Here is a 55,552-nt window from a genome sequence, read left to right as displayed (position 1 = left end):
GCAGCGGTCGATCGTGATGCTGGCGGACACTGCCGGCCAGCGCCTGGCGCGGCGCGATGAGCTGCTGGGCATCAACGGCTACTTCGCGCATCTCGCGCAGGCCCTCGATCTGGCCCGCCGCCGTGGCGCGCGTCTGGTCACCCTGGTCTACGGCGAATCGGTGAGCGGCGGATTCCTGTCCTTCGGCCTGATGGCCGACCACATCCATGCCCTGCCCGATGCACAGGTACGGGTGATGGACCTGCGCGCGATGGCCCGGGTAACCAAGCAACCGCTGGAGAAGCTGCAGGCACTCAGCCAGAGCTCGCCGGTGTTCGCGCCGGGCGTGGCCAACTACGTGGCGATGGGTGCGGTGGAATCGCTGTGGGATGGCGATCTTGCCCAGCACCTGCTGCGGGCCCTGCGCACACCCAGCGACGGCGATGCACGCGCGGCGCTGGCTGCACAGCGCGGCGGTCGTGCACTGGCGGCGGATGTTGCAGATGCGGTGGCCCGCAGCGATGCCTGATCAGCCCGCACGCCACATGCTGGTCTGGCTGTCGGCCCACGCCGACTGGCGGGCCGACGTGGCTGCGCAGGAACCGCGCCTGGCAGCGTGGTTCGCGCAGGGTCTGCCAGCCATGGTGGCGCGCCGCGCCGCGGATGACCCCGACCCGCGCCTGCGCTTGGGCGTGCCGCTGCCACCGGGCGAAGGCAAGCTGCGCCTTGCGCTGCGCGTGCCGCAGCAGGATGTGCAGCGCCTGCAATTGCCGCCCGCACTGGACGCGGTACTCACCCGGGGCGTGCCAACCGACTGGCAGAGGGCCCTGCACGCACTGGCGAGCGTTGCACCGGCACGCGTGTTCGGCGCCTTCGCCTGGCAGCACCTCAGCGGCCTGCCCTATGTGCACGCATGCTCGGACATCGACCTGCTGTGGCAGGTTGAGAGCCGTACGCAGGCCGATGCGCTTGCCGCACGCCTGAGCGCCTGGGAGCACGCGCATGCCCGCCGGGTCGATGGTGAACTGTGCCTGCCTGATGGCGGCGCGGTGAACTGGCGCGAGTTTGCCGGTGACAGCCGCCAGGTGCTGGTGAAGCGCCTGGAGGGTGCTGCACTGGACGTCCGCGAGCGCCTGTTCGAGACTGCCGGAGCGGCGGCGTGAGCGCGGTCTTCCAGTCCCGGCTGCAGGATGCAAACGCGATCGACAGCGCGCGTCTGGGCCGCTTGGCCATCACCAGCCTGCATGCCGAACTGGCCTGCGCGCCCAAGCCAGGGCTGGTCACCCCCTTCGATACCGGCAGCCATGACGACATGGACGCCGGTACGTTCCTGCGCAGCCTGTTCTCGCTGCGCCACTTCTTCACCGCGATTGCCGACGCCGGTGCCGCTGACGCGCCGTTCGCCATCCTGCGCGCGCACGGTATCGCCGCCGAGCACGCGATGCTGCGCGCCACTGGCGGTATCAATACCCACCGCGGTGCCATCTTCAGCCTGGGCCTGCTGGTCGCCGCTGCCGCACGCTGCCGCCGCCAGCAGGGCCACGCCGCGCCCGCTGAGCAGGTGTGCCTGGCCGTACAGCACTGGGCGGATGCGTTCGCCGTGGCGCCGCTGGATGCCTCCAGCCCCGGCCAGCGCGCGCGCCTGCGGCATGGCGTGCCGGGCGTGCGCGAACAGGCCGCCGCCGGTTACCCCATGCTGCGCGAGCTGGCCATACCGACCCTGCGTCATGCCCTGCACAGTGAATTGCCGCGTGATGCAGCGATGTGCCAGACCCTGATGCAGCTGGTCGCGCAGGTGGACGATCTCAACCTGCTGCACCGCGGCGGCGCAGAGGGCCTGGCCTGGGCGCAGCAGCAGGCGCGCCGCTTCATCGAGGCGGGCGGTGCCTTCGCGCCTGGCTGGCAGGCACACCTGCACGACATCGGCGAGGGCTTCGTCGCGCGCCGCCTGAGCCCGGGTGGCAGCGCCGACCTGCTGGCCTGCAGCTGGTTCCTGCTGCTGCAGGAGGGCGCATGAGCCTGGCCCTGCTCTGCCCCGGGCAAGGTGCGCAGCATGCGGCGATGTTCGACCGCGTGCGCGATCTGCAGGCCGCGCGCGACGTACTGGAGACCGCCAGCGCAGTGCTTGGACGCGAAGTGTTCGCGGCGGCCGCTGACGAATCGCGCTTCGGCAATGCACTCGCGCAGCCCCTGCTGTGTGCAGCCAGCCTCGCGCACTGGCAGGGACTTCGCGAAGCAGTGCCAGCACCGGTGCTGGTGGCCGGCTACAGCATCGGTGAACTGGCGGCGCATGTGGTTGCCGGCAGCGTTGATGCGAGCACCTGCCTGAGCCTGGCCGCGCAGCGCGCGCGGCTGATGGATGCCGCCAGCCCTGCCGATGCAGGCATGCAGGCCGTGCTGGGGCTGGAGCGCCATACCCTGCAGCCGCTGTGTGATGCACACGGCGCACATGTGGCCATCGCCAACGGCCGCGATCACTTCATCGTCGGCGGCACGCAGACCGCTCTGCAGGCGCTGGCCGATGACGCTCGCGCGCAGGGTGCGGAGATCCGCCCGCTGCCGGTGCATGTGCCCGCGCATACGCCGCTGCTCCGCTCTGCTGTCGCACCGTTCGCCGCCGCACTCGATGCCTCGGCGCTGCAGGGCCCACGCCTGCCGCTGCTGGCCGGCATCGATGCGCGTCCGGTGCGGGATCGCGCAACGGCGGTCCACACGCTGTCGTTGCAACTGGCGCAGACCATCGAGTGGGCGCAGGTGATGCGCCAGGCCTACGAGCGCGGTGCGCGGGTGTTCCTGCAGCTGGGCCCGGGCAGTGCCTTGGCCCGCATGGTCGCGTCCGATTATCCGTGCTGCGAGGTGCGCGCGGTGGAAGAGTTCCAGAGCCTGGCCGGCGCCGCGGCATGGGTCCGCAGCGCGCTGGAACGGCTTCAGTAACGGGTTCGAGCAGTACGTATCACGCAATACGCCGTACGTCGCCTTACCCCGGGATGGCGGGTCTCCATCCGCGCTGTACGTGAGCCACGTGTCTGGGAGGGCGCATGAGTCCACAAATCGCAACGATCATCGGCCTGGTGATCATGTTCATCGTCGCCACGGCGATGCCGATCAACATGGGTGCCGTCGCCTTCGCGCTGGCCTTCATCATCGGTGGGCTGTGGGTTGACATGGGCGGCAAGGAGGTCCTGGCCGGATTCCCCGGCGATCTGTTCCTGACCCTGGTCGGCATCACCTACCTGTTCGCCATCGCGCAGAAGAACGGCACCATCGACCTGCTGGTGCACTGGGCGGTGAAAGCGGTACGCGGCCATATCGTGGCAATTCCGTGGGTGATGTTCGTGATCACCGCGGTGCTCACCGCGTTCGGTGCGCTGGGCCCGGCGGCGGTCGCGATCATCGGCCCGGTCGCGCTGCGCTTTGCCAAGCAGTACAACATCAACCCGCTGATGATGGGCCTGCTGGTCATCCATGGCGCGCAGGCCGGCGGCTTCTCGCCCATCAGCGTGTACGGCAGCATCACCAACGGCGTGGTGCAGAAAGCCGGGCTGGACGTGACTGAAATGGCGGTGTTCCTGACCAGTCTCGGCTTCAACTTCATGATGGCCACGATCTGCTTCTTCGCCTTCGGCGGCATCGCCCTGCTGCGGCGTGGTTCGGTCACCGCGGCCGGAACGATCGGCAGTGCCGAACTGGCAATGGCCGGTGGCCCGCAGGCATCCTCACGCCAGTTCGCCATCGAAGGCCACGGCGCGCTGGTAGCCGCTGGCGGGGGCACCCTGTCCAATGATCCCGCCGCTCTGGATGCGGTGAACCTGACCCGCGAGCGGCTGTTCACTCTGATCGGCCTGCTGGGCCTGGGTGTTGCTGCGCTGATCTACAACCTCAACGTCGGCCTGGTCTCGATCACCGTGGCGGTGGCGCTGGCGCTGCTGTCGCCGCAGAGCCAGAAGGGCGCGGTCGATGGCATCAGCTGGTCCACCGTGCTGCTGATCTGTGGCGTGGTGACCTACATCGGCGTGCTGGAACATGCCGGCGCGGTGGATTTCATCGGCAACGGCGTGTCCAACATCGGCATCCCGCTGCTCGGTGCGCTGCTGGTCTGCTACGTGGGTGGCATCGTCTCCGCGTTCGCCTCGTCGGCCGCAGTGCTGGGCGCGACCATTCCGCTGGCGGTGCCGTTCCTGATGCAGGGCCATCTCGGCGCGGCCGGCGTGATCTGCGCGCTGGCGGTGTCGTCCACCATCGTCGATGTCAGCCCGTTCTCGACCAATGGCGCGCTGGTCGTCGCCTCGGCCGCCAAGGAAGAACGGGAGACCCTGTTCCGCCGCTTCCTGGTCTACAGCGGTCTGGTGGTGGCGCTGGGGCCGCTGCTGGCGTGGTTGGTGTTCGTGGTGCCCGGCTGGATGTAACCACCCAGCGGTAGTGCCGGCCGCTGGCCGGCAATCTCATGAAGCCATCCAGCGATCACGGGTTGCCGGCCAGCGGCCGGCACTACCTGGCGGTACACTTCCTCCATGGCCATCGCCCCTGCTCCACGGTCCCCGAAGAAGCGCGCGCCTCTGTACGAAGAGGTGGCCGAACACGTGCGCGAGCGCATCTATGACTACCGGTTGCCGCCGGGCGGGTGGATCGACGAGCCCGCGCTGTGCGAAGAACTGGGCATCAGCCGTACGCCCCTGCGCGAGGCGCTGAAGCTGCTGGCCGCCGAAGGCCTGGTGCAGATCGATGCCGGTCGTGGCAGCCGGGTCACCCGGCTGACGCTGGAAGACCTCAACCAGCTGTTCCCGGTGATGGCCATGCTGGAAGGCCGTTGCGCACACGAGGCGGTCAGGCACATCGACGATGCCGGCGTGCAACAACTGGAAGCCCTGCATGCAGCGATGGAAGCGGCGGCGGCCGAGGGCAACATCGCCGAGTACTACCGCAACAACTACCTGATCCACGAAACCGTGCAGCATTACGCCGGCAACCCGTGGCTGATCCGCATCACCCACGACCTGCACCGCATCCTGAAGATGCATCGCGGCCGCCAGCTGCTGACCCCGGGGCGCACCGCGCAATCGCTGGCCGAACACCGCGAGCTGATGGAGTGCTTCCGCCGCCGCGATGCGCAGGCTGCCGAACGCACCATGGAGCGCCATCTGCTCAGCCAGGGCCAGGCCCTGGCCGCCTATGTGGCAGCGGGCGGGCTGTTGAACGTGCCGGCGCCATTGCCGACCGAAGGCGGCGGTTGAGCGGATGAGTTGCCGGCCAGCGGCCGGCACTACCAGGACGTGACCTTGGCCGGCGTCCCGGAACATCTCGTCAATCGCCACCACCGCAGCTGCCGCCGTCACCGCTGCCACCGTCGCTTCCGCAGTCGGAGCTGCTGTAGCTGTGATGGCTGTGGTTGTCACTGGCATAGCCAACGGAGGTGTCATGGCTTCCGCCGCCATCCCCCCGGCTGCCGGAGCCATCGGCCGTGGCCACTGCCAGGCACAGGATGGCGCCGACCAGCGGCAGCAGCCATACCAGCAGCAGCTGCACCGTCCGGCCGCCCGCCGACACCTCTTCGCGCCCCAGCACCACGAAGGTGGCGACGAGGTTCAAGCCCAATACCAGGGCGACCAAGACCAGGGTTACCACCAGCATGGCGCAGCTCCTTGAGCAGGGGGGCATACCTACCGCGACTGATCCATTGGTTGCAGCGCGGCTTTTCCATCGGATTTCCGCTCGAATAAATACTCTGCGAGGCTATCGATAAATGTTGACCAAGCATTTTAGTCAGACCTGCAGGAATTCTACAAACCATCTTGCGCGAGCCGGACATCCTCCGGTTCGCTTAGCAATTCAAGATGTCTGATATAGCTACTGGCCGCTCCTGACCTACTCCTTCTACACCGTTCTATCTCCAGCTACTTCGGCCCATCACGCAGACTTCTGACAATCCTATTCCAGTAGCGCACAGCCTCAAAATGCTGCTCTCTCGTCAACCAGGCTTTGTTCTCAGGGCTGACCGGATCACCACCAACGATAACGGGTCTAAGCTCGAACAGCTCCATGCCTTTAGGGCGTGCGGGCTTATCCAGGCCAATCATTCTCGCTCTGCCAATTGCGCAAATAAATCCGGAAGGTCGGCCGCTACCACGATGGCGTATTGACGATCCATGCCTATAAAAGGAATCATTACTACCGGCATAGCGACATCCCACATGTCGAATCCATACGCTTCTCCCCCTCCGCTGGAGCCGAACAAAAATACACCGGGCGCATCCGTCTCGACTTCATATTCACGATTGAAATCAACCAGCTCTTCCGCCTTCCAAAAAATGATGTAGTTATCGCCAATGAATCCTTCGCCGCCGTCGTGAGTCTTAAGGAATTCAAGGTAGCTCTTAGGGAGTGCCGTTCTCAATTCTTCTGGCAGGCTATCAATGGCCGAAAGTTGAGCTGGACCATTGAGCTGTCCTTCTGTTAGTTGATATTTCATCGCTATTTTCCTCAAACTCTCTGCAATTGTTTCCACCAAGGAGTCACCTCCTGCCAATGAGCCAGGTGCGCTCTTCAAATACGGAAGTGCTGCCGTTCTCTGCATAGTAGGTGTCGGCAATGCAAAGTGGCACTGGCTCATCATCAATGAAGATGGTTCGGAGTCTGGCAGGACAGCTCTCAAACGGTTCGAGTCGATACCCTGCCTTGAAGGCGATGATATGCCCCCACCGGCGCCCTGGTTCGCCCTGCCCGTCATGAAGATGGGACAATGCAGGGCGCGCCGGCCTGCTTCCAGGCCGCCGGCGCCCCCCGCACCACACGGAAGAAGAAGAACAACAACATGCTGAAAGTCATTTTCGATACCGACCCGGGCGTCGACGACGCCCTGGCCCTGCTGTACCTGCACAAGCACGCCCAGATCGATCTGATCGGCGTCACCACCACCTTCGGCAATGCCTCGGTGGACTCAACCACGCACAACGCGCTGTACCTGAAGCAGGCCTGGGGCTTTGCCGCCCCGGTCGCGCGCGGCGCCGGTGGCCCGCTGCAGCCGGAAGCCACCCCCGAAGCCTGGCCGGTCCACATCCATGGCCACAACGGCCTGGGCAACCACCCGGTGCCGGCCGAACTGGACGTGGCCGCCGACACGCGCCCCGCCCACCAGCTGATCATCGACCTGGTCCGCGCCCATCCGGGCGAAGTGACCCTGGTCGCGGTCGGCCGCATGACCAACCTCGCGCTGGCCCTGCAGCAGGCGCCGGATATCGCCGGCCTGGTACGCGGCGTGTTGATCATGGGTGGCGCCTTCCACGTCAACGGCAACATCACCCCGGCTGCGGAGGCCAATATCTGGGGCGATGCCGAAGCGGCCGACGTGGTGTTCACCGCCAGCTGGCCGGTGACCGCGATCGGCCTGGACGTCACCACCCGCGTGGAAATGGACCGTGACGGCCTGGACACGCTGGCCGCCATCGGCGGCGCCGACGCCGAGCTGGTCCGTGCGCTGTCGCAGGATTACGTGGACTTCTACCTGCAGGCCGGCCACAAGGGCATGGTCGTGCACGACTGCTGCGCCTGCATCGCGCTGACCCGCCCGGAGCTGTTCCAGTTCGAGCGCGCCAGCGTGCGCGTGGCCACCGACGGCGTTGCCCGCGGCATGACCATTCCCAAGCCGGAAGGCCTGGCCTTCGGCCCGAGCGTGTGGGACGGCCACGTGGTGCAGTCGATTGCCATCGGCGTGGATGCGGCCGCGGTGCTGGCCGACATCGAGCAGACCCTGAAGGTCTGACCCGCTAGCGCCTGGCCCTGCCCGGGACCGTCTCGGGCAGGGTCCACAGCACCGGCAGCACCAGCACCGCCACCAGCGCGATCATCGCGCCTGGCGCTGCTGCCCAGCCGCTGCGTTCCACCCACCATTGCGCCAGCCACGGCGTCGCACCGCCGAACACCGCCGTGGCCATGGTTACGCCCAGCGCCAGACCGCTGACCCGGCCTTCGCCGGGAAACTGCTCGGCCGTGGCCGGTGCCGCCACCGCGCTTACGCCGCCGGCCACGCAGGCCAGCAGCACCGCAGCCAACGCGATACCCAGCGGCGGCGCCTGTGCCATCCACGCGAACAGGGACAGCGGCAGCAGCGCCGCCAGCACGGTCAGGCCCAACAACATCGGCCGTCGTCCGACCCGGTCGGACAACGCGCCACACAACGGTGTGATGGCGATGACCGCGACCGCCGCGATCGTCGAGAGCCACAGGGCATCGCCCTCATCGTGGCCGCGCGCATGCAGGAACGCCGGTACATAGGTGATGCCCACGTAGTAGGTGATCGAGCCCAAGGCGGAGATCGCAAAGGTGCGCGCCACCGCCAGCGGGTGGTGGCGCAGCACGTGCCGAAGTGGCGTGGCCGGGATGCTGCCCTCGCGCCGCTGGCGCTCGAACTCCGGCGACTCGTGCATGCCCGAACGCGCAACCAGGATCACCAGCGCGAGCGCAGCCCCAACGAAGAACGGAATCCGCCAGCCCCAGCTGTCCAGCTGCGGTGTGGGCAGCAGCGCGACGGTAAGTGCAGAGATCGCTACCGCCAGCAGGGCGCCCACTTCGCTGGCGGCCGAGGCCAGCGAGGTCACCAGGCCACGTCGTCGCGCCGGTGCGCTTTCCAGCAGGTACGCCACCACCCCGGTGTACTCACCGCCCACCGAAAACGCCATCACGCAGCGCAGGATCAGCAGCAGCACGCCGGCCGTCGTACCGGCCGTGGCCGCTGTCGGCAGCAGTGCAGTGGCCAGCATCGCCGCTGCCATCAACGCCATCGAAGCCAGCAGCATCCAGCGCCGGCCCAGGCGGTCGCCCAGGTGGCCGAAGCACAGCGCGCCCAGCGGACGCATCAGGTAGGACACCGCGAAGCCAGCCAAGGTCACCAGCAACGCCTGCTCGCCACCGCCGAAGAACACCCGCGACAGCACCGTGGCGAAGTACAGGTACAGGGTGAAGTCGTACCACTCCACCACCGTGGACAGGCCCGCCACCCACATCGAGCGCTGCCGCGCCGCAGTCATTGCGTGTTCGCCTTCAACAGCCTCGGTCCCGGTTGGGCAGGTTCCGCGCAGCGTGGCATGGACGGGGTGAAATGCCGGTCATCGGCTGTCGACTGCGTGCATGCACTGGGTTTGATGACCGGTGAAGCGCTCACCGCCAGGGCCGAAGCAGAAGCATCCTTGCTGGAACACAAGGCCGGGCAACTCAGCCCGGCAGCTGCAGTTCCGCCCGCAGCCCGCCACCCTCGCGGTTGTGCAACCTCAGCGAACCACCCAGCGACTGCGCCAGCTGCACCGCGATGGCCAGTCCCAGACCGGTCCCTCCGGTATCGCGGTTGCGCGAGCTCTCCAGCCGGTGGAACGGTACCAGCACTGCCTGCAGCTGGTCCTCGGGAATGCCGGGGCCACGGTCGGAAATGCTGATCCACACCCTTCCGGCCGTATCGCGGCCCGCCTCGATCTCGGCGGCGCCGGCGTAGCGCAATGCGTTGTCGACCAGATTGCCGACCACGCGGCGCAGCGGCTGCGGCCAGGTCTGCACGACCAGTCCAGCGGGCGCACCGCCAGTGACCGGCTTGCCCATGTCCTCGTAGTCGCCGACCACACTGGCGAGGAACGCGCCCAGGTCCATCGACACCGGCGCGCCAGCGGCAACGTGGCTGCTGCGCGCATAGGCCACGCCCTCACGCACCAGCTGCCCAAGGTGATCGAGGTCGGCCAGCAGGCGCTGCTGGGTGCTGTCTTCAGGCAGGGTCTCCACCCGAAGCTTCATGCGCGTGATGGGGGTCTGCAGGTCATGCGAGATCGCGGCCAGGATCTGCAGGCGTTCACTGACATGGCCACGAATGCGTGCCTGCAGGGCATTGAGTGCGGCTGCTGCGCCGCCTACTTCCGCAGGGCCATCTTCAGGCAGTGCAGGCCCGTCCTTGCCCGGCTGCAGATGCTCCACCGCATGCGACAACTGCTGCAGCGGGCGCATGGCCAGACGCACCGCCAGCCACGCGCACACCAGCAGCAGCGCCAGCTGCAGCAGCAGCACGGCGGGCAGCCAACGTGCCAGCGGCAGGCCCGACGGGGTGACTTCAATGGTCAAGGGCGTGCCGTCGTGCAGGCGCAGTTCCACCTCGAACCGCTCCGGCAGGCGAGCCACCTGGCGCGCCTGCAACGGATAGCGGTGCTGCAGGCTGTCGTCGATGATCGCCGTGACCTGGCGTGCACGATCGGTCTGCAGCCCTGGTCCGGCCGCGGCCGGGCGCAGCAGATAGCGGTAGGTGCGCCGCTCCAGCCGGGGCACCCAGGCCTCACGCTGCTCCGCAGGCAAATGTTCCAGCAGCGCGACGCTCACTGCCACATCCTCGTCGAGGTTGCGCAGCATCATGCTGCGGGTGGACTGGTAGCGTTCGAAGAACAGCAAGCCGAAGGACAGTGCGTGGGCCAGGGACAGTCCGCCCAGCAGCACCAGCAGCAGACGCGCCGACAGCGTGCGCGGCCAGCGTGGACGACGTGCGGCGGTGTTCATTCGTCCGGCCCCAGCAATTGCACCGGCAGGCTGAACACATACCCTTCGCTGCGCACGGTCTTGATGTAGGTCGGCTCGCGCGCGTCATCACCCAGGCGCTGGCGCACGCGGCTGACCAGCAGGTCGATCGAGCGATCAAACAGTTCGGCATCACGGCCCTGGGTGAGGCTGAGCAGCTGGTCGCGGCTGAGCACCCGATTGGCGTGATCGAGGAACACGCGCAACAGGCGGAACTCGGCGCCGCTGAGCGGATACGCGGTGCCCTGTGCATCCAGCAGGTGGCGGGCGGTGGTATCCAGGCGCCACTCGCCGAAGGCCAACTGGCGGCCGGCTTCGCTTACCTGCAGGTTCGGCGGCAGCATCTGCGTGCGACGGATCACCGCATTGATGCGTGCCAGTAGCTCGCGCGAAGAAAAGGGCTTGGTCACGTAGTCGTCGGCGCCCATTTCAAGGCCGATGATGCGGTCGGTCTCGTCGTCGCGCGCGGTCAGCAGTACCACCGGTACCGCCCGATGCTTGCCGGCGCGCAGGTTGCGGCACAGGCTCAGTCCGTCCTCGCCCGGCATCATCACGTCCAGCACCACCAGATCCACGGCATGGGTATCCATCAGCGCCCGCATGGCCCGGCCACCGTCGGCCTGGCTCACGCGCAGGCCGTTGCGCTGGAGGTAGTCGGCCAGCATCTGGCGGATCTCGCTGTCATCGTCGACGACCAGGATGTGCGGTACATGGTTCATTGCGTTCTCGATGAAGACGGAGGTCAGGGCCGCGCTGCGCGGCCATGGTAGCGCGGCTCAGGGGCTGGCCAGCAGGCGCTGGATCTCGCTTTCGGTACGTGCGTAGTCGCCCTCGCCGTAATGGCGGTAGACCACCCGCCCCTGCCGGTCGAGCAGGTACAGTGCGGGCCAGAAGCGGTTGCGCCAGGCGTTCCAGATCCGGTATTGGTTGTCCTGCACCACCGGCCAGGTGATGTCCAACCGTGCGATGGCCTTGCGCACGTTGCCGGGCAGCCCTTCATGGGCAAACTCCGGCGTATGCACGCCGATCACCCGCAGACCCTGCGGCGCGTAGCGTGCATGCCACCGGTGAACATACGGCGCCACGTTGAGGCAGTTGCTGCAGGTGTAGGTCCAGAACTCGACCAGCACCACCTGCCCCCGCAACTGCTTCAGTGTGAGCGGTGGGCTGTTGTGCCAAGGCCCGCCACCGTCGAACCCGGCGGCGGGAACGGCCTGTGCCGGCTGCGCGTCGGCCTCCGGGCTGGGCCAGGCCATCAACAGCGCAGCCCCACCCAGCAGGCTCAGCAGCAACGGCAGCGCATACACACGCAGGGCGGCCATCGTTCAGCCCCCCTGCTCGGCCAGCGGCAATTCGGCCGGCTTCACTCCCGCCGCTTCCAGGATGCTGTCGGCCACCTGCGCCGGATGCGAAAGCAGCGACACATGGCTGCTGCCGATCGATTGCAGCTGTGCACCGATGCGCTTGGCGGTGGCGGCCTGCAGCTGCGGCGACAGCATGCGGTCATCGCGGCTGAGCACGTACCAGCTCGGCTTGCTGCGCCACGCCGCAACGTTCACTACTTCGCCCAGCGCGCTGGCCTTCAACGGGACCTGCGTGCTGTACAGCAGTGCGGCCGACTTCTTCATCACGTCCGGCGCGAAGTCCTGGGCGACGGCATCAGCCGGCAACGTCAGGTAGCCATCCCTTTCCTGCAGTCGGGCCAGGCCCGGGCCAACCGGGAAACCCTCGCCCTGTTGCGCCGAAGACTGCCCTGCGTCCGGCGCGAAAGCGGCCACGTACACCAGCGCCTGCACTTTCGGGTCATTGCCCGCTTCGGTGATGACCGTGCCACCCCAGCTGTGGCCGACCAGCACCACCTTGCCAGGCGCAGCGGCAATCGCACGACGGGTGGCGGCGACGTCGTCGGCCAACGAGGTGAGCGGATTCTGCACGGCCACCGCCGGCAGCTTCCAGTCATGCAGGGTGCTGATGACCTTGCTCCAGCTGGAGCCATCAGCGAACGCGCCGTGCACCAGGATGACGGTGGGCGGTGCAGCGGTATCGGCCTGGGCAGCGAAGGCAGGGGCGGCGGCGAGGGCGAGAGCGGCGGCCAGCAAGCAGGTACGGATCATGGGGGGCACTCCGGAGTTGGGAGTGGCCATTTCCGCCTGCCGGTGTATCGGCGCTGTTTCTCCGCAGCGCGGAGTTGTACCGGACTGTAGGGCGCAGGCGGGTTTCTACAGTGGGATACATTCGCGCGCCGGTCCTGGCCGGGCGCTTTCGGGTGGATATCGCTGCCCGCACGCGGGCGCGCAACGTCCCGATGTGGCTCAGCGCGTCGTCTTTGTATCTGACTGTACGAAACCCGGGCGCGGCCACAGTCGCTGACAAAACCCCGGGCAACGGCACACGTTGCCGATACCTGCGCCGCCTGGAATGGCCTCCATCGACCACTGGCTCGCAGGACTCCACCATGATCAGCACCGCCTCTTCCGTATATACCCCCCGACTGGACGCCGTCGGCCGCTGGCTGTCACCGCTGGCGCTGCGCACGCTGCTGGCCTGGGAGTTCTTTGAATCCGGCCGCGAGAAGCTGGGCGGCCAGAACTGGTTCGCCGACCTGGAAGGCCGCTTCCCGTTCCCGTTCTCCACCCTGCCCGCGTCGCTGAACTGGCAGTTGGCCACGTGGCTGGAACTGGTGGGTGCAGTGATGCTGCTGCTAGGCCTGGCCACGCGCTCGGTGGCCTACGTCTTCTGGGTACTCACCATCGTTGCCATCGCCGCCGTGCACTGGCCCGACCAATGGAACGGCCTGGGTGAACTCTGGCAGGGCTATGCGATCACCGACCAGGGCTATGGCAACTTCAAGCTGCCGCTGCTGTTCCTGGCCATGCTGCTGCCGTTGATCCTCAACGGCGGTGGCGCACTCAGCGTGGACCGGCTGCTGGCCGGCCCCGGCCGCGCCACGGCAGGCAATGACGGCCTGGGTTGGGGCGTCAGCCTGATCGCCCTGCTGCTGCCGGTTGCCGCGCTGCTGCCCGGCATCGGCTTCGGAGGTGCCCTGCTCGGCGGTGTGCTGCTGCTGGGCCATCTGCTGCGCTGTCGCCGCGCCGCCTGAGCCGACTCCCCTGTTCCCGCGCGTTTCGCTTTCCGTCGCCTCTTCGGCGGCGTCCATCCCGCACGCCCCGCGTGCTTTCCCAAGGAGTCACCACCATGTCCATCTCGACCAAGAACACCTCTTCCTCCCGCCTGCCGCGCATCGGTGCCATCGGCATCGCCCTGGCCGGTGGCCTGCTGCTGGCCGGCCAGGCCGCGGCGATCCAGCCGCTGGCGATCAGCGCGGTGGCCATGAGCGCCGCCGCCGAAGGCAAGTGCGGTGAAGGCAAGTGCGGGGCCAACAAGGCCACCACCGGCAAGCCCGCCGGCAAGGCCAAGGTGGCCGAGGGCCAGTGTGGCGAAGGCAAGTGCGGCGACGCCTCGTTTGCCCGCACTGATCGCGACCACGACGGCAAGGTCTCGCGTGCCGAATTCAACGCTGTGGCCGCCAAGCGTGCCGCCGAGTTCGACCGCATCGACACCGACCACGACGGTTACATCAGCGAGCAGGAAGCGCACGACTATCTGCGCAGCGTCTACACCGCCAACGGCAAGCCGATGCCGAAGGGCCTGTTCTCCCGCGTTGCCGATTGATCGACGTTCACCCGGCGCCGCCTTCAAGGCGGCGCTCTCTGTGGAGCATCCGCCATGTCCCTGCCCCTGCCCACCCATGCCGCCGGTCTTGGCCTGCGCCGTGGCCTGATCGACGAACTGCTGGTCATGCCGGCCGGTGCCATCGACTTTCTCGAAGTTTCCCCCGACAACTGGATCGGCGTCGGCGGTGCACACGGCGCCGCGCTGCGCCAACTCAGCGAGCGCCACCCTTTGACCTGCCACGGCCTGTCGCTGTCGCTGGGCGGTCCTGATCCACTGGATCGCACCCTGCTGGCACAGACCCGTACCTTCCTCGACCTGCACCAGGTGCAGCTGTACAGCGAACACCTGAGCTACTGCGCCGCCGGTGGCCATGTCTACGACCTGCTGCCACTGCCGTTCACCGCCGAGGCCGTTCACCATGTCGCCGGCCGTATCGCCCAGGTGCAGGACATGCTGGGCCGACGCATCGCCGTGGAGAACATTTCCTGCTACGCCGTTGCCGGCGCGGACATGAGCGAGATCGACTTCATCAACGCCGTGCTCGCCGAAGCCGACTGCGACCTCCTGCTGGACGTCAACAACGTCTTCGTCAATGCCTGCAACAACGGTTACGACGCCTTCGAGTTCCTGGCCCGCGTGCCGTCCCACCGTGTCGCCTCGCTGCACGTAGCGGGCCACTTCGATGAAGACGACGGCTTCAAGATCGATACCCATGGGGCGCCGGTGAAAGGCGTGGTCTGGGCGCTCCTGCGCGAGGCCTATGCGCGGTTGGGCGTGCGCCCCACGCTGCTCGAACGCGACTTCAACTTTCCGCCGCTGGCGGAGTTGCTGGCCGAGGTTGCGCACATCCGCCAGGCGCAGGTTGAGGCACGTTGGCAGGAGGTGGCCCATGGCTGAGTCGCTGGCCATCGTGCAACGGCGCTGGGCCGATCATGTACGGGACCCGTCGATGCCTGCGCCCGATGGCGTCGAGGCACGGCGGATGGCGGTCTACCGCCGCCTGTGCATCGACAGCCTGGACACCCTTTTGGCAGGCAGCCTGCCGCGACTGCTGGAACAGCTGGGCGAAGCGCGCTGGCGCGGTCTGGTCGAGCACTACTACGCACATCACGTCTGCCATACCCCGTTGTTCCCGCAGATCGCAAGCGAGTTCGCTGCGTGGCTGGCTGTGCAGTATGCGTTCGCGCTGCCCGGCTGGGCGGCGGAACTGGCGCACTACGAAAGCATGCAGCAGACGCTGCACATCGAGGCACGTGATGCCGGGCATTCATTGCAGTCCATGCCGGCGGGCAGCGATGTGCTGGCGCTGTCGCCGCTGGTGCGGGTATTGGGCTACCGATGGCCGGTGCATGAGGACGCCGCGCTGGACGATGCCGCCGCCAGCGAGCCGACGCTTCTGCTGCTGCGCCGCCTGGCGGACTACCAGCTGCAGGTCGAGGAACTGGCACCACTGGCGTATGCGCTGCTGTCGGCCTTCGCTGATGACGGTACCCACGTGGATGACGCGCTGAACGCACTGGCCGATGCGCATGGCGTGGCCGCCGACGAACTGCGCGTGGTGGCCATGCCCTTGCTGGGCGAACTATGCGCGGCCGGCGTGCTGGTCACGCTGGCCGGGTTCTGCGACTGCCGGCCAGCGGCCGGCACTACCCCTGTCTGATTCGAGGTTTGATCATGGCTGCTTCCAACACTTCCTTCCTGCACGGCTGGCGCCTTTTCGTGACCATGGCTGTGGTCCTGATCGCCGTCGCACTGGCGGCGTTCACCCTGCAGCCCGACGTGGTCGAGGGCAGCCGCGCGGCGATCCGGGTCACTGCACGCACATCGTTCCTGCTGTTCCTGGCCGCGTTCACCGCATCGTCGTTCGCCAGCCTGCTGCCCGGCCCGTTCACCCAGCACATGTTGCGCGAGCGGCGCATCATCGGCCTGTCATTCGCGTTCTCGCACCTGCTGCATGCGGTCGCGATCACCGCCTTCGGCATCCTCAACCCCGCGTTCTGGCCGGCACGCTCGGCCCTGGCCAACCTGCCGGGCACGATCGGCTATGTAGCCATCCTCGCCCTGGCCATCACCTCGCATCGTGGCATCGCCCGCCGCATGGGCCCCACCGTGTGGCGTCGCCTGCACGTGACCGGCATGTGGATCATCGCCGCAGTGTTCACCTATTCGTACTTCAAGCGCGTGCCCGGCAACTTCTGGTACGCGGTGCCCTCCGCGTTGCTCTTCACCGCTGTCGTGGTGCGTGCGATCGCCAAGCGGGCGCAGTCGCTGCGGCGCAATGCGCATGCGCGGCCACCGCTGCGGAGTTCTTGAGGAGGCGGTTACCTGTAGAGCCGAGCCCATGCTCGGCTGCCCCTGGCTCAGCCGAGCATGGACTCGGCTCTACAGAGGGATCCCAGCACGATAGGCAGCGAATTCCCTGCGGAAAGGGATATGCCCCACTTCAGGTCACGGGGCGCGGCGCAGCGTGATCAGGGTGATTTCCGAGGACACCCCGATGCGCGCGGGGAATCCGGCCCACAGGCCAGCGCCATTGCTCACGTACAGGGTCATCCCATCCACGTCGTAGCGGCCGGAGACGAAGCCACCATTGGCCCGCTTCACCAATTGGTCCATGCCGATGATCTGCCCGCCGTGGGTATGCCCGGACAGCTGCAGTTTGACGCCGCGCGCTGCTGCCGAGCGTGCATTACGCGGGCGGTGATCGAGCAGGATCACCGGTGCGGACGGATTGGCACCCTCAAGTGCAGCCTGGAGATCCGGCAGCGGCAGGCCATAACGCGCCGCCACCGGGTCGGTGACACCAGCGATGGTCAGCGCCGCATCACCGCGTCGCACCTGCAGGTGGCTGTTCTCCAGCACCTGCATGTGCAGCGCGCGGAACGCCTGCATCCATGCCTGGTACTGCGCGTAGTACTCGTGGTTGCCGGTGATGGCGATGACACCGTCCGGCGCCTGCAGATCGGCCAACGGACGCGCGTCGTCGCGACGGGCCTCGACGCTGCCATCGATCAGATCGCCGGTGATCACGATCAGGTCCGGCTTCAGCGCGTTGCTCTCGGCCACCACTCTACGCACCCAGTCGCCGGTCAGCAGACGGCTGGCATGGATGTCGGTCAGCTGCAGCACGCGATAGCCGTCGAACGCCGCTGGCAGCCCGGCAATGCTCACCTCGATCTGCCGGGCATGAGGCACCGCCATGCCCTGGCTGACACCATAACCACTGACCAGCAGCGCCAGCACGCCGGCTGCCGGCCGCAAGCGCCGCGTGCGCAATGCGGCTACCGCACGTGGCCAGCGCAGCAGGCGGGACGCGAGCAGGCCCGCATCCATCGCCAGCATCAGCAACGCCAACAGCAACACCGCCGTGGAGCCGGTAGCCAGCGTGGCAATGGCCAGTTTCGGAATCTCGGGCGAGGCCATCGTGCCCCAGAACGTGGCGACGATACGCAGCTGCACGGCTACGCCCACCAGCAGCAGCGACAGCACGACCTTCTGCCAGGGGGGCATGCGCAGTGGCCAGAACAGGCGCCAGGCCACATACAGGCCCATCAACAAACCGATCGTACTCAGCACTGCAACCATCCGGGAGGGAAAGTGGGGGCCGCCATGGTGACGGCTGCGGGCGGCGTTGTGTAGCGCCGAGCCCATGCTCGGCTGCTCAACATGCAGCCGAGCATGGGCTCGGCTCTACATCAACAGGTGGGTCAGGCCATTCCGTCGAGGCGCTCCAACCGCAGGCGGGCGATGCGGCGCTTCTCCATCGCCAGCACGGTGATGCGCACACCCGCCACCTCCACCACATCGCCGATGTCCGGCAGCCGACCCAACTGCTCCAGCACCAGCCCGGAGATGGTCATGTAGTCGGCACTGCGCGGCAGCGATACGCCGGCCAGCCGCTGCAGGTCGTCCAGAGTCAGCGCACCGTCGGCCTCCCATTGGTCCTCGCCCTGCGCGACCACGCCATAGCGCTCGTCCTGGGTATCGACCAGGTCACCGGCAATGGCCGCCAGCAGGTCGTTGGCGGTCACCAGGCCTTCCACGCTGCCGTACTCGTCCACCGCCACCGCCAACGGCACCGGGTGCTGGCGGATCAGTTCCAGCGCCTGCAGCGCGCTGGCACTGGACAGCACGTACTGCGGCTCGCGCAGGTTGCCCTCCAACTGCAGCGGCCTGCCCTGCAGCAGGTCGGCCAGCAGGTCGCGGCTCTGCACCACGCCACGCAGGCTGTCCAGGTCACCCTCACCCACCAGCAGGCGGGTGTGCGGCGACGCCACCAGGCGTGCCACCACATCCTCCTGCCCACGCGCCAGGTCGATCCACTGCACGTCGGCACGCACCGTCATCACGCTCGACACCGGGCGATCGGCCAGGCCCAGCACGCTGCGGATCATCTCGTGTTCGGCCGGCTGCAAGCGCTCTGCAGTGTCCACCTGCCCGTCCCCCCCTTCATCGTCGTGACCATTGGCCGGGCGCGCGCCCAGCATGCGCAGCACGGCATCGGCGGTGCGCTGGCGGAACGGCAGGCGGCGCTCGTTGCGCTCGCGGTTGAAACGCACCCACTGGTTGAACGCCTCGACCAGGATCGAGAAGGCGATCGCCGCGTACAGGTAGCCCTTGGGGATCTTGTAGCCCAGTCCTTCGGCCACCAGGCTGAAGCCGATCATCAGCAGGAAGCCCAGGCACAGCACCACCACGGTAGGATGCTTGTTGACGAAGCGGGTCAGCGGCTTGCTGGCCAGCAGCATCAGCGCCATGGCGATCGTCACGGCCGCATACATCACGCCGAGGTTGTCGACCATGCCGACCGCGGTGATCACCGAGTCCAGCGAGAACACCGCGTCGAGCACCACGATCTGCGCCACCACCATTGCGAAGCTGGCGTAGACCTTCTTGCCATCCTCGTGGTGTTCGCGGCCTTCCAGCCGTTCGTGCAGTTCCATGGTGCCCTTGAACAGCAGGAACAGGCCACCGCCAAGCAGGATCAGGTCACGCCCGGAAAAGCTGTGGTCGAACAGCGTCAGCAGCGGCGCGGTCAGTTTCATGATCCAGGCCAGTGCGGCCAACAGCACCAGCCGCATCAGCAAGGCCAGCGCCAGGCCGATCACCCGCGCGCGGTCACGCTGGTGCGGCGGTAGCTTGTCGGCAAGGATCGCGATGAACACCAGGTTGTCGATGCCGAGAACGATCTCCAGCACGACCAGGGTTGCAAGGCCCATCCAGATCGAGGGGTCAGCCAACCATTCCATTTCAGGTCCGTTTCGTCAGTAGGCAAGGGAAAAGAGCGACCGCTCAGTCAGCGTCCTGTGCCTGCGCCGGGTCGTGCCCGAGCAGGTCACCGGGCGTGCACTGCAGCTCGCGGCAGATCGCATCAAGGGTGGAAAAGCGGATGGCGCGCGCCTTGCCGGTCTTCAGGATCGACAGGTTGGCCAGGGTGATGTCGATGCGCCCGGCCAGCTCGGACAGGGTCATGCCCCTTTCCTGCAGCATGCGGTCCAGGGTGATGACGATTGCCATCAGATGACACCGTCGAGGTCATCGCGCATCGCTGCGCCCACGGCGAAGACGCGCGCCAGCACGAACAGCATCAGCACGGCCACCAAGCCAGTGATCGACATGCCACCGCCGACCTCCATCCAGGCGAAATCCGGGCCCATCCAGGCCGCGTAGGCGACGATCAGGATCGACAGCAGCTCCATCGCCAGCATCAGCCAGGCCATGCGCTGCAGGCGCTGTGCGTTGGCGTGGGTGAACGGCCGCTCGCGCGCCGCCGACTTCAGCAGCCGCAGCAGGTGGCGCAGGAACATCAGGCACAGCACCAGCAGCGCGACGATCGCGCCCAGGCCCAGGCAGAAATGCAGGAACAGGTCATTGCCATGCGCGGCGACAGCCGCAGCGTCATGCACGCTGTCGAGCAGCCAACGGCGGTCGTGGGCGACCAGCGGCACGGCCAGCAGCGCGGCCAGGATGCCCAGCCAGCACATCGCCCTGACGGCCTGTACGGCCGCCAGGGCCAGGGTGAACAAGCCTCGCGCGGGTCTGGCGCGGGCGGGACGAGCGGTCAAGCGGCCTCCGGCATTGGGGTGGCCTCGCCGCCCCGGGGTGGATTTATCGATAAACGATATATCACATGCCGCGTGAAAGGCTGAATCGCGAGCGTCGCCCCTGTCAGGGCCCAGGTGCGCCCTGTGCCTGCATCGCTTCGCCAGGGGCGGCCGAGGCCATGGCCTGGACCCCGGCTTCGGCCGCCTGCCGCGTGACCAGGCGGAAGCGCACCTGCAGTTTGCCCTGCCCCGGCGCAGCCCAGCCGTACTGGATGGCCACCTGATCGGCCGACAGTGGCCCACGCCCTGGCAGCGACCGTACCTGCAACGGCTTCGGTGCGGCCTGCACCAACCGGGCAAACCCCTTCTGCACCACCGCCGCGTCGGCCTTCTCGGCGTAGACCGTACACGTTCCATCGTCAGCCCAGCTCACCGCATAGCGGCCACTGGCCAGCGGCACCATCCACGCCACGCCTGATTGCCCCTGCAACAGCGTGGCGGCTTCGGCCGGCTGCAGCGGCGACAGCCCATTGGATTCCATCAGCGACTGCAACCGCGCCGGGGCCCCGATGTGCTGCATGCAGGCGGTATCGAACAGCTCGCTGAAGGGATCCTGCGCCGGGGCCTTGGCCTTGGGCGCACGCGCGGGTTGCGCCACCACCAGTGTGGGCAGCAGGGCCAAAGCCAGCCAGAAGAACGCAGGACGCATCGGGATTCCACGCTACGGAAAACAGCGGGGAGGATGGCAAAGGCCTGGCGCGCCGCGCAATGGCCGCGATGGCCGCCAGCCTCCCGCTGCCGGGTCAGACGGCCATTTCGCCCTGGTCCTCGCCATCCCAATAGTGGATGCGGCTGGCGCGCACGTGAATCAGCACCAGCCCCGGTGTATCCACGCCCTGCTCGAACCAGCGCTCAAGATCCTTCACCCAGTGCTCGCGCATCACAGCGCGATCGCGCACCACCGCCGCCCTTCCCTGCACGTGCACGAACAACGGCGGCTTGCCCAGCAGCGACTTGCTGCCGGAAAAACCCAGCGCAACGGCGGGGTCAGCCTCAATCTCGTGCACCATGTCGGTGTCTTCCGTGGTGAAGAACCAGCTGTCACCGTCGTAGTCCACGTCACCGTTGTTGCTCATCGGACGACCGGCAATTTCTCCGCCGGCGCGGGTCTGCAGCATGGTGAAATCGATGTCGGCCATCTTCCTGGCCAGTTCGGGCAGGGTGAGCTGGGTCATGGTGTCGTCCTTCATCAAGTGGAATCCCAGCGTCTGCCCAGAGCGGTGACCGAAGCGTGGAAGGTCCATGGCGACTTCTTCACAGAAAACGAGATAGGGCGCGTGGCGCGTGCGTGACGCGCTGCTCACCACACCACCTGCGCTTGCAGCAGCTGCACGCCCCATCGCGCGTCGGGCGATCCTGCAGACGCGGCGACGGGTGCATGCACGCATTGGCTGACGCGTGCCATCAGCGCGTGATGCGACCGTCCCCCGCCACCCGTACCCGGTCACGCCCCTGTGCCTTGGCCTGGTACATGGCCGCATCGGCGGCACGCAGCAGGCTGCGCCAGCCCAGCGCATCGGTGCCGCCCTTGGCCACCCCGAAACTGGCGGTCACGCGCAGCACGATGCCCCCGGCCAGCGCGATGTCCATCTGCCGAAGCGCCAATCGCAATGTTTCAGCCAGCTGGCGCCCGCCGGCCAGATCACCGTCGGCCAGCAGCACCAGGAACTCCTCGCCACCATAGCGGGCGATGTTGTCGCTGCGCCGCAGGTGGTGCCGCAGCAACTGCGCCACCTGCACCAGCACTTCGTCGCCGGCTTCATGGCCATGGCCATCGTTGATGGCCTTGAAGCGATCCACGTCCAGCAGGATCACCACGGCGCTTGCCTCGCCCCCCGCATGTCTCCGCTGCACCACCTCATCCAGCGCGCGCCGATTCAACAGCCCGGTCAGTTGGTCGGTACCGGCCAGCTGGCGCAGCTCGCTGGTCAACGCCGAACGCTCGCGCGATTTCTCGCGCAGCACTTCGATGGCATCGAACAGGCGCTGCATCTCGGCCAGCGGGTGGGTGACATTCTCCTCCGGACCGGGCGTATCCGAGGCAAGCTGGATCACCTGCTGCTGCGCCTGCAGCAGTGGCTGCAGGATCTGCAGGTGGGCAATGCGCAGGGCCATGCCCAGCACCACCAGCGTGCCCAGCGCGGTCGCCACCAGCACGGCCAGACGCATGGCCTCACGGTTGCGACTGCGTTCGAAGCGGGCGATGGACACGCTCAGGTAGCCATCGCGCAGCGCCTCCAGCGACTGCAGGGTCGGCACGTAGCGATTGGTGAACGCGGCGGCGGTCCACGACGGCGGCACGCCACGGCGGCCATCCTCGATCAGCTGCTCGATCATCGGCAGTGACTCACCGAAGAGCTGCCGCCGCGCCATGTCCCAGTGCCAGGACAATTCCGGGTCGCTGCGGAACACCGACTCGTGGCTGCTCGCCAACCGCCACAGCTCCAGCAAGCGGCCCTCGGTCTGCAGCGCAGCGCGCACCTGTTCCTCGCGCCACGCCCCCGGTACCGCCACCGGCGCCATCACGTTCGAGGCCAGGCGGCCACCATGCTCGCGAAGATCGAACAACAGCTGGCCCTGCATTGCCGGAATCGCCGCCTCACGGTCGGCACTGACCAGCGCGTTGATCTGCGCCGAGGTCAGCAGATGCAGGCGATCAACCACCGCGAACATGCCGCTGATCGCACGCTCCACCTCCAACACACGGCGTGCGTCATGCGGTTGCGCCGCGACATGATCGACCGCAGCCCGCGCCGACTTCAGGCGACGCTGCGCGCTGGCCAGCAGGCGATGCTCGTCGTACACGCCCGGGTCATCCTTGAACACGGTCTCCAGCTGCAGCAGGGCAGTGTCGACCCGCTGGCGTGCGGCCGCCAGCTGCGCAGCCAGCCGTGCCTGTTCGGCGGCATCGGCCGGGTCAGCCCCCAGCAGGCTGTTGGCCGGGCCTCGCTCGGCTGAAGCCAGGTTGGCAAGATCGAAGGTCTGCCGCAGCTGCCGCAGGCTGGCCAGGTTGCCTTCGGCGTCGGTGTAGCGCAGTGTTCCCTGGACCAGGGCGATGGCCATCAACGGCAACGTGCACACGACAAACAGCCCAGCCAGGATCCAGACCCAGGTCCGCAACCTGATGGGCGATACCTTGCCGGCCATGCAGAATTCCCCTGAAGTGCGGCTCACTGTAGCGACCGGCTCCGGCGGCGCCAAGCCAGTGCCGCCCGATCCGCGAGGGGGGATATAGCGCGGCGCGCGCGAACGCGCCGACAATGCCGGCGCCCCGACGCCAGCCGATCAGATGCGACAGGTTACGCCGGGTCAGATCCAGCGCTGGTCGACCAGTTCGCGCTTCACGTAGGCATAGAACACCGGCGCCGCCACCAGGCCGGGCAGGCCGAACGCCGCCTCCATCACCAGCATGGCCAGCAGCAGCTCCCAGGCGCGGGCCTGGATTTCACCGCCGACGATGCGCGCATTGAGGAAGTACTCCAGCTTGTGGATCACGATCAGGTACAGCAGCGCCGCCACTGCCACGTAGAACGAGACAGACAGCGCAACGATGGTGATGACCGTGTTGGAAATGATGTTGCCCACCACCGGCAGCAGGCCGGCGACGAAGGTGATCAACACCAAGGTCTTGGACAGCGGCAGGTGCACACCGAACAGCGGCAGCACGCCCAGCAGGAAGATCGCGGTGAACACGGTGTTGAGCAGCGAGATCTTCACCTGTGCGAACACCACCTGGCGGAATGCGGTGGCCAGGCGGCTGGTGCGCCCGATCAGCTCCTGCGCCAACGGCCCCATCTTGGGCACGGGAAGTTCGTCGTACAGCGCGATCATCGCCCCCAGCACCATGCCGATCAGCACGCGCACGCCCACCTGCACCACCGAGGTACCGGCCACGCCCAGCTGGCGCTGGTGCTCGGCGGCCCAGTCGTTCAGCGCCGCGCGCAGCGCCGGCATGTCTTCGGGAATGTAGGGTTGCAGCAGCGCCGGCACCTGGTGCCGCGAGGTATTGAGGATCTCCATCAGGCGCGCCAGCAGCGCGTCCGGGCCGCCGGTCTCATTGCGGAAGAACGAGGCCACGCCGATGCCGGCCAATACCAGCGCGCTGATGATGATGGCCGACAATACGATCACCGCGATCGCCCGCGCTCGTCCCGGCGGCAGCTTGCCTTCCACGGTGGAGGCCAGCACGTGGGTCAGCTGGAACACCAGCAACCCCGACAGCAGGGTCACCACCAGGCCCAGCTTCAACGCCAGCCACATGCCCAGCAGCATCATCAACCACGCCGCGATCCGCGCAACGGGGGGCTTGGGCGGTGCAACGAGGGCGTCTTGCATGGGCGGTGCGTCCGGGCGGGGTGGCCCATGGTAGAGGATTGGTGGCGACGATTCCGGGTACAGCATGAACGAGCGCTATGCCCTCGTTCTGCGGTATGCCCACCGCCCCGGCCCGCTCATTCGCCATAGCTGGCGTTGTTCTTGCCCTGGCGCTTGGCGTGGTAGAGCGCACGGTCGGCCAGTGCCAGCCAGTCCTCGACGCTGCCACCGCGCGGCGTTGCCGCGATGCCGATGCTGACGCTGAACTCGATGCCCGGTGTTGCCTGCCGTGCTGCTTCCAGCAGGTGCAGGCGGACCCGCTCGGCCACCTGCATCGCATCGATGGGCGCACAGTCGTGCAGCAGCACCACGAACTCGTCGCCTCCCAGCCGCGCAGGGGTATCACCGGGCCGGGCGAAGGCGCGCAAGGTGGACGCGATATGGCGCAGCACTTCATCCCCGGCACGATGACCGTGCGAGTCATTGATGCGCTTGAAGTCATCCACATCAAGCATCAGCAGGCAGGCGAAACCACCCTGACCCTGCGCCTTGTCCAGTGCCTGCTGCGCGCGGACGATCAGGAAGCCGCGGTTGGCCAGCTCCACCAGCGGGTCCATCCGGCTCAGCCGCTTCAACTGGCGGTTCTGCGATTTCACCCGACGGGCCAGCTGCCAGCTGAGAATGCTCAGCCCGATGCCATACACGAACAGGAACGGGATGCTCAGCATGATCGTGCGTTGCGAGGTCACCGGCTGGAATGGGAAGCCGAGCGCCCACCAGGTGAGTGCGAAGCCCAGCAGCAGCGCCAACGTGGCGCGCGTCGCCAGGCGCACGCCACCGGCTGCGATCTTGTCGGCCACCAGCAGCGCGGCAAACAGCGCGCTGGGCACGGCACTAAGCGCCATGAATGCGATCCAGCCGCCGCCGAACAGGGAATCGGCCACCATGCAGCGGAACTGGACGCGCGCCGGCTGGCGGGAGCGCCGGGTCAGCAGCAGCGCCAGCGCGGGCCACGCCAGCGCGTTGAGCAGCAGCAGGACCCACGCCCATCCGCCATTCTGCCGTTCGAGGATGATCGACGCGATGGGGATCGCCCCCAGTCCATTGCCGACAAAACGCATCCAGCCGATGCGACGTGCCGCGCCAATGCCTTCGACCGCGCCTTCCGCCGAATCGGTGAAGAATGGCATTGCCCCCTCCTGCGCGATCGCACCTGCTGCTACGGCCCTTGCCGGGCTGGCTGCCGGTGAGTCTGACAGGTTCGCGTCAATTCGGGATCAAGGCGGCGCCCCGTGGCGCGGTGTTCACCCGCCCCTGGGGGCCGCCGTGGAACCGCGCAGCATGAAGCTGAACTCCAGCGTCTGCTGCAGCGGCACATCGACCTGTTCGATGATGGCGAGCAGCAGGTTGACCGCGCGCTCGCCAATCTGCCGCATCGGCTGCCTGATCGTCGTCAGCGGCGGCGTCAGGTAGCGCGAGGAGGCCAGGTCGTCAAAGCCGACGATGGACAGGTCCTCCGGCACGCGGATGCCCAGCTCCCGGCAGGCAGCGAGAGTGCCCAGCGCCATCTGGTCGCTGAAACAGAAGACCGCAGTCGGCACCGGCGCGACGGCCAACATCGATATCGCAGCTGCATGGCCGGACTCCACCGAAAAGTCACCCGGCATGATGTTCAGCTGGCGCAGGCGCCCACGCGCCTTGCCCGCCGCCCGGACCCCTTCCATCCGTTGCTGGTGCAGCGGATTGTCGGGGGGGCCTCCCACCACCGCGATCCGTTCGTGTCCCAGTCCATACAGGTGTTCCATCACCGTGCGCGCGGCGGCGGCATTGTCGATGTGGACGCTGGGAATCCCCAGTGCGGGATCGAATTCACAGCCGTTGACCACCGGTGCGGCGGAACCGCGTTGCTCAACGATGTCACGCGCCGTAGGTGGCAGGCGATGCCCCAGCACGATCATGCCGTCGGCCTCGTTGCGCCGGAGCATCTGCGCGTAGCGCTCCTCGCGGTCCGGTTGATGCTGGGTATCCCCCAGCAGGACCGCGTAGCCGACCGCCTGCGCTGCGTCCTCCGCGCCCTGCAGGATCTGGGCGAAGAACGGATTGGCAATGTCCGGGACGGTGACCAGGATCTTGCCGCTGCGGTGGGTCTTGAGCGTGCGGGCCACCGTGTTGGGCACATAGCCCAGCGCGGCGGCCGCCTGCTCGATGCGCGCACGGGTGGCCGGCAGGACCTTGTCCGGCCGGGACAGTGCCCGCGACACCGTGCCGGCGGAGACGCCGACGTGCTTTGCGATGTCGTAGATGGTGGCCATGGCGTTAGTTCTCCCGTCCGCTGTGCAGTGCACAACAGGTCCTGCGTGCGCCCCTGCTAGGATAATGCAATCGATTGCATCGAGGGCGAATCACGTTGAAGACGCTCAAGGGTCCAGCGCTGTTCCTGGCGCAGTTCATCGGCGACACAGCTCCTTTTGATCGGCTGGACACGCTGGCCGGATGGGCCGCGGGTCTGGGCTATTCTGGCGTACAAGTTCCCACCTCCGCGCCCCGCCTGTTCGATCTGGCGGAGGCGGCACGCAGCCAGGCGTACTGCGACGATATTGCCGGCATGCTGGCCGGTTACGGCCTTCAGATCACCGAATTGTCTACCCATCTACAGGGGCAGCTGGTCGCGGTCCATCCTGCCTACGACAGCCTGTTCGACGGATTCGCCCCGGCGAACGTGCGCGGCAACCCGCCGGCGCGCCAGGCGTGGGCGGTGGAGCAGCTGCGGCTGGCGGCTCAGGCCAGCCAGCGCCTGGGGCTGGCCGCGCATGCCACCTTCTCCGGCGCACTGGCCTGGCCCTATTTCTATCCGTGGCCGCAGCGCCCGCCGGGCCTGGTGGAAGAAGCCTTCGCCGAACTCGGCCGCCGCTGGCGACCGATCCTGGATGTCTTCGACACCTGTGGCGTGGACCTGTGCTTCGAGCTCCACCCGGGCGAGGACCTGCACGATGGCGCAACCTTCGAGCGCTTCCTTGACGTGGTCGATCACCACCCGCGCGCGAAGATCCTGTACGACCCCAGCCACCTGCTGCTGCAGCAGATGGACTACCTCGGTTTCATCGATCGCTACCACGCGCGCATCGGCGTCTTCCACGTGAAGGACGCGGAGTACCGGCCCAGCGCGCGCAGCGGCGTGTATGGCGGCTACCAGGACTGGATCGATCGCCCGGGCCGGTTCCGTTCACTCGGTGATGGCCAGATCGACTTCAAGGCGATCTTCTCCAGATTCGCGCAGTACGACTTCCCGGGCTGGGCGGTACTGGAATGGGAGTGCTGCCTGAAGCACCCGGAAGACGGTGCACGCGAGGGCGCCGCCTTCATCCGCGATCACATCATCCATGTAACCGAACGCGCCTTCGACGATTTTGCCGGGAGCGGCACGGATCTGGAATCACTTCACCGCATGCTGGGAATCTGAACCATTTCCGCCCCGGGAGGGCAAGCCATGACGCACGCGATGTCGCGCCTGGGCGCGATGATGTTTCTGCAGTTCTTCATCTGGGGGGCGTGGTTCGTCACCCTGGGGACGTACCTTGTGCAGGGCCCCTTGCAGGCCAGCGCGAGCCAAGTGGCAACCGCGTTCCTCAGCCAGTCCATCGGCGCCATCGTGGCACCCTTCCTGGTCGGCCTGATCGCGGACCGCTATTTCGCGGCGCAGCGCATCCTGGCAGTACTGCACCTGGCTGGCGCGGTGCTGATGTGGCTGGCTTCCACCGCCACCAGTTTCAGCGTGTTTTCCGCGTGCGTCATGGGCTACATGCTGCTGTTCATGCCGACGCTGGCCCTGGCCAACAGCGTGGCGATGCGGCACATGCAATCGCCGGAGAAGCAGTTCCCGCTGGTACGCGTGGCCGGCAGCGTCGGCTGGATCGTCGCAGGCGTGCTGATCGGCTGGCTGGGCTGGGAACAGGCGCATCGGCTTGAACTGACGTTCCGGATGGCGGCTGCAGCATCGCTGGTGCTGGGCCTGTATGCGTTCACCCTGCCGCACACGCCACCACTGGCGCAGCAGCGCGAGGCCGGGCTGGGACAGATCCTGGGGCTGGATTCGTTGCGGCTGCTGAAATCGCGTGCCTACCTGGTGTTCTTCCTGGCTTCCATCGCCATCTGCATTCCGCTGTCGTTCTACTACAACTTCACCAATCCGTATCTCAACGATCTGGGCGTGCAGGGCGCCGCCGGCCTGCAGTCGCTGGGCCAGGTGTCCGAAGTGCTGCTGATGCTGGCCATGCCCTTCCTGTTCGTGCGGCTGGGGGTGAAGACCATGCTGGCGGTCGGCATGGCCGCCTGGGTGGTGCGCTACGCCCTGTTCGCCTTCGGCGATGCCGGTGGCGGTTTCCCGCTGCTGGTGATCGGCATCGTGCTGCACGGCATCTGCTATGACTTCTTCTTCGTCACCGGCCAGATCTACACCGACGCCCATGCCGGCCCCGCCGCGCGCAGCAGCGCACAGGGCTTCATCACCCTGGCCACCTACGGCGTGGGCATGCTGATCGGCACCTTCCTGTCCGGTGCCGTTGTGGAGCACTTCACCACCGCAGCAGGCCCGGACTGGCAACGGATCTGGTTGTTCCCGGCCGGTGTTGCACTGGTGGTGCTGATCGCCTTCCTGCTGCTGTTCCGCGACCGCCCGGCAGCTGCTGCAGCGCCGTACACACCCTGAGGAGACCGGCCGATGCCCCACCTTGGAATCGCCATCGTTGGTACCGGCATGATCGGCGCGGTGCATCGCCGCGCGGCACTGCTGGCGGGCGCCGCGGTACGCGGCGTACTGGCCTCGTCGCCGCAGCGCGCGAGCGAGGTGGCACACGCGTGGAATGTCCCGCACGCCTATCGCGATATCAATGACGTCGTCGCTGACCCCCAGGTACAGGTCGTGCACATCTGCACGCCCAACCACCTGCACTGCGCGATGGCGCAGGCCGCGCTAGAAGCCGGCAAGCACGTGATCTGCGAGAAACCTCTGGCGACGACGCTGGACGATGCACGGGCGCTCGCGGCGCTGGCTGCCTCGACCGGATTGGTTGCCACCGTCCCCTTCGTCTACCGCTACCACCCGGTGGTCCGCGAGGCGCGTGCACGCATCGCGCAGGGTGAACTTGGGCCGTTGCACCTGATCCATGGCAGCTACCTGCAGGACTGGCTGCTGGACCCGGCCAGCAACAACTGGCGGGTTGACCCGGCGCTGGGCGGCGCGTCGCGCGTGTTCGCCGACATCGGCTCGCACTGGTGTGACCTGGTGGAATGGGTCAGTGGCGAACGCTTCACCGAAGCGAGCGCGGCGTTCGCCACGGTCATCGCCGAGCGCAGCGCCACCACTGGCCAGAGCTTCAGCACGCCGGCGACAGGCGGCGCAAGGCAGGCGGTCGAGAGCGAGGACGTGGCCGCAGCGATGTTCAGGACCGGCGCCGGCACGCTGGCGTCATTGACGGTCAGCCAGGTCTCGGCCGGACGCCACAACCGGCTCTGGTTCGAGATCGATGGCGCCAATGCGAGCGTGGCGTTCAACCAGGAGGATGCCGAGCGGTTGTGGATCGGCCGGCCCGAGCAGCGCGAGGAAATCTTCGTGCGCGGCCCGGGTGCCGGCAGTGCCGAACAACGCCGGTTGTCGCCGCTGCCAGCGGGGCATGCCCAGGGCTACGGCCACTGCTTCGAAGCGTTCGTCGCCGACACCTATCGTGCCGTTGACGGCGAGCGCTTCGAAGGCCTGCCCACCTTCGAAGACGGCCTGCGCTCGGCGCGGATCGTCGATCGCGTCATTGCATCGGCCAGGTCACGCGCCTGGACCGCCATCGGTTGAATCCCGGGAGGATCTGTTGATGAAAGCTCTTTTCCGTAGAAGTGCAGGTCTCATCCTGCTGCTCGCTGCCCTGCCCGCCTTCGCAGACGAAGCGGCCACCACGCAGAAGCCGATCGCGGTGCAGATGTACACCCTGCGCAATGCAGGCTCGCTCGACCAGCAGCTGAAAATCGTCCACGACGCGGGCGTGCGCGCGGTGGAGACCGTCGGAACGCAGAACGTCAGCGCTCCGGAACTGAAGCGACTGCTGGACCGGTACTCGATCAGGGCGGTTTCGTCGCACGTGCAGCTGGCCGAGCTGCGCGACAACCTCGATGGCGTGGTGGCCTTCAACCGCTCGATCGGCAACACCACACTGGTGGTGCCCTACCTGGACCAGAAGGACCGTCCGCGCGATGCCGCCGGCTGGACCGCATTGGGCCAGGAGCTGGGCCGGATCGCCAGGCAGGTGCGCGTCAAGGGCATGCAGCTGGCCTATCACAACCACGATTTCGAGCTGGCCGACTTCGACGGTCAGACCGGGCTGGAGCTGCTGTTCGCAGCGGCCGGACCCGATCTGAAGACCGAACTGGACCTGGCCTGGGTCGCGCGAGCGGGACTGGACCCGGCGGTGATGCTTGGCAAGTTCCGCGGTCACGTTTTTGCGGTACACGCCAAGGACAATGCACCCAAGGGCCAGGCCGAAGACGAAGGTGGTTTCGCTGCGGTCGGCCAGGGCGTGCTGGACTGGAACGCGATCCTGCCGGCCGCCGCCACCGCTGGCGTGCAGTGGTACATCGTCGAACACGACCAGCCACGCGATCCGGCCAAGGTCATCCAGGCCGGCGCGGACTACCTGCGTGAACACCTGCCCAACGTGCCCGCCCGTGCACGGCACTGACGCATGAAGGAGTTCCCCATGAAAATGATCCTGGCAGTGGCCGTAGCCCTGGGCGGCGTGAGCCATGCAGCCGCAGCCTGGGCCAAGGACGATCCCGCCGCCGGCGCGAAGCTCTACGCCCAGCACTGCACTGCCTGCCACGGTGCTGAACGCGCCGGCGTACCGCCGACCTTCCCGGCGCTTACCGACGTCGGCAAGCGGCTTCAGCCCGCCCAGGTCAAGGACAAGATCAGGAAGGGCGGAGGATTGATGCCGCCCTTTGCCCAGCTGTCGCAGCAGGAGATCGACGACCTCGCCAGCTATCTGGCGAAGTAGGCGGCCGGCGACCACGCCGGCCGCGTGCCGCTACAGTTCGCGCACCCAGATGTTGCGGTAGCTGACCCTGGAGTCATGCTCCTGCAGATAGAGCGGCGCACATCCGTGCGGTGAGTAGGAGGGAGGACCGATGTACTCGGTCCTGCCCGCCACAGCGGTATCGTCCTGCACCAGAACACCGTTGTGCAGCACCGTGATGCGCGCCGGCGAGAGCAGCCCACCGCCCGGAGAGAAGCGCGGTCCCTTCCAGATGATGTCGTAGGCCTGCCACTGCCCCGGTGCGCGCGAGGCGTTCACCAACGGCATCGCCTGCTTGTAGATCGACCCCGCCTGGCCGTTGGCATACGTCGGGTTGTGGTAGCTGTCGAGCACCTGCAACTCATACAGTTCCTGCAGGAAGATGCCGCTGTTGCCCCGGTTCTGGCCGTCGAAGCCTTTCGTCTCGGTGGGGGTACGCCATTCGACATGCAGCTGGATATCGCAGAAGCGTTGCCTGGTGCGGATGCCCTTGCTGCCCGGAACGACGGTCATGGCGCCATCGGCAACCTTCCAGGGTACACGCCCTCCCTGCTCCGCCTCCCAGGCCGAGACATCCTTGCCATCAAACAGCACGATGGCGTCCGACGGTGCCTTGCCCGGTGGCGTGGCCACCACCGCAGGCACCGGCGTCCACACCTCGGTCTTCTTCGGGTCACGCGCAGCATCGGCACCGTCCTGTGCGAATGCCGTCGCAGCGGCAAGCAGGCCGGCGGTGCCCAGCAGAGCGCGGATCATCCAGGTGTCGTCCATCAGCTGGTCCCCCATGCAGGCGTACCGGGAACGTAGGCAAGGTCGCCGTCGTAACGTCCCGGCACGGCGACGTATTGCAGCACCCCGGTCGCACCGACCTTGGAGGTGAAGAAGCCAAAGATGGCCAGTTGCTTGATCATCGTGAAGTAATGCGGCATCGCCTCGCCTTCTTCTGGCGTACCGGTCTCGGTCACATCGGCATTGCGCGCCTTGGCTTCGGCATCCAGGGTACGCAGCAACCCGGTGCGTGCCTCCGGCGTGAGCGACAGGAAGCGGCCACCGGCACGCTTGTCGATGTCGGCCAGGCCGGCACGGAACACCGCCTGCTGGCGAGCGGTGTAGCAGTCGCTGACGAACGTGGCCATGAACGCACCGGCGCCCGCGTCCTTCGCCCCGGGTGTCCGGGTCCGCGGCAGGATGGTCTCGGCGATCTCGTCCAGCGTGCCGATATCGGCATCGGTGAACGCGGGCATCGCCCCCGCGGCCGGCGCCTGCCCTTGCACCAGCGCCGGCAGGCCAACCATGGCCGCACCGGTGGCGGCGACGATCATCTTCAGCAGTTCGCGACGATCCATCAGAAGTTCCCCGCTTTCAGTTCGCGCACCGCATGGTCGGCGGCGCGGGCCGTCAATGCCATGTAGGTCAGCGAGGGATTCACGCAGGCGCTGGAGGTCATGCAGGCACCATCGGTCACATAGACGTTGGGCGCATCCCAGACCTGGTTGTGTGCGTTCAGTACGGAGCTCTTCCGGTCACGTCCCATGCGCGCGGTCCCCATCTCATGGATGCCCTTGCCCGGGGCATAGTCGTTGTCGTGCATCTTCACGTCCTTGACCCCGGCCGCCTCCAGCATCTCGGCGGCATCAGCGGCCATGTCCTTGCGCATCGCCAGTTCGTTGGCACGCATGGACACATCCATCGCCAGCACCGGCAGCCCCCACTTGTCCTTGCGGTTGCGGTCCAGGCGGATCGCATTGTCGTGGTGCGGCAGCATTTCACCGAACCCGGTCATGCCGATGCGCCAGTCGCCCGGCACGGTCAGCGCCTCCTTCAGGTCGGCACCGATGTTCAGCTCGGCGATCTCGCGCGACCAGCCGGTGCGGCTGGCACCGCCCTGGTAACCGAACCCGCGCAGGTAGCCGCGCTTGTCGGCGGCCACGTTGCGGAACCGCGGAATGTAGAAACCGCAGGGACGACGACCGAAGTAGTACTTGTCTTCGTAGCCCTCGACCCGGCCCGAGGCGCCCGCACCGAAATGATGGTCCATCACGTTGTGCCCGAGCTCACCCGACGAAGAGCCCAGCCCCCCGTCCCAGACGTCGGTCGCCGAATTCATCAGCAGCCAGGTCGAGTTGAACGACGATGCATTGAGGAAGATGACCTTGGCCGTGTACTGGTAGGTCTGGCCTGTTTCGGCGTCGATGACCTCCACGCCGCGCGCACGCTTGCGGTCCTTGTCGTAGAGCACTTCCTTGACGATCGAGAACGGCCGCAAGGTCAGGTTGCCGGTCTTCATCGCCGCCGGCAGCGTCGCCGACTGGGTCGAGAAATAGGCACCGAAGGGACAGCCCAGGATGCACTTGTTGCGGTACTGGCAGTTCACGCGGCCCTGCTCGGGCATCGGCTGGGTGATGTTGGCAGTGCGCGAGTGGATCATATGCCGTGTTCCGCCGAAGGCCTTCTTGATCCGCGCGGCCACATCCTTCTCGACGATGTTCAGGGGAATCGGCGGCAGGAATTCGCCGTCCGGCAACACGTCCAGTCCTTCGCGCGTGCCGGCAATGCCGGCGAACCTCTCTACATGGTCGTACCACGGCGCGATGTCGGCATAGCGGATTGGCCAATCGGTGGCGATGCCGTCCTTGAGGTTGGCCTCGAAATCCAGATCGGAGAAGCGATAGCTCTGCCGGCCCCACATCAACGAGCGACCGCCCACGTGGTAGCCGCGGAACCAGTCGAAACGCTTGGTCTCGATGTAGGGCGAGTCCTGCTCGTCGGCCCACATCCCTTCCAGGTTCTCGGCGAGGCCGTAGTCGCGCATCAGCACCGGGAACTTGGCCTTCATCGCCTGCGTCGGACGGTTTCGGTGCGGGAAATCCCACGCCTCCTTCATCGCGTTGACGTAGTCCTTGACGTGCTCGATGTTGCGGCCCCGCTCCAGCATCAGGACCTTCAGGCCCTTCTCGGCCAGCTCCTTCGCTGCCCAACCGCCACTGATTCCCGAGCCAACAACAATGGCGTCGTAGTGATTATCTGCCATGGGTTTCTCACCTGGGTGGATATCGTTTCAGACGTCGCAGAGGCGGATCGCCTCGCGCAATGAGGCAACGGGATCGGGCGCTGCAGGCGTGAACTCCTGCGCCAGATACCCCTTGAAACCGGTGTCGCGGATCGCGCGACAGATGGCCGGATAGTGGAGCTCCTGCTGGTCTCCGATCTCGTTCCGGCCAGGCACGCCTGCGGTGTGGTAATGCTTGAAGCAGGCGTGATGCTTGCCGATGGTGGCGATGATGTCGCCCTCCATGATCTGCATGTGGTAGATGTCGTAGAGCAGGCCGAAATTGTCTGAGCCCAGCCGCTGACACAGCTCCACGCCCCAGGCCGAGTGGTCGCACAGGTAGTCGCGATGGTCGACCTTGGAGTTCAGCAGCTCCATCACCAGCACCACGCCACGCTTCTCGGCATGCCCGAGGATGCGCTTGAGGCCGGCCTCGGCATTGGCCATGCCGTCCTGCGGGTCCATGCCGTTGCGGTTGCCGGAAAAGCAGATGAGATTGCGGTAACCGGCATCGGCCACCAGATCGATGTACTTTGTATAGCGTTCCACCAGTTCGTCGTGGAACTCCCGGCCAGCGAAACCCTTGGTAAGGCCCAGCTCCGCGCCATTGCACATCGAACTGTAGACACCATTCGCCTTCAGCGTGGGCCAGTCTTCCGGGCCGACTAGGTCGATCGCGGCAAAACCGATGTCCTTCACCGTCGCGCAGAGCTGGGCAACTGACAGCTGCGGGAAGGTCCAGCGGGCCACGGCCTGCTTCAGGTTGCCCTTCAGCGGTGCAGTGGTGGCGAATGCAGGCAACGCTCCCGCAGTACCCAGAGCTACGCCTCCAGCAACCGCCATGCGCAGCGCATCGCGCCGCGTGAGCCCCCTCGAAGGAGCCGGTCTGATCGAATGGATGGACATCCACCTTCCGGCCTCCCAACCGGTATCAAACGCAACGATTCACAGCAATGCAATCGATTGCACCATAGGGGAGGAAATTGGATGCTTGCAAGTTGCGGTGCACGAAAATTCAATGCTGCGGGGCACAACTCCGCAGCCGACCTGGAAAACAAAAGCCCCGCGTGAGCGGGGCTTTCCTTCTGGCGGTGGGAGCAGCACGACGCCTGTTGGCTACAGCGTCGAAATCGTGCCGCCGTCGATCCGATACTCCGTTCCGGCAATCGACGCCGACCGGGGAGACGCCAGGAACACAATCAGATCGGCCACCTCCTGCGGTGCCGCGGGCCGTCCCACCGGGATCCCGCCGAGCCAGTCCATGACCAGCCTCTTGCCACCTTCATAATCGGTTCCCGCTTCTGCCGCGATCCGCTCTGCAAATTCCCGGGATGCTTCTGTCTCGATCCAGCCCGGCGCTACGCTCAGCACCCGCACGCCCTTGGGGGTGACCTCTCGTGAAAGCGACTTGCTGTAGGTCGTGAGTGCCGCTTTGGCGGCGGCATACGCGGTGGTGGACTCCGGCAGAGGCAGCATGCGCTGGATCGAACTGACGTGGATGATCACGCCAGCGCGCTGCGCGACCATGGATGGCAGCAAGGCACGATCCAGACGGACCGCCGGCATCAGATTCAGGTTCAGCTCGGCAAGCCAGTGCGCATCACTGATCGCTGCGAAGCCGCCGCCAGGTGTCTTTGATCCCCCCAGCACATTGACCAGGATGTCTGCGCCGCCCCATGCCTGCAGCACGGCGTGGGCGAAAATGCCGGTGCCCTCGGCCGTCGACAGATCGGCGGCTACGTAGGCGACTCCTTCCACCGGGCGTGCCGGCAGGCTGCGCGCCGACGTCATCACCCTGGCCCCGGCCTCGGCAAGGGTCCTGACCACGGCCGCCCCCACACCGGCCGTGCCGCCGGTCACCACGGCCCGCAGGCCACCGAGTTGAAGATCGAAGCTCATGCGGTGATCTCCAGCGATGCGATCAGGCCCCGTTCCAGTTCGAAACGGTAGCTCAGCAGAATCGGACTGCCGGGGAAGTTGCCGCTCACGATGGCACGGACAACGTGGTGTTTCCCCTGCCGTTCGATGGCGCTCGGCACGCTGGTGGCGCTGTATTTGGCCGATGCCTCGGCCAGGAAGGCTTTGATGGCGTCGACGCCGACGAGGGTGTGCCCGTCGTCCTTCAGCACAGCCTGGGCGGCAAAACAACGCGCCAGCACTTCGGGGTCATGTTCGGCCGCGAAGTACGCGGCGATGGGTTCTGGGAGAGTCAACGCATTCATTCCTGGCTCCTGCAGTGGTGAGGCGCTCAGGATGTGCACGCAGGTCGGTTAAGTGAATGCCCTATAATTCGAATGGGTTATGTCAAGAATCTTACATAATGCGCGGATCCGAGTTCGCTGAACTGAAGGCCTTCGTGGCGGTAGTGGAACGTCAGAGCTTCGCGCGGGCGGCGGAACATCTGGGGGTATCGCCCTCGGCCCTGAGCCAGACCATCCGTCAACTGGAAGGCCGTCTCGGAACCCGCCTTCTCAATCGCACGACCCGAAGCGTCGCGCCATCAGCAAGCGGCGGGCGACTGTACGCGCGCATCGCGCCGCTGTTCCAGGAGTTGGCGGTAGCGGTCGCTGAAACCAGCGAAGCGAGCGGACGGATCAACGGGACCCTGCGAATCAATACGCTGGGCATCGCCGCGAGAACACTGATTGCCCCGCGGCTTGCCCGCTTCCACCAGGCCTACCCTGATGTCGTTGTCGACATCGTGGTCGACGACGCGCTCAGCGACATCGTCAGTGGCCGGTTTGATGCGGGCATCCGCGTAGGTGGTCAGCTCGAGAAGGACATGGTGGCCATCCGCCTCACCCCGGACCTGAACATGGTGGCCGTGGCGTCACCGGATTACCTGGCACGCCGCGGAACACCGCGAACTCCGGCGGACCTGCAGGATCACGCCTGCATCAACTGGCGGCTGCAGAGTGACGGCAGGCAGTACCGATGGGAGTTCAAGAAGCGAGGCCGCCACCTGGAGGTCGCCGTGGACGGTCCTGTCGTCACCAATCACGCTGACGTCGGGATTGCAGCGGCACTGGCCGGCCTTGGAATCGCCTATCACTTCGAGCAGGATCGCGTGGGGGAACTGCTGGCCCAGGGATTGCTGGTGCGGGTACTGGCGGATTGGTCGGTCTCGCGCCCCGGGCTTTTTCTTTACTACCCGAGCAGGCGGCATCGCCCCGCCCTGCTGGGTGCGTTCATTGATTGCCTGCTGGACCAGGGCGTGTTCGGTAATCGGTGACAACATCGAGGAACGTCCGCATCGGCCGCCGCCGGACAACAGGATCCCGGCAGTGCCTCAAGAACGACAAGGGCCCCAGGCAGGCATGCCAGGAGCCCTTGTCGGGATGCACCGAAGATGCGCTTAGAACGGAATATCGTCGTCAGCGAAGTCGTCCATCGGCGGCGCCTGCTGCGGCTGCGGGCGCTGGTTGCCGCCCTGGTTGCCGTAACCGCCGCCCTGGTTGCCGCCCTGGTTGCCATAGCCACCGCCCTGGCCGCCGCGCTGACCACCGCCGCCGCCGTACTCCTGGCGCGGCGCCTGCTGGCGCTGCGGACGATCGCCGCCGTAGTTGCCGCCACCGCCACCGCCGCCGCCTTCACCGCGGCCGCCCAGCATCTGCATTTCATCGGCGATGATGTCGGTGGAGTACTTCTCCACGCCGTCCTGGCCGGTGTACTTGTCGTAGCGCAGGCTGCCTTCGACGTAGACCGAGCTGCCCTTGCGCAGGTACTCGCCGGCGATCTCGCCGAGCTTGCCGAAGAACACCACGCGGTGCCATTCGGTGCGCTCCTGCTGGTTGCCATCCTTGTCCTTGCGGACGCTGGTGGTGGCCAGGCTGATGCGGGTGATCGCCATGCCGCTCTGGGTGTACTTCACGTCCGGGTCGTTGCCGAGATTGCCGACCAGGATGACTTTGTTGATGCCGCGCGCCATAGATGGATTCTTCCGTTGTCCGGGGCTGGACCAGTGATAGCACACCCGACGGGGTGCCGATACGCTGGACCTCCCGCGGTTGCGAATGGGGGGGATATCGGAACGAGGCATCTTACCATTCCCTTCGCCCCCGGCCCGTCGGGAATCCGGCCGATCCGGGTCGGAACCGACCTCAACGAAGCAGGGGGCGATCCAGCAGCAAGCCGGTGACCCGTGTGACCTCCCCCACCGCCACCACCCTGGGCCCTTCATGGCAGTGGAAGCGCACGCCGGGCCGGATACGCTCCCGGTGCAGCCCCGCCCTGAGCACCTTATTGACCACGGTCAGGCCGGCCAACAGGGGCTCGCCCACCGGCAGCGGCAGCTCGGTCGCCCAGCTGTCGCCCTCGGCGTGACGGAAGTCGGGCCAGATCATGAACAGCTCTGGCGCCCCGGCGTCATCGGCGTAGGCGAAGTCCCAGCGGATACCGTTCCGGGCCGGGCTGCGACGCCCACCCTCCTCTGGCGCAAAGATGCGGGTCCGCGCCTCGAAATCGTCGGGGACACCCGGGTACAGGCGAAAGGTCACCGCTTGGCTCCATCAGGCTATGGTGTTGACCGTCGCACGACCGCGACCGTGGCCACAAGCAGTGACGGCCAGGACGGCCGGCAGCCACCCCATGGCATCATGCCCGGGCACCCTTCCCCCTGCCCCCTCCCGCGTTCCCATGACGATCAAAGGCAAAGCCACCTCCCTGGACATCGCCCATCTGGCCGGGGTCTCCCAGCCAACCGTGTCGCGGGCCCTGCGCGGCAGCCCGATGGTCAACGCCGAGACCCGCGAGCGCATCCTGCGCATCGCCCGCGAGCTGAACTACAAGGTCGACAAGAACGCCTCCAGCCTGCGCCTGCGCAACGCCGGCACGCTGGCCCTGCTGTTCTTCGAAGACCCGACCAACGACGATTCGCTGATCAATCCGTTCTTCCATTCGATGCTGGGCTCGATCACCCGCGCCTGCGCCCTGCACGGGCAGGACCTGCTGGTGTCGTTCCAGCAGCTGTCCACCGACTGGCAGGCCGATTACGAAGACAGCAACAAGGCCGACGGCATCATCCTGCTCGGCTACGGTGACTACCACGAATCGCGCGACCGCCTGCAGCGGCTGGTCGAACAGGGCACGCACTTCGTGCGCTGGGGCGCCGCCCTGCCCGGCCAGCCCGGTGTCTCGATCGGCAGCGACAACTTCCAGGGCGGGCATGACATCACCACCCATCTGCTGCTGCAGGGCTGCCGCCGCATCGCCTTCCTTGGCCATGCCTCCAGCCACTACCCCGAATTCCAGGAGCGCTACCGCGGCCATGTCGCGGCCCTGCAGGAACACGACCTGGCCGCCGAACCGGCGCTGCAGCACGATGCGATCACCACTGAGGCCTCTGGCCAGGAAGCCTGCCAGGCGCTGCTGGCGCGCGGAGAGCCGATCGATGCGATCTGCGCGGCCAGCGACCTGATCGCCATCGGTGCGATGCGCGCCCTGCGCGAGGCCGGGCTACGGGTGCCGCAGGACGTGGCGGTGACCGGCTTCGACGACATCCCGCTGGCCGCTTCGGTGTCCCCGGCGCTGACCACGGTGCAGCAGGACACCAAGCAGGCCGGCCAGCTGCTGGTGGAGCGCCTGCTGGCGTTGATCGGCCGACAGCCGGTGCAGAGCCAGAGCATCCCGGTGAAGCTGGTGGTGCGGGAATCGTCGCTGCGCCGGTAAGCGCCACCAGGCCTTACGCCACGCCTCAACGTGCGACGGCGGAATTCTTCCCCCATGACCAACGGCGGATGCGCACGGAGGCTGATGCGCGGATAACGCGCAGATATCGCCCATGGAAAGGTGTACGTCGCATGCTGAAGATCGATTCGCTGTCCAAGACGTACGCCAACGGCGTGCATGCCCTCAACAACGTCAACCTGGACATCCCGCGGGGCATGTTCGGCCTGCTCGGCCCCAACGGCGCCGGCAAGTCCTCGCTGATGCGCACGCTGTCCACCCTGCAGGAAGCCGACAGCGGCACGGCGACGCTCAGCATTCCAGGCGAGGCGCCGATCGACGTGCTGCGCGACAAGGATGCGGTGCGCCGCCGACTGGGTTACCTGCCGCAGGATTTCGGCGTGTACCCGAAAGTCAGCGCGCTGGACCTGCTGGAGCATTTCGCGGTGCTCAAGGGCCTGACGCAGGGCGCGCAGCGCCGCGAGGTGGTCGATGGGCTGCTGCAGCAGGTGAACCTGTGGGACGCGCGCAAGCGCAAGCTGGGCACCTACTCCGGCGGCATGCGCCAGCGCTTCGGCATTGCCCAGGCGCTGCTGGGTGACCCGCGGTTGGTGATCGTCGATGAACCCACCGCCGGCCTCGACCCGGAAGAGCGCAACCGCTTCCTCAACCTGTTGGCGGCGATCGGCGAGAACGTGGCGGTGATCCTCTCCACCCACATCGTCGAGGACGTGACCGATCTGTGCCCGACGATGGCGATCATGAACAAAGGCCAGGTGCTGCTGACCGTGCGCCCGGCCGATGCCATCGACGCCCTGCAGCAGCAGGTCTGGCGCAAGCAGGTTGATCCTTCGGAACTGGCCGACCACGAGGCACGCTACGTGGTGCTGTCCACCCGCCTGGTCGGTGGCCGCCCGGTGATCCACGTGCACAGCGCCAACGACCCTGGCGACGGCTTCGCGGCCGTGGCTCCCGACCTCGAGGACGTGTACTTCCAGCGCCTGCGCCTTCAGGCCCGTAGCCGCGTCGCAGCCTGAGCGGAGCACGCCATGATCCTCAACTTCTTCCGCTTCGAGCTGCGCGAGCAGCTGCGATCCCCGCTGCTGTGGCTGCTGGCCGGGCTGTTCGCCCTGCTTGCCTTTGCCGCCGCGTCCAGCGACGCCGTGCAGATCGGTGGCGGCACCGGCAACGTGCACAGCAACGCGCCCACCGTGATCGCACAGATGCTGGGCATCTTCACCCTGCTCGGCATGCTGGTCACCGCCCTGTTCGTCAGCAACGCGCTGTTGCGTGACTTCGAACTCGGCACTGCCGAACTGATCTTCGCCTGCCCGGTGAAGCGCCGCGATTACCTGGCGGGGCGCATCGCTGCCGCCCTGGCGGCCGGGCTGCTGGTCTACATCCTGATCGCATTCGGCCTGTGGCTGGCGCCGTTCATGCCGTGGGTCGATCCCGAGCGCATGGGCCCGATCAGCTGGCAGGGCTATGCCTGGACGTTCGCGGTCGTCGTCATTCCGAACCTGTTGTTCACCACCGCGCTGCTGTCGCTGCTGGCAGCGCTGACCCGCTCGATCCTCTGGGTCTACATCGGCCTGGTGGCCTACCTGGTCTTGTACGGCGCCAGCGCGGCCCTGCTGCGCGACATCGACAATACGTGGATCGCGGTGCTGAGCGAACCGCTGGGCATGCGCGCACTCGGCCGTACCATCCGCTACTGGTCCACCGCCGAACGCAACAGCGGGGTTCCCGAGCTGGCCGGCTACCTGCTGGCCAATCGCGCCCTGTGGTTGGGCGTGGCTGCCGCGCTGTTTGCCGCCACCTTCGCGCTGTTCCGCACCGAACGCAGCGGCAGTGGCCGTCGGCGCTGGAGCCGCAGGCAGGCGCAACCGGCTTCCGAAGCCAGCGTGGTCCGTCCCACTCGCGCGACACTGCCGCGCGTGATACCGGCGTTCACTGCCAGCACGGCGTGGCAGCAGTTCCTGCGCCAAGTCCGCTTCGATACACGCGGTGTCCTGCGCAGCGTGCCGTTCATCGTGCTGCTGGTACTGGGCCTGGCCAACTTCCTGCCCAGCGCGCTGTTCCGGCAGACCCTGTACGGCACCTCGATCTGGCCGGTCACCTCGCAGATGATCATGGGCCTGCAGGGGGCCTTCAGCTGGCTGCTGGTGATCATCGTGCTGTTCTTCGCCGGTGAGCTGGTCTGGAAGGAACGCAGTGCGCGCATCAATGAAGTGACCGATGCCATGCCGGTGCCGAACTGGGTGCCTCTGCTGGCCAAGTTCACCGCACTGCTGGCCGTGATCATCTGCTTCCAGGCCGCCGGCGCGCTGGCCGCGATGGGCGTGCAGCTGGCCAAGGGCTACACGCATCTGGAGCCGCTGCTGTACCTGCGCAGCCTCGCGCTGGATTCGGTGGTCTACATCCTGATGGGGGGCCTGGCGCTGGTGCTGCAGGTGCTCACCAACAACAAGTTCGTCGGATACGCATTGCTGATCGTGGTGATGATCGGCCAGGGCGTGCTCGGCCTGCTCGACTACACGCAGAACCTGTACAACTTCGGCAGCTGGCCCAACGCGCCCTATTCGGACATGAACGGCTACGGCCACTTCCTGACCGGGCAACTGGCGTTCCAGGGCTACTGTGCGTTGTTCCTGCTGACGCTGATGTGCTTGGCGTCGGCCTTCTGGGTACGGGGTGTCAGCCAGGGCCTGCGCCAGCGCCTGGCCCTGGCCGGCCGCCGCCTGCGCGGCCCGACCGGCGCCTTTGCAGCGCTGGCAGCAGTGGCGTTCGTCGGCGTGGGGGGCTGGCTGTACTGGAGCACCAACATCCGCAACGAGTTCCTTTCTCCGGACCAGCAGCTGGATCTGCAGGCCCGCTACGAGCGCGAGCTGTCGAAGTACCGCAACCTGCCGCAGCCCCGCATCGTGGCGGTGGACAACCGCGTGGACCTGTCCCCCGAATCGCAGTCGATGGTGATCGATGCGAACTGGACGATCCGCAATCTCCACGCGCAGCCGATCCCGGAACTGCATGTCTCGATGGGCGATGACAAACAGCTGGTAGCCGCCGATCTTGGCGGACAGACGATGGCCTTCCATGCCAAGGACCTGGGGTATCGCATCTATCGGCTGGACAAGCCTCTGCAACCGGGCGAAAGCCGCCGGGTCCATTTCCGGGTGGTGCAGAAGCCCAGTGGCATCACCGCCGGCCAGGCGCCGAGCAACATCGTGGACAACGGCACGTTCTTCAACAGCCGCGTGTTGCCGTCGTTCGGCTACAACGAGGGCGCGGAGATCACCGACCGCAACGAGCGGCGCAAGCGCGACCTGGGTGAGCCGCGGCGCATGCCCAAGCTGGAAGACGAAGCCGCGCGTGCCAACACGTACATAGCCAACGATGCCGACTGGCTCGACTTCCGCACCACGATCTGCACGGCACCGGACCAGGTGGCGCTGGCCCCGGGCTATCTGCAGCATGAGAGCACGGTCAATGGCCGGCGCTGCTTCAGCTATGCCATGGATCGACCGATGCTGAACTTCTACGCCTATCTGTCGGCGCGCTGGGAGGTGCGCAAGGCAAAGTACAAGGACATACCGATCGAGGTCTACTTCGGCCCGGCGCACGGCTACAACGTGGAGCGGATGATCGAAGCGGTGCACAAATCGCTGGCCTACTACGAGGCGAACTTCACCCCGTACCAGCATCGCCAGGTGCGCATCATCGAGTTCCCGGGTTATGCCCGCTTCGCGCAGTCGTTCGCCAACACCATCCCCTACTCCGAAGCCATCGGTTTCATCGCCGACCTGCGTGACCCGGACAAGGTGGACTACGTGTTCTACGTGACCGCGCACGAAATCGCACACCAGTGGTGGGCGCACCAGGTGATCGGTGCCAACGTGCAGGGCGCCACGGTGCTGTCCGAATCGTTGTCGCAGTATTCGGCACTGATGGTGATGGAGCAGGAGTACGGCCGCCAGCACATGCGCCAGTTCCTCAAGCGCGAACTGGACGGTTACCTGTCCGGCCGCGGCGGCGAGGCCATCGAGGAACAGCCGCTGGAGCGCGTGGAAAACCAGCAGTACATCCACTACCAGAAGGGTTCGCTGGTGTTCTACCGGCTGCGCGAGGAGATCGGTGAGCAGGCGCTTAACCGGGCATTGAAGCGTTTCCTGCAGGACAAGGGTTACCAGCAACCGCCCTACACCACCTCGCGCGAATTGCTGGCCTACATCCGCGCCGAGACCCCGGCCGACCGCCAGCAGCTGGTCACTGACCTGTTCGAGAAGATCAGCTTCTACGACAACCGCGTGATGGCCGCCAGCGCCCGCAAGCGCGATGACGGTCGCTACGACGTGACCCTGGACCTGCATGCCAGCAAGCAGTATGCCGATGGCAAGGGCAAGGAGACCGCCGGCAAGATGGATGACTGGGTGGAGATCGGCGTGTTCGCCAATGGGCCGTCGGGCAAGGAGCGCGACCAGAAGGTGCTGTACCTGCAGCGCCACCACATCACCAGCGCCGCGCCGAAGATCACGGTGACGGTGGATGAAAAGCCGGACGAAGCAGGCTTCGATCCCTACAACAAGCTGATCGACCGGGTGAGCGATGACAATCGGCGCAAGGTGACGATGTGAGGCAACGGGGCGCCGGCCTGTGCGCCAGCGTTCCACGCAGCACGTGCGGGCTTGGCTCGGCTTTGCTGTTTGGCTTGGCCCTCCTGTAGTGCCGAGCCATGCTCGGCACATTGTCTACGGCAGCCGCGAAAATTCAGTGCACCGCGGCCTTCGGCCCCAGCAATGCCAGCAGCACGAAGACCACGATCGAGGCGACGGTGCCGAGCACCGCCGGTAACCCGAACGCCCACGCCGAACGGCCCTGCTGGCGTGCCCACTGGGCCAGATGCCAGGCCGCGCCCAGGTTGATCAGCCAGGCAACCACGAACACCGGCCACAGCACCATGCCCACCGCGCGCAGCAGGGGCATGGACACCAGCGCGGCAACGATCGCCGCGATCAGGAAGATCAGCGCAGAGCGGGAATGACGCGATGCAGATGCGTTCATGCGGCCAACCTGCGCACCATCACCAGCACGCGATAGCTGCAGTTGTCGGCTTCCTGCAGCGGCTTCCAGCCCAGCCGAGCGTACAGGCCGCCATCCAGCGCTTCGGTCTGTAGATACAACGCGGAAACGCCCATCCGAACCGCCTGCGCCGCTGCCTGCTCGACCAGCCCACTGGCCAGCCCGCGGCCCCGATGGCTGTCGGCCACGAACACGCTGCCCAGCCAGTGTTCATACTGCGGGAATACCTGCATCTCCCTGCGCTTGAGCTGCACGGCACCAACCAACTGGTCTCCATCGAAGGCGGCGATCAGGTGCGGGAAACCTCCGGCGTCCTGCGGCGTATTGAGCCGCTGCAGTTCCTGTTCCAGCGACAGGCCCGCGTCCTGGCCCCATTGTGCGTGGTACCACTCGGCCAGTTGCTGCCGTTCCGGTGCGCCAGCGGGTAATACCCTGAATTCCATGGCAATGCCTTGATCCCGATATTGCCCAAGAGGATCACGGACGGCGCTCGAAGGGAAGCCTTCTGTAGAGTCGCGCCGTGCTCGACTGATCCGGCATTGCGCGAACGGCAGCCGAGCATGGGCTCGGCTCTACATGACAATCAACCCTGGGCGAAGTCCTTCAGGATCTCGCCGACGCCCCTGGGCGAGATCTCGAAACCCAGCTGGGTGCCCGGGTTGATCACCACGCCGTAGCCACCCGGCACGCGGCGCAGCACGTCCAGCATCAGCCAGCGGATCTGGTGTTCGGCCTGCTGGCTGTAGATGCCCACCCGCGACGGATCGGTGAACACGGCCACGTGCAGGATGCCCTGCTTGTCGAACAGCAGCGGGTCGAAGCCGCTGCCGTCGGGCGTGACCAGGCTGCCGGTCAGCAGCACTACCTCGGAAGCGACGAAGGCCTCCATGAAGGCGCGGATCGGCACCGCCCCGTCCATCGCCGCCTTCAACAGGGTTTCGATCGGGGTCTGCGGGGCGAGGTCGGTCATGGCGGTACGGCGGGGCGTGAGGGGGGCCTATTGTAGGGTCGAGCCTGCTCGACTGCTCGAAGAGCGTGCCAACCGAGGTTGGCACCCACCAGAGCGGTAGCGCCGGGCCATGCCCGGCGGCGCCCTCACCGTCCCAGACGCTGGTCCCGAGCCTTCTGGTCGGTCATCGCCTTGTCCAGCTCGGCCTGCAGCGCTGGCTGCTGCACGGCGGCATCCAGCACATACACCTTCACGCCGTGTGCGGGCACTTCGGCCTCCAGGGAGGCATCCACCTGCAACGAACCGCCGTCCAGTGCATCGCGCCAGCGGCCGGACTGGACGTAGCGCGCCACGGTGAGCGTCCTGGCCTGGTCGCCCTTGTTCAGCAGCACCAGCGCCGTCTGCGCCACGTCACCGTGCTGCAGCACGCGGAAGAACACCGCCTCATTGCCCTGCAGGCGTTCGTTCACCTGCAGGCCGCGCTGCAGGGCCGGGGTGGCCTCGCGCAGCTTCGCAATGCGCTGCAGCGGCGCGAAGATCGGGCTCTGCGGTGCAGCGTCCACGCGCGGCTGGCCGAAGTAGGCACGGTTGCCGGCGTGCTCGGCGCGGCCGCGCATGAAGCCGGTTTCCGAACCGTAATAGACCACCGGAATGCCGCGCGCGGTGAACAGCCAGTTGTGCGCGTCGATGAAGCCGGTGTCGCTGGCCTGAAGGCGCGGCATGTCGTGGTTGTCGTAGAAGCTCATCAGCTCGTACGGATTGGCATACGGGCCACCGCTCAGGTGCAGTGGCTCAGCCAGGGTCTCGAAGCCCTTGTTGGCGGTGCCGAAGGTCTGCTCCAGTGCGCCGCGCAACGGGAAATCGAGCACGCTCACGTTGGCATTGGATGGCCAGGTGTGCTCGGCAATGGTCGCCGCGTTGTAGTCGAAGGCTTCGCCAAACATGAACATGCCCGGGTGCTCGGCACGGATGCGCTTGACGAAGGCATGCCACCACGGGTGCGGCAGCCAGCCGATGGTGTCGATGCGCAACGCGTCCACGCCCTGCGCGGTCCATTGCAGGTAGGCGCCGACCAGGTAGTCCATCACCGCCGGATTGTCCTGGTTGAAGTCGGACAGCTCAGCCAGGTTGCCATCGAAGATCGAGCCATCCTTGCTGTCGACCGGTCCAATGTTGTTGTAGAACGCGTGCAGCGGGTTGTGCTTCGGATCCAGTTTCTGCGGCGGCAGGTTCTGGTGGTCGGCGATCAGTTTTCCGTCCTTGTCGAAGATCTGGCCGAACTGCGGCTGTCGCGTCGGCATGGTCCAGGCCGGCGAGCCGTGGTTGCCCACGATATCCAGCACCACCTTCAAGCCAGCACCGTGCAGGCCCTTGGTCAGCCCGGCGAAATCCAGGTTCTTGCTGGGCAGGTGCTCATCGAGCTTGTAGAAGTTGATGCCCCAGTACCCGTGGTAGCCGGTCTTGCCGCGGTCGGTCAGCGTGCTGGTGCAGCTGATCGGCCTGCTGCCGGTGAACGCCTCGTCCGGGTTGTCGACGATCGGCGTGATCCATACCGCGCCGAAACCGAGGTTGCGGATGTACTGCGCGTTGTCGAGCACACCGCGGAAATCACCACCGAGGTAGCCGATGTTGCCGTCCACCTTGTCCGGGCACGGCACTGGGATGTCGAAGGTGCGGTGCGCGCCACCCTGGTCACGATGGTCATTGGCCGGGTCACCGTTGACGAAGCGGTCGGTGACCACGAAGTACACCGCATCGCTGGCGAACGGCTCGGTGGTGCCGACGTAGTCCGGGCGCGGCGTGGCCACGGCCTGGCCGGCGAACAGGGCAAGGGAAACAGCAACAGCCAACGCAGCACGCATCACACTACCTCCGGACGGGACGGAACCCGCAGCACGCACAGGCCGGCCAGGAACAGGCTGCAGCCGCCCAGCACCAGCACATGCATCGGCTGGCCACCCAGCCATGCGCGCAGGGCAAAGCCGAGCGCACTGGCCGCCACCAGCTGCGGGATCACGATGAAGAAATTGAAGATGCCCATGTACACGCCCATCTTCGACGCCGGCACGCTGTCGGACAGCAGTGCATACGGCAACGACAGGATCGAGGCCCAGGCAAAGCCGACGCCGACCATCGACAGCAGCAGCCAGTGCGGGTCGCGGATGAACATCAGCGAGACCAAGCCGGCGCCGCCCAGCCACAGGTTGACCAGGTGGCTCCAGCGCAGGCCGATCGCACGCACCATCGGCGGAATCAGCACCGCCGCCAGCGCAGCGAAGCCGTTGTAGGCGCCAAACAGCACGCCCACCCAGTTGGCACCTTCGTTGTAGGCGGCAGACTGTGGATCGGTCGAACCGAAGTGGGTACCGGCCACCGCAGCGGTGGTGTAGATCCACATGGCGAACAGCGCGAACCACGAGAAGAACTGCACCCACGCCAGGCGGCGCATGGTGACCGGCATCGCGCGCAGGTCGCCGACGATGGCGGCCAGCATATGCGTGGCCGGCAGCGCGCGCGCGGCCGCCAGCAGCAGGCCGTAGCCGGCGCACAGGCCGGCCAGCACGTACAGCATCCGGTCGCCTTGCCGCCAGGCGATCAGCAGCGCCAACAGCACACCCAGCCCAAGCCACAGGGTCACCTGCGTCCATGGAGCCGGGCCGTTGATCGCGGCCGCCGCGTGATGTTCCGGTGGCTCGGCATCATCGAACCCGGCCAGCTCCGCCGGTGAATATTCGCGGGTGCTGACCACCGTCCAGGTGATCGCCGCCAGCAGCACCACCGCGCCGAAGTAGAACGCATAGCGCACAGTGTCGGGCACTTCCCCGGCGGACGCGGTGTTGGCAACGCCGAAGTGGGCCAGGATGAACGGCAGAAAGCTGGCGACGATGGCACCCACGCCGATGAAGAAGCTCTGCATGGCATAGCCGGCCGGACGCTGGCGTGGCGCCAGCTGGTCACCGACGAAGGCACGGAACGGCTCCATCGATACGTTGATCGAGGCATCCAGTACCCACAGCGTGCCGGCCGCAATCCACAGCGTCGGCGAGTTCGGCATCACCAGCAGCGCCAGCGTGGTCAACACCGCACCGATCATGAAGTACGGACGACGGCGCCCCCAGCGCGTCCAGGTGCGGTCGGACAGGTAGCCGATTACCGGCTGCACCAGCAGGCCGGTCAGCGGCGCGGCAATCCACAGCCCTGGCACCGCGTCGATATCCGCGCCCAGCGTCTCGAAGATGCGGCTGGCATTGGCGTTCTGCAGGGCGAATCCGAACTGGATGCCGAGGAAGCCGAAACACATGTTCCAGATCTGCCAGAACGACAGCTGCGGTTTTGCCGTGCGATTCATCGTGCACCCTCTTCCATCGCCACCGGCGCCACCGTCAGCGCCTGCACCTGGGCCTGGTTGAGCACGCCTTCGCGGCCACCCTTGCCCCCGGTGTAGTGCGCGAAATGTTCAAGCGCGCTCATGTTGAAGCCTTCTTCGAGCGCGACGGTGCACTGCCCCTTGGCCACAACGAACGTTGCCGAAGTCGAGTCCTGCACCGCCACGCTGTGCGGCAGCGTAACCGTGTGCCGCTGCAACGGCTGGCCCGGGCACTGCAGCACCAGCTGCTTCACCGCAGCGGTGACGCCGGTGTTGATCGGCCCGTTCGGATTGCGGTACTGCAGGCGAAGACGCACCTGCCCGGCCTTGGCCGAGGTGAACTGCCAGCGATCCTCGCCCTTCAGCACCTGCTGCGGACCGACGCAGACCGTCGGGCTGTGCAGCGATTCCAATGCGTTGTCGCGCCGGGTCAGGCTGAGGCAATGCTGCAGGCCATCGTCACTGATGTGCGCCTGGCCGTTGCTGGCGGTGAGCGCGCGACCGTCCTGCCACAGCACCTGGCCGGCAGCGACCTCGACGTTCCAGCCCCTGCCCTTGCGCCGCGCCTGCGGTGCGGCCGGCGTGGCCGGTGCGCGCGCATTGGCGTCGGCCGTCATTGCTACGCTGCGCGGCGCCGCTGCTGCGGGGACCAGCTGCACGGTGGTGGTGGCACCACGCATCTTCACCTTGCCCGCTACCAGCAATCCATCGGCCAGCTGCTTCGGCCGCTCCAGCACATAACGCTTGCCGTTGGCCTCCAGGGAGATGCGGCGTTGCTTGCCGAACAGTTCGGGCACCAGCACGGCCGGCAGCTTGGGCTGCACGCGGCCATCGTCCTGCACGCCGAATACGCCTTCGACCACCATCGACAGATAGCCGGCCACCGACCACAGCTGGCGTTCGGAATTGACCACCGGGCCGCTCATTGCGCCTTCCTCGACATGCACGGCCTGGCTGACCAGCTCGTAGTTTTCCATGTTGGAGCCGGCCAGCGCGGCGCCCTGCATCAACGAGCGGATTTCGGCGGCGATGCGCGGCGCATCATCCAGCTGCCGCGCCGCGCGCAGCGAGTACGCACTGACGAACGGCCAGATCGCGCGATTGTGGTAGATCGGCTGCTGCGCCTCCTGCGGCCACACCACCGGGCTGCCGGCCGGGCCCATCGGATACGCCGCCAGCGCACGCCGCGCGCGCTCCGGCGGCAGCACCCCGGCCAGGATGCCCAGCGAAAGGCCGAGCAGATCCACCTTGGCGTACGGCACCGGGTGCGCGGCTTCACCGATGTAACTCATGTACTGGCCGATGTCTTCGCGCCAGAAGCGCGTATCGATCTGCTGCGCCAACGCATCGGCCCACGCCTTGTACTCGGCCGCGCGGGCATCGCCGTGCTGCCCGGCCAGGCGTTCGGCCAGGCGCAGTGCCTGGTAGTGCAGCACGTTGGTGGACAGCGCGTAGGAATCACCGATGAAGCGCACGTCCTCGCGGGTCCAGTCCGGATAGGTCTGCTCGCGCCAGTCCAGGAACGAGGTCTCGCCGCGGTACAGGCCCACCTGCGCATCGAACACCATCGCGCGGTCCTGTGCCAGCGTGCCCTGCAGCGCCTGCCAGACCTGATCGGCAAACGCCGGATCATCCAGCAGGTGGCGCGCGGCCAGGAACCACACCACGCGGTCGCTGCTGATCGGCCAGCTGCCGCCGGACCCGGTGTCCTGCGCCACGAACAGGCCGGGCGTGTGCCCGTCGCGCGCCGCCGACAGCTTGAACTGCAGCGACTGCCGGGTGCGCTGCGGGTCCAGCCGCGCCAACGCCAGATCGGCGGCGAAGCTGACATCGCGGGTCCACACATAGGGCCAGCGCGCGCCGGTCTGGAAGCACTCGCACGGCACCGGCCGGCCTTCGTCGAACGCGGGATCGCGAATCGCGTCCACACGGTCCTGGTCCATCTCCTGCTGGGCCAGCGCGAACAGTGCATCGAACATCACGCTGCCGGTCTGGCTGCGCATCGGTGCGGCTGCGATCTGCACTGCGCCCTTCGGCGCATGCAGCACGAAGCTGCCATTGGCAGCGGCTTCGGCGCGCGCATGGCGGCCGTCGAATTGCAGGTCGGCCGCCTGCGCGGTCGTCCCCAGCGCTGCCCCCAGGGCAGCGGTCAGGCAAATGATCTTCAGCATCGAAGCGGCGGACCGGCTTGCGCCCGTCGGCCTCCCTCCCTCTCTGCACGCGTTGTAGGTCCGCACCGTCGTTGCAGGCGGGCGGGCGCGGCCCCTCCCTCAAGGTGCCTGGGCCCCATGGTAGACGCGGGGCTGTCGACTGCGTCCAGTTGCATACGTATTCATGGCGTCACGCGGTAGCGCGCCCGCCGCGCTGGCTTATGGTCCGGGTCTGCCAACGGCGCCTTGGGAGGGGAATTGCCGATGTCATCCACTGCTGTACGCGCGGTGTTCGCGCACATGCTCGGCCTGGCCCTGATCGGGTGGGCGACGCTGGTACAGGCCACGCCGCAGGTGGCCAGCGTCGAATCGCCGGGCAAGATATTGAAGGTCAGCCTCGTGCTGGACGGCGGCACCGCGCGCTACCGCGTCGAGCGTTTCGGCGAACCCGTGGTGGAGGATTCGAAGCTTGGCTTTGCCCTGCGCGACGGCCGCCTGGACCGCGATTTCGCCCTGCTTGGCCAGCAGCGGCGCAGCGTCGATGACACTTGGGAGCAGCCGTGGGGCGAGCGCCGGCTCACCCGCAACCACTTCAACGAGCTGACCGTGCAGCTGGCCGAAACCACCGGCAGCAAGCGACGGCTGGATGTGGTGTTCCGCGTCTACGACGATGGTCTCGGCTTCCGCTATGTGTTCCCTGAACAGCCGAACCTGCGCGAAGCGATCATCGATGACGAACTGACCGAGTTCGCCATCGCGCCTGAATCCACCGCCTGGTGGATCCCCGCGGGTGAACCGATCCACTACGAATACCTCTACCAGCGCACGCGGCTGCGCGAGGTGCCGCTGGCGCATACGCCGATGACCCTGCGCAGCCGCGATGGCCTGCATCTGGCGATCCACGAGGCGGCGCTGGTGGACTACGCCGGCATGTGGCTGCGGCGCACCGAGGGCCAGCACCTGCGCGCGCAGCTCTCGCCCTCGGCCGAAGGCTGGAAGGTACGCCGCGCCCTGCCCTTCGCCACGCCGTGGCGCACGCTGCAGATCGCCGACCGCGCCGGTGGCCTGGTCGAATCGGACCTGATCCTCAACCTCAACGAACCCAACGCGCTGGGCGATGTGAGCTGGGTGAAGCCAGCCAAGTATCTGGGCGTGTGGTGGTCGATGCACCTGGACAACGAGAGCTGGGCGACCGGGCCGAAGCACGCGGCCACCACCGCCAAGACGAAGAAGGTGATCGACTTTGCCGCTGCGCACGGCTTCCGTGGCGTGCTGGTGGAGGGTTGGAACCCGGGCTGGGACGGCATGTGGGTGGGCAATGGTTATGACTTCGATTTCACCCGGGCCACGCCCGATTTCGACATTGAAGCGCTGTCGGCATATGGCCTGAAGAAGGGCGTACACCTGATCGGCCACCATGAAACCGGCTGCGCCATCGAGCACTACGAGGACCAGTTGGGTGCCGCGCTGGACCTGTATGCAAGGCTGGGCGTGGACCAGTTCAAGACCGGCTATGTGTGCGACGACGGTCAGGTCGATCGTCGCAATCCGGCAGGGGGACCGCTGTGGCGCGAGTGGCACGACGGGCAGTTCATGGCCCGCCACCATCTGAAGGTGGTGCAGGAAGCCGCGCGCCGGCACCTGTCGGTGAACCCGCATGAGCCGATCAAGGACACCGGCCTGCGCCGCACCTACCCCAACTGGGTCTCGCGCGAAGGCGCACGCGGCATGGAGTACAACGCCTGGGGCCAGCCGCCGAACCCGCCGGAGCACGAGGTCAACCTGGTGTTCACCCGCATGCTGGCCGGGCCGATGGATTACACCCCCGGCATCCTCAGCCTGAAGGGCCGCCACGGCCAGGCCATCCCCAGTACGTTGGCGCGCCAACTGGCCCTGTACGTGGTGCTGTACAGCCCGATCCAGATGGCCGCGGACCTGCCCGAACACTACCTGCAGCATCGCGAGGCGTTCCGTTTCATCGAGGACGTGGCGGTGGACTGGGAGCAGAGCCGCGTGCTCGATGGCGAAGTGGGCGACTACGTGACGATCGTGCGCCGCGACCGCAACAGCCGCGACTGGTTCCTCGGCAGCATCACCGATGAGCACGGCCGCGTGCTGCCGGTATCGCTGGGCTTCCTGGAGCCGGGCGTGCGTTATCGCGCCGAGATCTACCGCGATGGCGAGGGCGCGGATTTCCGCAGCAATCCATTCGCGTTCGCAAGCGAAACCCGCGAAGTGACCAGCGCCGATGCACTGACGCTGGTGCTGGCACCGGGCGGTGGGCAGGCCATTCGCTTCACGCCGATCCGCTGAACGTTTTCCTGCCTGCGCCCCCGTAGCGCCCGAGCCCACGCTCGGGCGGCGGTGCGTAGCACCGAAATGCAGCCGAGCATGGGCTCGGCTCTACAGAACGAGACACTTGAAAGCGATTACATCCCTGCAAACGCCATTGAATACGTATGCAGGGTGATTCCCGCGAAGAACGCGCTGCCTACCATAGCGGCGACGACAGCGGCCACCGCGTCGCACGTTCACGGCCCCGCCGGAACGCTCACAAATCGATCTGCAACATTGCCTGGGAGGGGAAAATGTTGAACCACAAGCGCAGCGCGCTCAGCATCGCGCTGGCCGTTGTCCTGGCGCCGACGCTGGCGTCGGCACAGTCCACGCAGAGCACCACCACGCCGGCCGGCACCGCCGCCACCAACCTCGATACGGTGCAGGTCACCGGCATCCGCCGCGGCATCGAGAGCGCGATCGCGGTCAAGCAGGACGCTACCTCGGTGGTCGAAGCGATCTCCGCCGAAGACATCGGCAAGCTGCCCGACGTCAGCATCGCCGAGTCCATCTCGCGCCTGCCCGGCCTGGCCGCGCAGCGCGTGGCGGGCCGTGCGCAAGTGATCAGCGTGCGCGGCCTGTCGCCGGACTTCGCCACCACCCTGCTCAACGGCCGCGAAGTGGTCAGCACCGGCGACAACCGCGGCGTCGAGTTCGACCAGTACCCGTCCGAGCTGGTCAACGGCGTGACGGTGTACAAGACCCCGGACGCGGCGCTGGTCGGCCAGGGCCTGTCGGGCACCATCGACATGCAGACCGCGCGCCCGCTCAGCTTCGGCGAGCGCGTGATCGCGGTCAGTGGCCGCTACCAGAAGAGTTCGCTGGGCCGCGCCGCCAACGTCGATCCATACGGCAACCGCTTCAGCGCCAGCTACATCGACCAGTTCCTGGACAAGACCCTGGGCATCGCCATCGGCTACGCGCACAGCGACATGCCGATCCAGGAGAACCAGGTCGGCCTGTACGAGCCGTGGACCACCGAGCACACCGACAAGGGCGACCGTCCGGGCGTGGGCGTCGGCACCTACTTCTCCGATGGCATCAAGGCGCTGCGCCGCACCGGCAACAACAAGCGCGACGGCGTGATGGCGACGATCCAGTTCCGGCCGAACAACAGCTGGACCAGCACCTTCGATGCGTTCCACACCGAAGCCGAGCAGATCGACACCGCCAACCAGTTCGAGCTGAACCTCAGCAACTACAACGGCAACTACACCCCGGGCCTGCTGGTCAGCAACCCGCAGGTCAACGCCAATGGTTCGTTCACCGGCGGCACCGCCAGCGGCGTGTACCC

The 55,552-nt window shown here is 66.8% G+C and carries 55 protein-coding genes (2 of these 55 running past the window's edge); 24 read left to right on the top strand and 31 right to left on the bottom strand.

Translation table 11 applies throughout. The features are described 5' to 3' along the window. The 6 genes from mdcE to ACTXG9_RS13915 form a co-directional block, all read left to right on the top strand. Positions 1-508, top strand: the 3' portion of a protein-coding gene (mdcE, locus tag ACTXG9_RS13940; RefSeq protein ID WP_021203092.1) for a biotin-independent malonate decarboxylase subunit gamma. 203 nt of this gene lie to the left of the window's left edge; 508 of the gene's 711 nt are visible here — the last part of the coding sequence; its start codon lies off the left edge, out of view; it ends in the stop codon at positions 506-508. Beyond that, on the top strand, positions 501-1,142 hold the full coding sequence (gene mdcG, locus ACTXG9_RS13935; protein WP_021203091.1) for a malonate decarboxylase holo-[acyl-carrier-protein] synthase: 642 nt from the start codon (positions 501-503) through the stop codon (positions 1,140-1,142). The genes mdcE and mdcG overlap by 8 nt, the downstream gene beginning before the upstream one ends. Continuing rightward, positions 1,139-1,996 carry a triphosphoribosyl-dephospho-CoA synthase MdcB gene (gene mdcB / locus ACTXG9_RS13930; RefSeq protein WP_188250128.1) on the top strand — a complete coding sequence of 286 codons (858 nt, stop codon included), beginning with the start codon at positions 1,139-1,141 and terminating at the stop codon, positions 1,994-1,996. Before mdcG ends, mdcB begins: the two co-directional genes overlap by 4 nt. Next, complete coding sequence (mdcH, locus tag ACTXG9_RS13925) at positions 1,993-2,913, top strand: malonate decarboxylase subunit epsilon (protein WP_456115743.1); 921 nt, start codon at positions 1,993-1,995, stop codon at positions 2,911-2,913. The genes mdcB and mdcH overlap by 4 nt, the downstream gene beginning before the upstream one ends. Positions 2,914-3,017: 104 nt before the next feature. Continuing rightward, a complete protein-coding gene (locus ACTXG9_RS13920) occupies positions 3,018-4,385 on the top strand; it encodes an SLC13 family permease (protein ID WP_111101831.1) in 1,368 nt (455 codons plus the stop codon). Between the two features lie 105 nt (positions 4,386-4,490). Continuing rightward, a complete protein-coding gene (locus ACTXG9_RS13915) occupies positions 4,491-5,210 on the top strand; it encodes a GntR family transcriptional regulator (RefSeq protein ID WP_021203087.1) in 720 nt (239 codons plus the stop codon). Between the two features lie 70 nt (positions 5,211-5,280). Here the strand turns inward: ACTXG9_RS13915 and ACTXG9_RS13910 are convergent, their stop codons facing one another. Continuing rightward, the gene (locus tag ACTXG9_RS13910; RefSeq protein ID WP_134970911.1) at positions 5,281-5,607 is read right to left on the bottom strand and encodes a hypothetical protein; all 327 of its coding nucleotides are present in this window, start codon (positions 5,605-5,607) and stop codon (positions 5,281-5,283) included. A 442-nt stretch (positions 5,608-6,049) separates the two neighbouring features. Then, positions 6,050-6,481: an SMI1/KNR4 family protein gene (locus tag ACTXG9_RS13905; RefSeq protein ID WP_288040830.1), complete on the bottom strand. Its 432-nt coding sequence runs from the start codon at positions 6,479-6,481 to the stop codon at positions 6,050-6,052. A 306-nt stretch (positions 6,482-6,787) separates the two neighbouring features. Between ACTXG9_RS13905 and ACTXG9_RS13900 the strand changes: the two genes are divergently transcribed. Then, on the top strand, positions 6,788-7,735 hold the full coding sequence (locus ACTXG9_RS13900) for a nucleoside hydrolase (protein WP_288040827.1): 948 nt from the start codon (positions 6,788-6,790) through the stop codon (positions 7,733-7,735). A gap of 4 nt (positions 7,736-7,739) precedes the next feature. On the opposite strand, the gene ACTXG9_RS13895 is transcribed toward ACTXG9_RS13900, so the two are convergent. The 5 genes from ACTXG9_RS13895 to ACTXG9_RS13875 form a co-directional block, all read right to left on the bottom strand. Then, complete coding sequence (locus tag ACTXG9_RS13895) at positions 7,740-8,999, bottom strand: MFS transporter (RefSeq protein WP_021203084.1); 1,260 nt, start codon at positions 8,997-8,999, stop codon at positions 7,740-7,742. A 184-nt stretch (positions 9,000-9,183) separates the two neighbouring features. Continuing rightward, on the bottom strand, positions 9,184-10,497 hold the full coding sequence (locus ACTXG9_RS13890) for a sensor histidine kinase (RefSeq protein ID WP_111101834.1): 1,314 nt from the start codon (positions 10,495-10,497) through the stop codon (positions 9,184-9,186). Beyond that, positions 10,494-11,234 (bottom strand): response regulator, encoded by a 741-nt coding sequence (locus ACTXG9_RS13885; protein ID WP_019659345.1) that lies wholly within the window; start codon positions 11,232-11,234, stop codon positions 10,494-10,496. The genes ACTXG9_RS13890 and ACTXG9_RS13885 overlap by 4 nt, the downstream gene beginning before the upstream one ends. 57 nt (positions 11,235-11,291) lie before the next feature. Further along, positions 11,292-11,837: a redoxin family protein gene (locus ACTXG9_RS13880; protein WP_021203082.1), complete on the bottom strand. Its 546-nt coding sequence runs from the start codon at positions 11,835-11,837 to the stop codon at positions 11,292-11,294. A gap of 3 nt (positions 11,838-11,840) precedes the next feature. Next, a complete protein-coding gene (locus ACTXG9_RS13875; RefSeq protein WP_021203081.1) occupies positions 11,841-12,629 on the bottom strand; it encodes an alpha/beta fold hydrolase in 789 nt (262 codons plus the stop codon). 341 nt (positions 12,630-12,970) lie between these two features. On the opposite strand from ACTXG9_RS13875, the gene ACTXG9_RS13870 reads away from it, so the two are divergent. The 5 genes from ACTXG9_RS13870 (at position 12,971) to ACTXG9_RS13850 (ending at position 16,503) form a co-directional block, all read left to right on the top strand. Then, positions 12,971-13,615 carry an HvfX family Cu-binding RiPP maturation protein gene (locus tag ACTXG9_RS13870; RefSeq protein WP_019659348.1) on the top strand — a complete coding sequence of 215 codons (645 nt, stop codon included), beginning with the start codon at positions 12,971-12,973 and terminating at the stop codon, positions 13,613-13,615. Positions 13,616-13,710: 95 nt separating this feature from the next. Beyond that, positions 13,711-14,187, top strand: coding sequence for an HvfA family oxazolone/thioamide-modified RiPP metallophore (locus ACTXG9_RS13865; protein WP_014646322.1), 477 nt, complete (start codon positions 13,711-13,713; stop codon positions 14,185-14,187). 54 nt (positions 14,188-14,241) lie between these two features. Continuing rightward, on the top strand, positions 14,242-15,087 hold the full coding sequence (locus ACTXG9_RS13860) for an HvfB family MNIO-type RiPP peptide maturase (protein ID WP_456115742.1): 846 nt from the start codon (positions 14,242-14,244) through the stop codon (positions 15,085-15,087). Then, a complete protein-coding gene (locus tag ACTXG9_RS13855) occupies positions 15,080-15,850 on the top strand; it encodes an HvfC family RiPP maturation protein (protein ID WP_021203079.1) in 771 nt (256 codons plus the stop codon). Before ACTXG9_RS13860 ends, ACTXG9_RS13855 begins: the two co-directional genes overlap by 8 nt. Before the next feature lie 14 nt (positions 15,851-15,864). Beyond that, positions 15,865-16,503: a ferric reductase-like transmembrane domain-containing protein gene (locus ACTXG9_RS13850; RefSeq protein WP_111098249.1), complete on the top strand. Its 639-nt coding sequence runs from the start codon at positions 15,865-15,867 to the stop codon at positions 16,501-16,503. A 135-nt stretch (positions 16,504-16,638) separates the two neighbouring features. On the opposite strand, the gene ACTXG9_RS13845 is transcribed toward ACTXG9_RS13850, so the two are convergent. From ACTXG9_RS13845 to ACTXG9_RS13815, 7 genes are all read right to left on the bottom strand, one after another. Then, on the bottom strand, positions 16,639-17,775 hold the full coding sequence (locus ACTXG9_RS13845; RefSeq protein ID WP_111101837.1) for a metallophosphoesterase: 1,137 nt from the start codon (positions 17,773-17,775) through the stop codon (positions 16,639-16,641). Positions 17,776-17,897: 122 nt separating this feature from the next. Continuing rightward, positions 17,898-19,439: a TerC family protein gene (locus ACTXG9_RS13840; RefSeq protein ID WP_111098247.1), complete on the bottom strand. Its 1,542-nt coding sequence runs from the start codon at positions 19,437-19,439 to the stop codon at positions 17,898-17,900. Positions 19,440-19,482: 43 nt separating this feature from the next. Further along, a complete protein-coding gene (locus ACTXG9_RS13835; RefSeq protein WP_005408494.1) occupies positions 19,483-19,707 on the bottom strand; it encodes a helix-turn-helix domain-containing protein in 225 nt (74 codons plus the stop codon). Further along, positions 19,707-20,174: a DUF2975 domain-containing protein gene (locus ACTXG9_RS13830; protein WP_111101872.1), complete on the bottom strand. Its 468-nt coding sequence runs from the start codon at positions 20,172-20,174 to the stop codon at positions 19,707-19,709. Before ACTXG9_RS13830 ends, ACTXG9_RS13835 begins: the two co-directional genes overlap by 1 nt. A gap of 184 nt (positions 20,175-20,358) precedes the next feature. Then, positions 20,359-20,943 (bottom strand): NMCC_0638 family (lipo)protein, encoded by a 585-nt coding sequence (locus ACTXG9_RS13825; RefSeq protein ID WP_021203074.1) that lies wholly within the window; start codon positions 20,941-20,943, stop codon positions 20,359-20,361. A 94-nt stretch (positions 20,944-21,037) separates the two neighbouring features. Continuing rightward, positions 21,038-21,469 carry a pyridoxamine 5'-phosphate oxidase family protein gene (locus ACTXG9_RS13820; RefSeq protein ID WP_031270016.1) on the bottom strand — a complete coding sequence of 144 codons (432 nt, stop codon included), beginning with the start codon at positions 21,467-21,469 and terminating at the stop codon, positions 21,038-21,040. A 229-nt stretch (positions 21,470-21,698) separates the two neighbouring features. Beyond that, the gene (locus tag ACTXG9_RS13815) at positions 21,699-23,357 is read right to left on the bottom strand and encodes a GGDEF domain-containing protein (protein ID WP_241744878.1); all 1,659 of its coding nucleotides are present in this window, start codon (positions 23,355-23,357) and stop codon (positions 21,699-21,701) included. Here ACTXG9_RS13815 and ACTXG9_RS13810 point away from each other — a divergent pair. Then, a complete protein-coding gene (locus tag ACTXG9_RS13810) occupies positions 23,350-23,529 on the top strand; it encodes a hypothetical protein (RefSeq protein ID WP_227851995.1) in 180 nt (59 codons plus the stop codon). The two genes, ACTXG9_RS13815 and ACTXG9_RS13810, sit on opposite strands and share 8 nt — an antisense overlap. 74 nt (positions 23,530-23,603) lie before the next feature. On the opposite strand, the gene ACTXG9_RS13805 is transcribed toward ACTXG9_RS13810, so the two are convergent. The 3 genes from ACTXG9_RS13805 to ACTXG9_RS13795 all read right to left on the bottom strand — a co-directional run bounded on the left by ACTXG9_RS13805 (position 23,604) and on the right by ACTXG9_RS13795 (position 26,920). After that, a complete protein-coding gene (locus tag ACTXG9_RS13805; RefSeq protein ID WP_111098245.1) occupies positions 23,604-24,629 on the bottom strand; it encodes an AI-2E family transporter in 1,026 nt (341 codons plus the stop codon). A 116-nt stretch (positions 24,630-24,745) separates the two neighbouring features. Further along, positions 24,746-25,798: a sensor domain-containing diguanylate cyclase gene (locus tag ACTXG9_RS13800; protein WP_019659361.1), complete on the bottom strand. Its 1,053-nt coding sequence runs from the start codon at positions 25,796-25,798 to the stop codon at positions 24,746-24,748. 114 nt (positions 25,799-25,912) lie between these two features. Continuing rightward, positions 25,913-26,920, bottom strand: a complete 1,008-nt coding sequence (locus ACTXG9_RS13795) for a LacI family DNA-binding transcriptional regulator (protein ID WP_021203069.1) — start codon at positions 26,918-26,920, stop codon at positions 25,913-25,915. A 95-nt stretch (positions 26,921-27,015) separates the two neighbouring features. Between ACTXG9_RS13795 and ACTXG9_RS13790 the strand changes: the two genes are divergently transcribed. The 5 genes from ACTXG9_RS13790 to ACTXG9_RS13770 are packed head-to-tail and all read left to right on the top strand — an operon-like array spanning position 27,016 to position 31,645. Further along, positions 27,016-28,068 carry a sugar phosphate isomerase/epimerase family protein gene (locus ACTXG9_RS13790; protein ID WP_021203068.1) on the top strand — a complete coding sequence of 351 codons (1,053 nt, stop codon included), beginning with the start codon at positions 27,016-27,018 and terminating at the stop codon, positions 28,066-28,068. A gap of 27 nt (positions 28,069-28,095) precedes the next feature. Further along, on the top strand, positions 28,096-29,313 hold the full coding sequence (locus tag ACTXG9_RS13785; RefSeq protein WP_111098244.1) for a nucleoside permease: 1,218 nt from the start codon (positions 28,096-28,098) through the stop codon (positions 29,311-29,313). 12 nt (positions 29,314-29,325) lie between these two features. Then, positions 29,326-30,450, top strand: coding sequence for a Gfo/Idh/MocA family protein (locus ACTXG9_RS13780; protein ID WP_456115741.1), 1,125 nt, complete (start codon positions 29,326-29,328; stop codon positions 30,448-30,450). Positions 30,451-30,469: 19 nt separating this feature from the next. Then, a complete protein-coding gene (locus ACTXG9_RS13775) occupies positions 30,470-31,330 on the top strand; it encodes a sugar phosphate isomerase/epimerase family protein (RefSeq protein WP_134735497.1) in 861 nt (286 codons plus the stop codon). An 18-nt stretch (positions 31,331-31,348) separates the two neighbouring features. Beyond that, entirely contained in the window at positions 31,349-31,645 is a 297-nt protein-coding gene (locus ACTXG9_RS13770) for a c-type cytochrome (protein ID WP_065198060.1), read from the top strand. A 30-nt stretch (positions 31,646-31,675) separates the two neighbouring features. On the opposite strand, the gene ACTXG9_RS13765 is transcribed toward ACTXG9_RS13770, so the two are convergent. The 6 genes from ACTXG9_RS13765 to ACTXG9_RS13740 all read right to left on the bottom strand — a co-directional run bounded on the left by ACTXG9_RS13765 (position 31,676) and on the right by ACTXG9_RS13740 (position 36,934). After that, positions 31,676-32,449 carry a 3-keto-disaccharide hydrolase gene (locus tag ACTXG9_RS13765; RefSeq protein ID WP_021203064.1) on the bottom strand — a complete coding sequence of 258 codons (774 nt, stop codon included), beginning with the start codon at positions 32,447-32,449 and terminating at the stop codon, positions 31,676-31,678. Continuing rightward, the gene (locus ACTXG9_RS13760) at positions 32,434-33,009 is read right to left on the bottom strand and encodes a gluconate 2-dehydrogenase subunit 3 family protein (RefSeq protein ID WP_021203063.1); all 576 of its coding nucleotides are present in this window, start codon (positions 33,007-33,009) and stop codon (positions 32,434-32,436) included. Before ACTXG9_RS13760 ends, ACTXG9_RS13765 begins: the two co-directional genes overlap by 16 nt. After that, complete coding sequence (locus ACTXG9_RS13755) at positions 33,009-34,694, bottom strand: GMC oxidoreductase (RefSeq protein WP_456115740.1); 1,686 nt, start codon at positions 34,692-34,694, stop codon at positions 33,009-33,011. The genes ACTXG9_RS13760 and ACTXG9_RS13755 overlap by 1 nt, the downstream gene beginning before the upstream one ends. Before the next feature lie 27 nt (positions 34,695-34,721). Beyond that, a complete protein-coding gene (locus ACTXG9_RS13750; protein ID WP_456115739.1) occupies positions 34,722-35,618 on the bottom strand; it encodes a hydroxypyruvate isomerase family protein in 897 nt (298 codons plus the stop codon). A 210-nt stretch (positions 35,619-35,828) separates the two neighbouring features. Continuing rightward, on the bottom strand, positions 35,829-36,611 hold the full coding sequence (locus tag ACTXG9_RS13745; RefSeq protein WP_111101845.1) for an SDR family oxidoreductase: 783 nt from the start codon (positions 36,609-36,611) through the stop codon (positions 35,829-35,831). Beyond that, on the bottom strand, positions 36,608-36,934 hold the full coding sequence (locus ACTXG9_RS13740) for a nuclear transport factor 2 family protein (protein WP_072168647.1): 327 nt from the start codon (positions 36,932-36,934) through the stop codon (positions 36,608-36,610). Before ACTXG9_RS13740 ends, ACTXG9_RS13745 begins: the two co-directional genes overlap by 4 nt. A 98-nt stretch (positions 36,935-37,032) precedes the next feature. On the opposite strand from ACTXG9_RS13740, the gene ACTXG9_RS13735 reads away from it, so the two are divergent. Continuing rightward, positions 37,033-37,944, top strand: a complete 912-nt coding sequence (locus ACTXG9_RS13735; RefSeq protein ID WP_111101846.1) for a LysR family transcriptional regulator — start codon at positions 37,033-37,035, stop codon at positions 37,942-37,944. Between the two features lie 123 nt (positions 37,945-38,067). Here ACTXG9_RS13735 and ACTXG9_RS13730 read toward each other — a convergent pair whose 3' ends face one another. Together ACTXG9_RS13730 and ACTXG9_RS13725 are read right to left on the bottom strand one after the other, a co-directional pair. Then, the gene (locus ACTXG9_RS13730; RefSeq protein ID WP_019659372.1) at positions 38,068-38,640 is read right to left on the bottom strand and encodes a single-stranded DNA-binding protein; all 573 of its coding nucleotides are present in this window, start codon (positions 38,638-38,640) and stop codon (positions 38,068-38,070) included. A gap of 172 nt (positions 38,641-38,812) precedes the next feature. After that, positions 38,813-39,208, bottom strand: a complete 396-nt coding sequence (locus ACTXG9_RS13725) for a hypothetical protein (protein ID WP_111101847.1) — start codon at positions 39,206-39,208, stop codon at positions 38,813-38,815. Between the two features lie 139 nt (positions 39,209-39,347). On the opposite strand from ACTXG9_RS13725, the gene ACTXG9_RS13720 reads away from it, so the two are divergent. From ACTXG9_RS13720 to ACTXG9_RS13710, 3 genes are all read left to right on the top strand, one after another. Further along, positions 39,348-40,379, top strand: a complete 1,032-nt coding sequence (locus ACTXG9_RS13720) for a LacI family DNA-binding transcriptional regulator (RefSeq protein ID WP_111101848.1) — start codon at positions 39,348-39,350, stop codon at positions 40,377-40,379. A 131-nt stretch (positions 40,380-40,510) separates the two neighbouring features. After that, a complete protein-coding gene (locus ACTXG9_RS13715) occupies positions 40,511-41,413 on the top strand; it encodes an ABC transporter ATP-binding protein (RefSeq protein ID WP_111101849.1) in 903 nt (300 codons plus the stop codon). Positions 41,414-41,425: 12 nt separating this feature from the next. Beyond that, complete coding sequence (locus tag ACTXG9_RS13710; RefSeq protein WP_456115738.1) at positions 41,426-45,010, top strand: ABC transporter permease subunit; 3,585 nt, start codon at positions 41,426-41,428, stop codon at positions 45,008-45,010. 133 nt (positions 45,011-45,143) lie between these two features. On the opposite strand, the gene ACTXG9_RS13705 is transcribed toward ACTXG9_RS13710, so the two are convergent. From ACTXG9_RS13705 to ACTXG9_RS13680, 6 genes are all read right to left on the bottom strand, one after another. Further along, positions 45,144-45,437, bottom strand: coding sequence for a hypothetical protein (locus ACTXG9_RS13705; RefSeq protein ID WP_111101851.1), 294 nt, complete (start codon positions 45,435-45,437; stop codon positions 45,144-45,146). After that, complete coding sequence (locus ACTXG9_RS13700) at positions 45,434-45,898, bottom strand: GNAT family N-acetyltransferase (protein ID WP_111101852.1); 465 nt, start codon at positions 45,896-45,898, stop codon at positions 45,434-45,436. The genes ACTXG9_RS13705 and ACTXG9_RS13700 overlap by 4 nt, the downstream gene beginning before the upstream one ends. A gap of 140 nt (positions 45,899-46,038) precedes the next feature. After that, a complete protein-coding gene (locus ACTXG9_RS13695; RefSeq protein WP_111101853.1) occupies positions 46,039-46,425 on the bottom strand; it encodes an SseB family protein in 387 nt (128 codons plus the stop codon). 125 nt (positions 46,426-46,550) lie between these two features. Beyond that, positions 46,551-48,266 (bottom strand): alpha-amylase family glycosyl hydrolase, encoded by a 1,716-nt coding sequence (locus ACTXG9_RS13690; RefSeq protein ID WP_111101854.1) that lies wholly within the window; start codon positions 48,264-48,266, stop codon positions 46,551-46,553. Continuing rightward, positions 48,266-49,753 carry an MFS transporter gene (locus ACTXG9_RS13685; RefSeq protein WP_346483998.1) on the bottom strand — a complete coding sequence of 496 codons (1,488 nt, stop codon included), beginning with the start codon at positions 49,751-49,753 and terminating at the stop codon, positions 48,266-48,268. The genes ACTXG9_RS13690 and ACTXG9_RS13685 overlap by 1 nt, the downstream gene beginning before the upstream one ends. Continuing rightward, positions 49,750-51,942 carry a glucosidase family protein gene (locus ACTXG9_RS13680; RefSeq protein WP_111101856.1) on the bottom strand — a complete coding sequence of 731 codons (2,193 nt, stop codon included), beginning with the start codon at positions 51,940-51,942 and terminating at the stop codon, positions 49,750-49,752. The genes ACTXG9_RS13685 and ACTXG9_RS13680 overlap by 4 nt, the downstream gene beginning before the upstream one ends. A gap of 237 nt (positions 51,943-52,179) precedes the next feature. Here ACTXG9_RS13680 and ACTXG9_RS13675 point away from each other — a divergent pair, with 237 nt between their 5' ends. Beyond that, positions 52,180-54,234, top strand: coding sequence for a glycoside hydrolase family 97 protein (locus tag ACTXG9_RS13675; RefSeq protein ID WP_111101857.1), 2,055 nt, complete (start codon positions 52,180-52,182; stop codon positions 54,232-54,234). 275 nt (positions 54,235-54,509) lie between these two features. After that, on the top strand, positions 54,510-55,552 hold the 5' end (the start) of the coding sequence (locus ACTXG9_RS13670) for a TonB-dependent receptor (RefSeq protein WP_031270010.1). The gene runs 1,714 nt beyond the window's last position; only the first 1,043 of its 2,757 coding nucleotides appear in the window; it begins with the start codon at positions 54,510-54,512; the stop codon falls past the right edge of the window.

The organism is Stenotrophomonas maltophilia group sp. LNF247 (assembly GCF_054083135.1).
The sequence above is the reverse complement of the archived record's forward strand: the minus strand, read 5'-3'. Positions and strand labels throughout refer to the sequence as shown.

Bases quoted from the DNA above. Each gene is read 5' to 3' on its own strand.
- mdcG (WP_021203091.1), top strand. From the start codon at position 501: ATGCCTGATCAGCCCGCACGCCACATGCTGGTCTGGCTGTCGGCCCAC.
- mdcH (WP_456115743.1), top strand. From the start codon at position 1,993: ATGAGCCTGGCCCTGCTCTGCCCCGGGCAAGGTGCGCAGCATGCGGCG.
- ACTXG9_RS13920 (WP_111101831.1), top strand. From the start codon at position 3,018: ATGAGTCCACAAATCGCAACGATCATCGGCCTGGTGATCATGTTCATC.
- ACTXG9_RS13915 (WP_021203087.1), top strand. From the start codon at position 4,491: ATGGCCATCGCCCCTGCTCCACGGTCCCCGAAGAAGCGCGCGCCTCTG.
- ACTXG9_RS13910 (WP_134970911.1), bottom strand. From the start codon at position 5,607: ATGCTGGTGGTAACCCTGGTCTTGGTCGCCCTGGTATTGGGCTTGAAC.
- ACTXG9_RS13900 (WP_288040827.1), top strand. From the start codon at position 6,788: ATGCTGAAAGTCATTTTCGATACCGACCCGGGCGTCGACGACGCCCTG.
- ACTXG9_RS13895 (WP_021203084.1), bottom strand. From the start codon at position 8,999: ATGACTGCGGCGCGGCAGCGCTCGATGTGGGTGGCGGGCCTGTCCACG.
- ACTXG9_RS13890 (WP_111101834.1), bottom strand. From the start codon at position 10,497: ATGAACACCGCCGCACGTCGTCCACGCTGGCCGCGCACGCTGTCGGCG.
- ACTXG9_RS13885 (WP_019659345.1), bottom strand. From the start codon at position 11,234: ATGAACCATGTACCGCACATCCTGGTCGTCGACGATGACAGCGAGATC.
- ACTXG9_RS13880 (WP_021203082.1), bottom strand. From the start codon at position 11,837: ATGGCCGCCCTGCGTGTGTATGCGCTGCCGTTGCTGCTGAGCCTGCTG.
- ACTXG9_RS13875 (WP_021203081.1), bottom strand. From the start codon at position 12,629: ATGATCCGTACCTGCTTGCTGGCCGCCGCTCTCGCCCTCGCCGCCGCC.
- ACTXG9_RS13870 (WP_019659348.1), top strand. From the start codon at position 12,971: ATGATCAGCACCGCCTCTTCCGTATATACCCCCCGACTGGACGCCGTC.
- ACTXG9_RS13865 (WP_014646322.1), top strand. From the start codon at position 13,711: ATGTCCATCTCGACCAAGAACACCTCTTCCTCCCGCCTGCCGCGCATC.
- ACTXG9_RS13860 (WP_456115742.1), top strand. From the start codon at position 14,242: ATGTCCCTGCCCCTGCCCACCCATGCCGCCGGTCTTGGCCTGCGCCGT.
- ACTXG9_RS13855 (WP_021203079.1), top strand. From the start codon at position 15,080: ATGGCTGAGTCGCTGGCCATCGTGCAACGGCGCTGGGCCGATCATGTA.
- ACTXG9_RS13850 (WP_111098249.1), top strand. From the start codon at position 15,865: ATGGCTGCTTCCAACACTTCCTTCCTGCACGGCTGGCGCCTTTTCGTG.
- ACTXG9_RS13845 (WP_111101837.1), bottom strand. From the start codon at position 17,775: ATGGTTGCAGTGCTGAGTACGATCGGTTTGTTGATGGGCCTGTATGTG.
- ACTXG9_RS13840 (WP_111098247.1), bottom strand. From the start codon at position 19,439: ATGGAATGGTTGGCTGACCCCTCGATCTGGATGGGCCTTGCAACCCTG.
- ACTXG9_RS13835 (WP_005408494.1), bottom strand. From the start codon at position 19,707: ATGGCAATCGTCATCACCCTGGACCGCATGCTGCAGGAAAGGGGCATG.
- ACTXG9_RS13830 (WP_111101872.1), bottom strand. From the start codon at position 20,174: ATGTGCTGGCTGGGCATCCTGGCCGCGCTGCTGGCCGTGCCGCTGGTC.
- ACTXG9_RS13825 (WP_021203074.1), bottom strand. From the start codon at position 20,943: ATGCGTCCTGCGTTCTTCTGGCTGGCTTTGGCCCTGCTGCCCACACTG.
- ACTXG9_RS13820 (WP_031270016.1), bottom strand. From the start codon at position 21,469: ATGACCCAGCTCACCCTGCCCGAACTGGCCAGGAAGATGGCCGACATC.
- ACTXG9_RS13810 (WP_227851995.1), top strand. From the start codon at position 23,350: ATGGCCATCAACGGCAACGTGCACACGACAAACAGCCCAGCCAGGATC.
- ACTXG9_RS13815 (WP_241744878.1), bottom strand. From the start codon at position 23,357: ATGGCCATCGCCCTGGTCCAGGGAACACTGCGCTACACCGACGCCGAA.
- ACTXG9_RS13805 (WP_111098245.1), bottom strand. From the start codon at position 24,629: ATGCAAGACGCCCTCGTTGCACCGCCCAAGCCCCCCGTTGCGCGGATC.
- ACTXG9_RS13800 (WP_019659361.1), bottom strand. From the start codon at position 25,798: ATGCCATTCTTCACCGATTCGGCGGAAGGCGCGGTCGAAGGCATTGGC.
- ACTXG9_RS13795 (WP_021203069.1), bottom strand. From the start codon at position 26,920: ATGGCCACCATCTACGACATCGCAAAGCACGTCGGCGTCTCCGCCGGC.
- ACTXG9_RS13785 (WP_111098244.1), top strand. From the start codon at position 28,096: ATGACGCACGCGATGTCGCGCCTGGGCGCGATGATGTTTCTGCAGTTC.
- ACTXG9_RS13780 (WP_456115741.1), top strand. From the start codon at position 29,326: ATGCCCCACCTTGGAATCGCCATCGTTGGTACCGGCATGATCGGCGCG.
- ACTXG9_RS13775 (WP_134735497.1), top strand. From the start codon at position 30,470: ATGAAAGCTCTTTTCCGTAGAAGTGCAGGTCTCATCCTGCTGCTCGCT.
- ACTXG9_RS13770 (WP_065198060.1), top strand. From the start codon at position 31,349: ATGAAAATGATCCTGGCAGTGGCCGTAGCCCTGGGCGGCGTGAGCCAT.
- ACTXG9_RS13765 (WP_021203064.1), bottom strand. From the start codon at position 32,449: ATGGGGGACCAGCTGATGGACGACACCTGGATGATCCGCGCTCTGCTG.
- ACTXG9_RS13760 (WP_021203063.1), bottom strand. From the start codon at position 33,009: ATGGATCGTCGCGAACTGCTGAAGATGATCGTCGCCGCCACCGGTGCG.
- ACTXG9_RS13755 (WP_456115740.1), bottom strand. From the start codon at position 34,694: ATGGCAGATAATCACTACGACGCCATTGTTGTTGGCTCGGGAATCAGT.
- ACTXG9_RS13750 (WP_456115739.1), bottom strand. From the start codon at position 35,618: ATGTCCATCCATTCGATCAGACCGGCTCCTTCGAGGGGGCTCACGCGG.
- ACTXG9_RS13745 (WP_111101845.1), bottom strand. From the start codon at position 36,611: ATGAGCTTCGATCTTCAACTCGGTGGCCTGCGGGCCGTGGTGACCGGC.
- ACTXG9_RS13740 (WP_072168647.1), bottom strand. From the start codon at position 36,934: ATGAATGCGTTGACTCTCCCAGAACCCATCGCCGCGTACTTCGCGGCC.
- ACTXG9_RS13735 (WP_111101846.1), top strand. From the start codon at position 37,033: ATGCGCGGATCCGAGTTCGCTGAACTGAAGGCCTTCGTGGCGGTAGTG.
- ACTXG9_RS13730 (WP_019659372.1), bottom strand. From the start codon at position 38,640: ATGGCGCGCGGCATCAACAAAGTCATCCTGGTCGGCAATCTCGGCAAC.
- ACTXG9_RS13720 (WP_111101848.1), top strand. From the start codon at position 39,348: ATGACGATCAAAGGCAAAGCCACCTCCCTGGACATCGCCCATCTGGCC.
- ACTXG9_RS13715 (WP_111101849.1), top strand. From the start codon at position 40,511: ATGCTGAAGATCGATTCGCTGTCCAAGACGTACGCCAACGGCGTGCAT.
- ACTXG9_RS13710 (WP_456115738.1), top strand. From the start codon at position 41,426: ATGATCCTCAACTTCTTCCGCTTCGAGCTGCGCGAGCAGCTGCGATCC.
- ACTXG9_RS13705 (WP_111101851.1), bottom strand. From the start codon at position 45,437: ATGAACGCATCTGCATCGCGTCATTCCCGCTCTGCGCTGATCTTCCTG.
- ACTXG9_RS13700 (WP_111101852.1), bottom strand. From the start codon at position 45,898: ATGGAATTCAGGGTATTACCCGCTGGCGCACCGGAACGGCAGCAACTG.
- ACTXG9_RS13695 (WP_111101853.1), bottom strand. From the start codon at position 46,425: ATGACCGACCTCGCCCCGCAGACCCCGATCGAAACCCTGTTGAAGGCG.
- ACTXG9_RS13690 (WP_111101854.1), bottom strand. From the start codon at position 48,266: ATGCGTGCTGCGTTGGCTGTTGCTGTTTCCCTTGCCCTGTTCGCCGGC.
- ACTXG9_RS13685 (WP_346483998.1), bottom strand. From the start codon at position 49,753: ATGAATCGCACGGCAAAACCGCAGCTGTCGTTCTGGCAGATCTGGAAC.
- ACTXG9_RS13680 (WP_111101856.1), bottom strand. From the start codon at position 51,942: ATGCTGAAGATCATTTGCCTGACCGCTGCCCTGGGGGCAGCGCTGGGG.